The following is a 57444-nucleotide window of genomic DNA, read 5'->3' on the forward strand; positions in this document are numbered from 1 at the left end:
CGGTTACATTCCGAACCCGGAAGCTAAGCCTTTCAGCGCCGATGGTACTGCAGGGGGGACCCTGTGGGAGAGTAGGACGCCGCCGAACAATCTTTCATGGACCCCTGGTCCAGCGTTCACGCTGGACCAGGGGTCTTTTTTGTTTTCTCTGCTTTGCACGAAGCGCGTCCGATCGCCGGCTGCGTGAGAATGACTGTGGTACCCGAAGACAGGAGCCGTGCCGATGTCCCCCAACTCTCCCGACGACCGTCCGGAGCGCGAATCACGTGGTAGGGACGGTGGTGGTGACCGGAGCGGTTCCCGTGGCGGTCGTGACGACCGCGGTGGTAGCCGTCCCGCCGGTAACGCCGGTAAGGGCGGTGGCGTCGGTGACTACGTAGCCCGGAACGACAACCGCGGTGGCGGTCGTCCCGCCAGTGGGGGCCGACCCGCGAGCGGCGGTCGTCCTACCGGTGGCGGTAGGCCGACCGGTGGCGGTGGTGGTGGGTTCCGTGGGCGTGACGAGCGGCCCTCTTCGCGTCGTGACGACCGGCCCAGTGGTCCGCGTCGTGATCGGGACGACGACCGTGGTGGTCGACCCTCAAGTGGCGGACGGCCTTCAAGTGGCGGGCGTCCCACCGGTGGTGGGCGTCCGAGCAGCGGTGGTACCGGCGGTGGCGGGTTCCGTGGGCGTGACGAGCGGCCCTCCTCCCGTCGTGACGACCGGCCCAGCGGTCCGCGCCGCAGCGATGACCGTGGTGGGCGTCCGACCGGCGGTGGTCGTCCTGGGAGTGGTGGGCGTCCGAGCACCGGCGGCGGACCTCGCCGTGATGACAGGCGTGACGACCGTCGTGATGACAGGCGTGATGACAGGCGTGACGATCGTCCGTCCTTCCGTCGTGACGACCGGCCCAGTGGTCCGCGTCGTGATCGGGACGACGACCGTGGTGGTCGGCCTTCAAGTGGCGGGCGTCCCACCGGTGGTGGGCGTCCGAGCAGCGGTGGTACCGGCGGTGGCGGGTTCCGTGGGCGTGACGAGCGGCCCAGCGGTCCGCGCCGTGACGACCGGCCGAGTCGGCCGAGTGGTCCTCGTCGTGACGACCGGCCGTCCGGACCTCGTCGTGACGACGATCGCGGCGGCAGGCCCACCGGCGGTGGCGGTTACGGCCGGCGTGACGACCGTGAGCGCGGTGGGCTCCGCGGGCGCGACGACCGTGACGATCGTGGTGGGTTCGGACGTCGTGACGACCGCGACCGTGACCGGGAGCCCATCAGGCGGCTGCCGATCCCGGAGGACGTCACCGGTGACGAGATCGACAAGGCCGTGCGGCAGGAGCTGATGAGCCTGCCCAAGACGCTTGCCGACGACGTCGCCAAGAACCTCGTCATGGTCGCCAACCTCATCGACGAGGACCCCGACCAGGCTTACGCCTACTCGCGCGTGGCGCTTCGGCTCGCCTCCAGGGTCGCCGCCGTGCGGGAAGCGGCCGGCTTCGCCGCGTACGCGACGCAGAAGTACGGCGAGGCGCTCGCCGAGTTCAGGGCGGCGCGGCGGATGACGGGCAACGTCGACCTGTGGCCCGTGATGGCCGACTGCGAGCGTGGACTCGGGCGTCCCGAGCGGGCCATGACCATGGCCGGTGAGCCCGAGGTGCTGAAGCTCGACAAGGCGGGCCAGGTCGAGATGCGGCTCGTCGCCGCCGGTGCGCGCCGGGACATGGGGCAGATCGACGCAGCCATCGTGACCTTGCAGGGGCCGGAGCTGGGCTCCAACTCCGTACAGCCGTGGACCGTTCGTCTGCGTTACGCGTACGCCGACGCGCTGCTGTCGGCCGGGCGCGAGGACGAGGCACGCGAGTGGTTCGCCAAGGCCCTCGAGGCCGACAAGGACGGTGCCACGGACGCGTCGGACCGTCTCGCGGCTCTGGACGGCGTCCAGTTCGTGGACGTGGACGAGGACGACGACGAGGACCACGACGTCGCGGACGGAGAGCAGGAGCCGGAGCACGAGCCGGAGCACGGGCCCGAGTCGGAGTCGGGGAACGACAAGTCCTGATCCGGCGACCGCACAGCGAAAGAGGGCGGCACCCCCACCGGGGGCGCCGCCCTCTTCTCGTTTCTCAGCCGTCCGCGAGGCTCCGCAGCACCAGGCCCGTGGCCGGCTTGGGGCCGAACGACGTCGACTTGCGCGGCATCGTGACCGCTTGGCGCGCCAGCTCCCGTACGACCTCCTCGCGTACCGGATGCAGCAGGACCGCCGTACTGCCGTGGCGTTCCGCCTGTTCGACCACGGCTTCCGTGCCGTGGATGTACGAGATGTGCTCGGGTGCGTCCGGGATCTTCCATATGTGGTCGAGCAGCGTGGAGTGGAGCACGGTCGCGTCGAGAGTGCGCCACTCCGCCGGGCGGTCGGCCGGCACCGTACGGGCGAGCAGCGCCGGATCGGGGCGGTCGATCAGGTGGAAGCGGCCGTCGCCCGCCAGCAGGAACGCGTTGTTGGCTCCTTCACCGGCACCAGTACCTTCACCCGCACCTTCACCGGCTTCGGCGCCGGCATTCGCCGCATCGGACAGTGCCTCGATCGCCTCCGGCAGCGTGCCTTCGAGCGTGCGGACCCGGAAGGAGCCCGGCGCCGCCTCCAGCGCGGCCAGCGCCTCCGCGACCGGCAGCCCGTGCAGCAGCCGGTGGATCGCGCGGACCTGGAGCGGGTGGCGCGCGGTGTCGACCAGCAGGACCAGGCCGTAGGCCCACGGTCCGGCGGCGGACGGCGGGTGTTCCTCGCGCAGCCGCAGATAGGTCGCCCACCGGTGGTGGCCGTCGGCGATGAGGGCCTGGCGGCCGGCGAGGTCGTTCTCGATCTCGGCCAGTTCGGCGGGGTCGGTCACCGACCAGAGCCGGTGGCTGAAGCCGTCCTCAGTCGTGGTCGACAGCAGGGGCTCGCGCAGGGCGGTGCGTTCGACGACCGCGGTCGTGCCGCTCGTACCGGTCGCCGTGTCCGTCGAGCCGGCCTCTCCGCGGTAAGTGAGGAGCAGGGGCTCCAGATTGGTGGCGGTCGCCCGCATCAGGGCCGCGCGGTCCTCGACGATGTCCGGCATCACGTCCTCGTGCGGCAGGACGACACCCTCGGCGGGTGCGGACAGGGCCAGGGCCCCGATGACACCGCGCTGGAGCAGGTCGCCGTGGCGCTGCTCGTAGACGTACAACGCCGGTTCGGGGTCCGGCGCGAGGACGCCCTCCGCGAGCCAGCGCCGGAGCGTGCTCGCCGCCTGGCGGTGCCGGTCGGCGGCGGTCGCGGCCTGGGGCAGGATCAGCCGGACGATGTTGTGCGGGTCGGCCGACTCCAGGTGGTGCAGTCCGTCGGGCCGTACGACGACGTCGTACGGCGGCGAGGTCACCGCGGCGAGGCTGCCGACCCGCTCGGGGACGTAGCGCAGTCCACGGAACGGGATCAGGCGGAGGCCCTTCGGAGCCGGCCCTGTGGTGTTCATCTCCGCATCGTATGCGGGCCGGGCCATGAGCGATGATCGGGGGAGGAGAGCCCGGTCGACGGGCGGACGAGGGAGCGGAAGACTGATGAGTCAGCGGAGCAGGACCAGGCCCGACGGCAGTGCGACGGCGCTCGACAAGGCGTACGACACGGCTCTGCTGGATCTCGACGGTGTGGTGTACGCGGGCGGCGAGGCCATCGAGTACGCCGTCGACTCGCTTGTCTCGGCCCGGGACGGCGGGATGCGTCTCGCGTACGTCACCAACAACGCGCTGCGGACGCCGGACACCGTCGCCGCGCATCTGACGGAGCTCGGGGTGCCCGCCGAGCCCGCCGAGGTGATCACGTCGGCGCAGGCGGTGGCGCGGCTGATCGCCGAGCAGGTCCCGGCCGGTGCGCGGGTGCTGGTGATCGGCGGCGAGGGGCTGCGGGTCGCGTTGCGGGAGCGGGGACTTGAGCCGGTGGAGTCGGCCGACGACGACCCGGCGGCCGTGGCGCAGGGCTACGGGGGGCCGGACCTGGCGTGGGGGCGGTTCGCCGAGGCCGGGTACGCGATCGCGCGTGGTGTGCCGTGGTTCGCGTCCAACACCGATCTGACCATTCCGAGCGCGCGCGGTATCGCGCCGGGCAACGGGGCGGCAGTGGAGGTCGTCCGGATCGCCACCGGCGCCGATCCGCAGGTCGCGGGCAAGCCGCTGCCGCCGATGCACCGGGAGACGGTGCTGCGTACGGGGGCGAAGCGGCCGATCGTCGTGGGGGACCGGCTGGACACCGACATCGAGGGCGCGTTCAACGGTGATGTGGACTCGCTGCTGGTGCTGACGGGGGTGACGGACGGAGCCCAGCTGCTGGCCGCCGAGCCGAAGCACCGGCCGACCTATGTGGACGCGGATCTTCGGGGGTTGCTGACCGGGCAGCCCGAAGTCGACGTCAGGGACGGCGGGTTCGGATGCGGGGGCTGGACCGCTTCCGTACGGGACGACGCCTTGGTCCTCGAAGGGGACGGCGGGGCGCTGGACGGACTGCGGGCGCTGTGCGCCGCGGCCTGGACGCACGCGGGGGACGGGGCCTGCGCGCTGGACCCGGGCAAGGTGCTGGCGAAGCTGGGGCTTTGACGCGTCGGGGCTTTGGGGCGCCCGGCGCCGGACGCGCCGCGCGCTCCGTCCTCGATCGCCGAACAGGCTCACTGAGCACGTCCGGCGATCGGGAACACGCGAGGGCGCCGGTGCCCGACCCGCGTGAATCCGCCGGCAGGCGCGTTACGCGTCCTCGCCCGTGCGCAGCAGGTCGTCCTCGGAGGTGCCGCGCCGCCAGTAGCCGCTGAACTTCACCGCTCGGCGGTCGAAGCCGCGTTCGCCGACGACGTGTCTGCGGACCGCCTTGACGGTCGCCGACTCGCCCGCGATCCAGGCGTACGGCGTGCCGTCCGGCAGGTCGTCGGCCGCGCGTATCGCGTCCTCGGTGGCGGGCGCCGACTCGTCCCGTACGAGCCAGGTGACGTGCGCGTCGGCCTTGGTGGGGAGTTCGCACCGGTCGGCGGCCTGGTGGAGAGCGATCCAGACACGGGCGGGAATGCCGGGCGGCAGGGACTCCAGGATGCCGGCGACCGCCGGGAGCGCGGATTCGTCGCCGGTCAGCAGGATCCAGTCGGTGCCGTCCGGCGGCCGGAAGTCGTACCCCGCGTTCTCGTCGTGAATCGGGGCGAGGATTCCGATCCGGTCGCCGGGGGCGGCCTTCAGCGCCCACCGGGTGGCCGGGCCCTCGCCGGAGCCCGGCAGAAGTTCGTGCACGGCGAAGTCGATGTCCAACTCCTGCTGTTCGCGGCGCAGTTCGCGCACCGTGTAGGTGCGCATGACGCCGCGTACGTCCGGGTCCAGGGCGCGCCACGCGGCCCACCAGTGCCCGTCGTCCGGGCCCGGCAGGACGGGGGCGTCCTGGCCCGGCCTCGGCAGGAACAGCTTCACGCGCTGGTCCCGGCCGGCCGACCCGAAGCGTGCGACGGCCTCGCCGCCGAGGGTGACGCGGACGAACGAGGGGGTGGGGCGCGTCGTACGCAGCACGCGCAGGGTGAAGAACTGGAACGGGTCGTCAGACATCAGACCAGCTTCCTCGACTTGGTGATGGCCGCCGCGAGCTGTTCGAGCACGGGCGCGTAACCGGCATAGCTGTAGCGCTCCTCCATGGACCACGGCGTGATCTGGTCGGCCTCGACGGCGGGCAGCCGGCTCCAGGTGGGCCGCTTGGCGAGTTCGGCGGCGGGGAGGGCGGTCGAGCGGTTGTCGACCATGATGAGGTCGGCGTGGTACTTGTCGGCGTTCTCCCAGCTGAGGAATTCCCAGAAGCCGAACTCGTCGGACTTCTTGCCCTCGACGAATTCGACTCCGAGGTCCTTGAAGTAGTTGAGGTCGCAGTACGAGTCGGGAACGCCGACGTACATCTGCTCGGCGTCGCCGGTCATGGCGAGGACCTTGAGGCCGCCGTCCGCCTTCTTCGCCTCGGCCGCCGCGCGCAGTGTCTTCTCGGCCCTGTCGAAGCGGGCCTTGGCGTCGACGGTTTTCCTCGCCGTCAGATCCGCGCCGAGGGACCGGGCCAACTCGGTGTAGCGCGTGAGGGGTTGACGCAGGCTCACCCGGCCGCCGGTGATGCCGACGCTCGGCGCGAGTGCCTCGACCTTCTTCACGCTCTCGGCGGGCACGTACCAGAGGTCCGGCGGCGGGAACATGTTGCTGATCAGCAGATCGGGCTGGAGCGCCGCGTACTTCTCGATGTTGAACTCGCCCCACGCCTGGCCGAGACTGGTGAGCTTCGTCAGGTCGAGGTCGCCCGCCTGCGGGTTGGGCTTGCCGCCGATCGGCTCGCTCGGGCCGAAGACTCCCGTGCACTCGACGCCGTAGTCGTGCAGGGCGGCGGCCGTACTGATGAACGCGACTATCTTCCGGGGCGGTTCGTCGGTTCTCGCCGTCTTGCCGCGATCGTCCTCGAAGCTCCAGGGGCCGCCCTTGCCGGCACCCCCGGTGGAGTCCGCCGAACCGCCATTCGCCTTGTCGTCGTCGGCGCCGCAGGCGGTGAGCAGCGCGCCGAGCCCGAGGGCGCCGGTGGCCGACAGTAGTCGGCGCCGGGTGAGGGGGAGGCGGGCCGGAACCTGAAGGGGGCTGTTCATTACGGTGTTTCCCTCATGGCTTCCCTCTTGAGGATCAAGTATGAGGGTAGGCTAACCTAACCGAGTGTTGGTCGACAGTCCCCCCGAATCCGAACAGAGCGCGGAACCGATACCGCTCACCGTGACCCGGAAGCGCCGTACGCTGCGCGCCGCCGGGCTGCTGGTGTCCGTCGGCGTCCTGCTGCTTGTCTGCGCCGCCGGTATCGCCGTCGGCGCGAAGTCGATACCGCTCGGCGACGTATGGCACGGCCTGTTCCACAACTCCGGTACCGGCAACGACGTGATCGTCGTCGACGTCCGGCTGCCCCGGACGGTGCTCGGGCTGCTCGTCGGTGCGGCGCTCGGGCTGGCCGGCGCGGTGATGCAGGCGCTGACCCGCAACCCCCTCGCCGAACCGGGACTGCTGGGCGTCAACGCCGGCGCCGCCGCCGCGGTGGTCTCGGCCATCAGCTTCTTCGGCGTCACCTCCATCGGCGGCTACGTGTGGTTCGCCTTCGCCGGCGCGGCGATCGTCTCCGTACTCGTGTACGCGCTCGGCGGCAGCCGCAGCGCCACCCCCGTACGGCTCGCCCTCGCCGGCACCGCGGCCACCGCGGCGCTCTTCGGCTACGTCAACGCCGTGCAGCTGCTGGACTCGGCGGCCCTCGACCGGCTGCGCTTCTGGACCGTGGGATCCCTCGCGTCCGCCGACATGTCGACAGTCGGCAAGGTGTGGCCGTTCATCGCCGTCGGCATCCTTCTCGCGCTGCTGATCGCCAGACCGCTGAACGCCCTGGAGATGGGGGACGACACCGCCAGATCGCTGGGCGCCAATCTGACCCGGACCCGCGTCCTCGCCATGCTCTGCGTGACATTGCTGTGCGGCGGGGCGACCGCGGCCTGTGGGCCGATCGTCTTCGTCGGGCTGATGGTGCCGCATCTCGTACGGGCCATCACCGGGCCGGACATGCGGTGGATCCTGCCGTACGCCGCCGTGCTCTCGCCCGTCCTGCTGCTGGGCGCCGATGTGATCGGACGCGTCGTCGCGCGGCCGGCGGAGGTGCAGGTCGGCATCGTCACCGCGATCATCGGCGGGCCCGTCTTCATCCAGCTCGTACGTCGCAAGAGGATGGCCCAGCTGTGAGGGAAGACCCGACCACCACGAGCGCCACCTCAGCTGTCGGAAAGGACGGCGGCCGGGCGCGGCCGGCGCGCGCGATCCGTACGCCCGGCGGCCTCTCCGTCAGGATGGACGTCCGGTCCGCCCTCGTCGTCCTGCTGCTCCTTCTCGCCGTGTGCGCGATGTCCGTCGTCCTCATCGGCCGGGGCGACTTCCCGATGGCGCCCGGCGACGTCGTCGCGACCCTGCTCGGAAACGGCACGACGGCGCAGGAGTTCATCGTCCAGGAGCTACGGCTGCCGAGGGTCCTCGTGGGCCTGCTCGTCGGCGCGGCGCTCGGGGTCGGCGGTGCGGTCTTCCAGTCCATCTCCCGCAATCCGCTGGGCAGTCCGGACGTCATCGGCTTCGGCCAGGGCGCGACAGTGGGCGCGCTGAGTGCGATCGTCGTCTTCCAGGCAGGCTCGGCCGCCGTCGCGGGCGGCGCCGTCGTCGGCGGTCTGCTGACGGGTACGGGGATCTATCTGCTCGCCTGGAAGCGGGGCGTGCACGGCTACCGACTGGTCCTCATCGGCATCGGCGTCGCCGCCATGCTCACGGCCGTCAACCACTACCTGATCACCAAGGCCAGCCTCATCGACGCGACGCGCGCCGTGCTGTGGATGACGGGATCGCTCGACGGCCGGGACTGGGCGCAGGTCTGGCCGCTGCTCGCCGTCTGCGCCGTGCTGATCCCGCTGGTGCTCGTGTACGGACGGCCGTTGCGCATGCTGGCGATGGGCGACGACGCGGCGTACGCGCTCGGTGTACGGGTCGAACGCACCCGGCTCGTCCTGATGGGCGCCGCCGTGCTGCTCGTCTCCGTGGCGACCGCCGCGGCCGGTCCGATCACCTTCGTCGCCCTCAGCGCGCCCCAACTGGCGCGCCGGCTCACCCGTTCACCCGGCCCCAACCTCGGCCCGGCCGCGGCGATGGGAGCACTGCTCCTGCTGGTCGCCGACTGGACAGCGACATCGGCGTTCGGCGACCGTCAACTGCCCGCCGGTGTGGTGACCGGAGTGCTCGGCGGCTGCTATCTGCTCTGGCTGCTGGTCACCGAACGCAAGGCGGGCCGCATATGAGCGCCGACGTCCCCGTACAGGACACCGGCACGGCCGCCCCGTCCCCGGCCGCCGCCGCCCACGACTCGTCCCTCCCCACCCCCAGGAGCACGACCATGCAGCGCCTCACGGCGGAATCCGTGACCCTCGGCTACGACCAGCGGGTCATCGCCCGAGATCTCTCCGTCGAGATACCCGACCACTCGTTCACGGTGATCGTCGGCCCCAACGCCTGCGGGAAATCCACCCTGTTGCGGGCGCTGTCACGGATGCTCAAGCCGTCCCAGGGCCGTGTCCTGCTCGACGGCGCCGCGATCCACTCCATGCCCGCCAAGAAGGTCGCGCGGACGCTGGGGCTGCTGCCGCAGTCCTCCATCGCGCCCGACGGCATCACGGTCGCCGACCTCGTCGCGCGGGGCCGCTACCCGCACCAGGCGCTGCTGCGCCAGTGGTCCCGGCAGGACGAGCGGATTGTCGAGGAGTCGATGGCGTCGACCGGCATCGGCGAGCTGGCCGATCGCTATGTCGACGAATTGTCCGGCGGGCAGCGCCAGCGGGTCTGGATCGCCATGGCGCTCGCCCAGCAGACACCGCTGCTGCTCCTGGACGAGCCCACCACGTTCCTCGACATCCAGTACCAGATCGATGTCCTCGACCTCTGCGCCGATCTGCACGAGACCCAGGGCCGTACGCTCGTCGCCGTCCTGCACGACCTCAACCACGCCGCCCGCTACGCCACGCACCTCATCGCGATGCGCGAGGGCGAGATCTACGCCGAGGGGCCGCCGGCCGAGGTCGTCACGGCGGAGCTGGTCGAGCGCGTCTTCGGGCTGCGCTGCCAGGTCATCGACGACCCGGAGACCGGCACCCCGCTCGTCGTCCCGGCGGGGCGCAGGGCGCGGCACACGGTGCCCGTGGGGCTGCCCGAGTGAGCCGTACGCGCGCCCGCCGAGCCGCGGGCGCGCTGTCCGGGCGGTGCGCGGGGGGCCGGTTCAGAGCAGCGAGCGAAGCCGCAGCAGATCGCGGAACCCCGCTTCGAGCTTGACCCGTCCCGAGCCCCACGCCTTGGCGAAGTGGAGTTCGCCGTCGACCATGGACACCAGATCGTCGCCCGTCATGGCGAGTCTGATCTGCGCCTTCTCACGCGGCGGGCCCTCGTGGGTGTCCAGCACCTCGATCCGGCCGTCGTCGAAGCGGCCGGTGAAGGTCGTGTCGAGGTCCGTTATGTGGCAGCTCAGCGAACGGTCGAAACCGGCCGCCCCGCGGATCCCGTCGTCCGCCCGCGCCATGTTGTCCGAGAGCTTGTCGAGTGCGCTGCGGCACTCCTCCTTCGTCGCCATCGTGATCGACGGTACCCCAGGGCTTCGAGGTAGCGTCGGGGCATGAGCGACGAGACGGCGGGCCCGGCCGACCAGGAGCACGCCTCCCCTCCCCCCGAGCCCCCAGCACCGGCCCACGACCCCGCCGCCCCCGCGCCCCTCGGCATCGAACGCGTCCCCACCGGCGACCCCGGCGTGGACGAGAAACTGGCCAGACTGGGCGACGCGGACCACCTTCCGGCGGACGGCCACCTCGACGTGTACGAGGATGTGCACCGGGGCCTGCGCGACGCGCTCACCGCGCTCGACGTACGCCCCGGACCCGGCCCGACCGACCCCCGGCCCGGGCCTTCGCCGTCGTACGACCTCAGGAGCTGAACGACACGTGGCAGGAGTGGCACGCCGCCGCCTCGACGCCGAGCTGGTCCGCCGCAACCTCGCACGCTCACGCGAGCACGCGACCCAACTGATCGCCGCGGGACGGGTCACCGTCGGCGGCGCCACCGCGACCAAACCGGCCACCCAGGTCGAGACCAGCGCCGCGGTGGTCGTCGCGGAGGACGGCGGCGACCCCGGCTACGTCTCGCGCGGCGGCCACAAACTCGCCGGCGCCCTCGCCGCCTTCGTACCCCTGGGCCTGCGGGTGGAGGGACGCAGGGCGCTGGACGCGGGCGCGTCGACCGGCGGCTTCACCGACGTACTGCTGCGGTCCGGTGCCCGGCAGGTCGTCGCCGTGGACGTCGGTTACGGACAACTCGCCTGGTCTCTGCAGAGCGATGAACGCGTCACCGTCAAGGACCGTACGAACGTACGTGAGTTGACGCTGGAGATCATCGAGGGGAAGCCGGTGGATCTGATCGTGGGTGACCTGTCGTTCATTCCGCTCGGCCTGGTGCTGCCCGCGCTGGCGCGGTGCGCCGCGCCCGACGCGGATCTGGTGCTCATGGTCAAGCCGCAGTTCGAGGTGGGCAAGGAACGCCTCGGCAGCGGCGGAGTCGTGCGCAGTCCGCAGCTGCGGGCCGACGCCGTACGGGCGGTGGCGCGCAAGGCGGCGGAACTCGGTCTCGGGACACGCGGCGTGACCGCGAGCCCGCTGCCCGGACCCGCCGGGAACGTCGAATACTTCCTGTGGCTCACCGCCGGGGCGCCCGAAGTCGACCCGGCCGATGTCGACCGTGCTGTGGCGGAGGGACCCCGTTGACGACGAACGCAGAACAGACCCCGGAGGCCGGCGCGGAACACCGCACCGTCTTCCTGCTGGCCCACACCGGCAGACCCGCCGCCATCCGCAGCGCCGAACTGGTGGTGCAGGGGCTGCTGCGCAACGGTCTCGGTGTCCGGGTGCTGGCCGCCGAGGCGGCCGATCTGCCGCTCCCGGCGGCCGTCGAGACCATCCCCGAGGCCACGTCCGGCGCGCTGAACGGCTGTGAGCTGCTGATCGTGCTCGGCGGCGACGGCACGCTGCTGCGCGGCGCCGCCTTCGCCCGCGCCTCGGGTGTGCCGATGCTCGGCGTCAACCTGGGCCGGGTCGGCTTCCTCGCCGAGGCGGAGCGCGACGATCTGGACAAGGTCGTCGACCGGGTGGTGACCCGCGCGTACGAGGTCGAGGAACGGATGACCATCGACGTCCTCGTACACAGCAACGGCACCGTCGTGCACCGGGACTGGGCGCTCAACGAGGCGGCCGTGCAGAAGGTGTCGCCCGAGCGGATGCTGGAGGTCGTCCTGGAGATCGACGGGCGGCCGGTGACCGGATTCGGCTGCGACGGCATCGTGTGCGCCACACCGACCGGTTCGACGGCGTACGCCTTCTCGGCCGGCGGCCCCGTGGTGTGGCCGGAGGTGGAGGCGCTGCTGATGGTGCCGATCAGTGCGCACGCGCTGTTCGCGAAGCCGCTGGTGACGTCGCCGAAGTCGGTGCTCGCGGTGGAGGTGCAGCCGCACACGCCGCACGGGGTCCTCTGGTGCGACGGCCGCCGAACGGTCGAGCTGCCGGCGGGTGCGCGGGTGGAGGTCCGGCGCGGTGCGGTGCCCGTACGGCTCGCGCGCCTGCACCAGGCGTCCTTCACCGACCGGCTGGTGGCGAAGTTCGCCCTCCCGGTGGCGGGGTGGCGCGGAGCGCCGCACTAGGGCAGTGGCCGGGGGAGCGGTGACGGGGGCGCGCGGCTCGGGGCCGCACTCGTCCTCGATCGCCGGACGGGCCGAATACGCCCGCGGGGTACCCCCGAGGGAATCGGAGGGCGGGGGGCCGTCGCACATCGGGTCCCGGACCTCGTAAGGTCGTGTCCGTGCTGGAGGAGATGCGGATACGGTCGCTCGGGGTCATCGACGACGCGGTGGTCGAGCTGTCACCGGGCTTCACCGCGGTGACGGGCGAGACAGGCGCGGGCAAGACCATGGTCGTCACCAGCCTGGGGCTGCTGCTCGGCGGTCGCGCCGACGCCGCCCTGGTGCGGATCGGTGCCAAGGCCGCGGTGGTGGAGGGGCGGCTCACCATGCCCGCCGACGCCCCGGCGGCCCTGCGCGCCGCGGAGGCGGGCGCCGAGCTCGACGACGGCGCGCTGCTGGTCAGCAGGACCGTCTCGGCCGAGGGGCGCTCGCGCGCCCATATCGGCGGGCGTTCCGTGCCGGTGGGGGTGCTGGCCGAGCTGGCGGACGACCTCGTCGCCGTACACGGCCAGACCGACCAGCAGGGTCTGCTGCGGCCCGCGCGGCAGCGGCAGGCGCTCGACCGGTACGCGGGGGACGCGGTCGCCGCGCCGCTCGCCAAGTACACGGACGCCTACCGCCGGTTGAGGACCGTCGCCGCCGAACTGGCGGAGCTGACCACCCGCGCCCGCGAACGCGCGCAGGAGGCGGACCTGCTGCGCTTCGGCCTGAACGAGATCGCCGCCGTCGAACCCCTTCCCGGCGAGGACACCGAACTGGCCGCCGAGGCCGAACGCCTCGGCCACGCCGAGGCGCTGGCGTCCGCGGCCTCCGTCGCGCACGCGGCGCTCGTCGGCCGGCCCGAGGACCCCGCGGAGGGCGGCGACGCGACGACGCTCGTCGGCGGCGCGGGACGGGCCCTGGAGGCCGTACGGTCCCACGACCCCGCCCTGGCCGCGCTCGCCGACCGGATGGGCGAGATCGCGATCCTGCTGGCGGACGTGGCCGGTGAACTCGCGGGTTACGCCGACAATCTGGACTCCGACCCGCTGCGGCTCGCGGCGGTCGAGGAGCGGCGGGCCGCGCTCACCGGGCTGACACGCAAGTACGGCGAGGACATCACCGGTGTGCTGGCCTGGGCCCAGGAGAACGTGGAGCGGCTGACCGAACTCGAAGGCGACGACGACCGGATCGGCGAGCTGGCGGCCGAGCACGCCACCCTGTTGGGTGAACTGTCCGGTCTGGCACAGGCGTTGACCGACGCCCGTACGGAGGCCGCGGCGCGCTTCGCGGAAGCCGTCACCGCCGAACTCGCGTCCCTCGCGATGCCGCACGCGCGCGTCTCGTTCGCCGTGAGCCAGACCGAGGACCCGGACGGCGTCGAGGTGGACGGCCGTCCGGTGGCGTACGGCTCGTCCGGCGCGGACGAGGTCGAACTGCTGCTGGCCCCGCATCCCGGCGCCCAGCCGCGGCCGATCGCCAAGGGCGCGTCCGGCGGTGAACTCTCGCGCGTGATGCTCGCGGTCGAGGTGGTCTTCGCCGGGTCCGATCCGGTGCCGACATATCTCTTCGACGAGGTGGACGCGGGCGTCGGCGGCAAGGCGGCGGTCGAGGTCGGCCGGCGGCTCGCGAAGCTCGCCAAGTCCGCGCAGGTGGTGGTCGTGACGCATCTGCCGCAGGTCGCGGCCTTCGCCGACCGGCAGCTGCTGGTGGAGAAGAGACACGACGGCTCGGTGACCCGGTCCGGTGTCACGGTCCTCGAAGGGGAGGACCGGGTGCGGGAGTTGTCCCGGATGCTGGCGGGCCAGGAGGACTCGGAGACGGCCCGCGCCCACGCCGAGGAACTGCTGGCGACGGCCCGCGCCGACGCGTAGCCGGTGGTCCGGCCGCCGGACGGGCGGCGGTCGCGGGCTCCGTCCGGCCGTCGAGCACGAACGGGCCACCGGGCGGGCGTCGTTGGACCGGTCCGGTCATCGCACAAAGGAGCTTCCCGCGGCGGTACCGTACGTGGTGCACGCCGTGAGGTCACTCAAGTGGGTGATGTTGGGGCGGGGAGTCGCACGATCGACACACCCGCGACGCACCCTCGGTGCCGGAAGGTCCGTACCGGCTGGCATCCTTGGCGCAGCACACACCACCTGAACAGGAGCCTTGGCCACGTGACACAGCTGCGTACGGTCCAAGTGCTCGGCGGTGGCAGTGCGGGCAGCAGCGCGCACGTCCGGTCGCTGGCGGCGGGGCTCGTCGCCCGGGGCGTACGGGTCAGTGTGTGCGCCCCGGACTCGCTGGAGCGGATCTACGACTTCCGTGGCTGTGGCGCCGACCATGTGCCGGTGGCCCGGCGCGGCGACCCCGTGTCCCTCGGGGCGCTGCGTGCCGCCTGCGCCACCGCCGACGTGGTGCACGCGCACGGGCTGCACGCCGCCGTACGCTCGGCGGTCGCCCTCGGCGGGCAGCGGGTGCCGCTCGTCGTCACCTGGCACACCCGCGTGTACGCGGACGGGCCGCGCGGGCATCTGCTGCGGCTGCTGGAGCGAAGGGCCGTCAGGGCGGCGGCCGTTGTACTCGGAGCCTCGTCCGAGCTGGTCGACCGGGCCCGCAGGCGCGGCGCCCGCGACGCGCGACTCGCACCGGTCGCGGTCCCGGCCCCGCGCCGGGTCCCGGCGCTCGACGACGAGGCCGAGGACGACAACCACGGCAAGGCGCGCGCCGAACTGGGGGCGACGGGGCGGCCGTTGCTGATGGCCGTCGGCAGCCTCGTGCCGGACCGTGGGTACGACACGCTGCTGGACGCCGCGAGAACATGGCGCGCTCTCGACCCCGTACCGCTCCTGGTCATCGCGGGCGAGGGCCGCGAACGGGCCGCGCTCCAGGGGCGGATCGACAGCGAGGACCTGCCGGTCAGCCTCGTCGGCCGCCGCGACGACGTGAGCGAACTCCTCGCCGCCGCGGACGTCGCGCTCCTGCCGAGCCGCTGGGAGGCCCGGTCCCTGCTGGCCCAGGAGGCGCTGCGGCTCGGGGTTCCCCTGGTCGCGACGGCGGTCGGCGCCGTACCCGAACTGGTGGGCGACGCGGCGGAGTTGATCCCGTACGGCGACGCCACCGCCCTCGCGGACACGGTGACCCGCCTGTTGGAGGACCCCGACCGCCGGGCGGAACTCGCGTCGGCGGGGCGGGCGCGCGCGGCGACGTGGCCGACGGAGGACGACACGATCGCCCATGTCCTGAGCGTCTACGACGAACTGACGCAGCCGTTATCGCGGTGACGCGGGCCGGCTTCTGTCCTCAAGCGCCGGACGGGCCGGGTTCTGTCCTCAAGCGCCGGACGGGCTGGTTGTTGTCCTCAAGCGCCGGACGGGCTGAGGGTGACGTCCGTCCGCTCAGCGCACGTGGCGGCGCGCGCGCAGGGCCAGGCTCAGGGCCAGGACCGTCTGCGGGTCGTCCAGGTCCGTGCCCAGCAACTCGGAGATACGGGCCAGCCGGTTGTAGAGCGTCTGCCTGTTCAGATGCAGTTCGCGCGCCGTCTCCGCCTTGCGGCCCGCGTGGTCCAGGAACGTCGTCAGCGTCGGCAGCAGCGGGGCGCGCGACGTGCGGTCGTGGGTGAGCAGCGGGCCGATCGCGCGGTCCACGAACGCCGACAGGTCCGGGTGGTCCCGCAGCCGCCACAGCAGCAGGTCGATGTCCAGCCGCCGGGCGTCGTGCCACGGCCGCTCCGGCAGGCCCCGTGCCGCCGCCGCGGTCTCCGCCGCGTGCCGCAGGCCCGCGCTCGCCGCCGCCCAGCCGCCCGGGACCCCGACGACCACCACGGGCCGCGGGCCGCCGGGACGTTCGAGTCCGGACCGTTCCACGCCCGCCCGAAGCGCCGCCGCGACCCGGTCGGCCACCGCCGCGCGTTCGGACTCCGAGCGCAGCCCGAGCAGCAGCGGGATCCGGCCCTCCACGGGACGTACGCCGAGGAGTACCGGCACGCCCACGGACGACAGCTCCTCCAGCACGGCCCGTGCCAGCGGCGCCCAGTTGCCCGGCGGGGCCGGCTCGGGGCCCAGCCGCATCACCACCGGGAGCAGCGGCCCGTCGCCCGGTCCGAAGCCCAGCACCGCGGCCTGCGCGGGCGCGTCGTCCGCCGCGATCCGGCCCTCGGCGAGATCGGTGAGGAAGTCGCCCCGGCCGCGCGCGGCCAGCTCGTCCTCCTGGCGGGCCTGCATCAGCACGACCGCGAGGATGCCCGCCGCCCGCTCGGCCGCCATCCGGTGCACCGGAAGCAGCGGGGCCGCCACCGGAGGCAGTACGAGCCGGGCGCGTACCGAACCGGCCCCGTGCCCGCCACCGGGTACGTCCACCAGCACCGTGCCCGCCGGCGGCCCCGCCTCGCGGTCCGCCCGCTGCGCGCGCAGCCCCTCCCAGACCTGGAGCGGTTCCGCGCCCGCCGGTGGCCCCGACGCGCCGGCCGCCGCGAACAGGAGCTGTCCGTCGGCGGTCTCCAGGAAGACCGGATTGCCGGCGAAGTCGGCGAGGATGCGCAGCACCTGGGGGACGCCGCCGCCGCTGAGCAGGGCGTCCGTGCACCGCCGGTGGACCTCCTCGGCCTGGCGCAGCAGCGCGTAGTGCCCGTTGACGATCTCGGTGTGGATCTCCTCGGTCACGGAGACGAACGGCACCTCGCGGTGCAGTTGCACCAGCGGCAGCCCGGTCGCCCGCGCCGTCTCGACGACGGCGGCGGGCAGCCGCCCGAACCGCGGCCCGAGTTCCACCACCAGCGCCGCGATACCGCGGTCGGCGAGCCTGCGCACGAAGGCGCGCTGTTCGGCGGGGCGGGTGCCGAGACCGATGCCGGTGGTGAGCAGCAGTTCGCCGCCCTTGAGGAGGGAAGCGATGTTCGGCACCTCACCCGCGTGCACCCAGCGCACGGTGCGGTGCAGCCGGTCGGCCCCGGCGACGACCTCCGGGAGCCCGCCACGGAGCCCCGGCAGGTCCAGGGCCCGCCGCACGGTGATTCCGGCCTGTTCGTCCATGGGGCCGGACGCTACCCGGCCCCCGCGCCCGTGTCCCTCCGGGCCCTCAGCCGCCGTACGCCCCGGAGGCCGTCAGGCGCAGCGCCGTGTCGATCAGCGGCACATGGCTGAACGCCTGCGGGAAGTTGCCGACCTGCCGCTGGAGGCGCGGGTCCCACTCCTCGGCCAGCAGCCCCAGGTCGTTACGGAGCGCCAGCAGCTTCTCGAAGAGCTTCCGGGCCTCGTCGACCCGGCCGATCATCGCGAGGTCGTCCGCCAGCCAGAACGAGCAGGCCAGGAACGCGCCTTCGTCGCCCTCCAGTCCGTCCACTCCGGCGTCCTCGCCCGACGTCGGGTAGCGCAGGACGAACCCGTCCTCCGTGGACAGCTCGCGCTGGATCGCCTCGATGGTGCCGATGACGCGCTTGTCGTCCGGCGGCAGGAAGCCCATCTGCGGGATCAGCAGGAGCGACGCGTCCAGCTCCTTGGAGCCGTACGACTGTGTGAAGGTGTTGCGTTCCTTGTCGTAACCCTTCTCACACACGTCGTGGTGGATGTCGTCGCGCATCTCGCGCCAGCGCTCCAGCGGTCCGTCCGCGTCGCCCGACTCGATCAGCTTGATCGTCCGGTCGACCGCGACCCACGCCATCACCTTCGAGTGCACGAAGTGGCGGCGCGGACCGCGCACCTCCCAGATGCCCTCGTCCGGCTGGTCCCAGTGGCGTTCCAGATACTCGATCAGCTTGAGCTGGAGCAGCGAGGCGTAGTCGTTGCGCGCCAGACCCGTCATGTGCGCCAGGTGCAGGGCCTCGGTGACCTCGCCGTACACGTCGAGCTGGAGCTGGTGCGCCGCGCCGTTGCCGACCCGGACCGGGCCCGATCCCTCGTACCCCGGCAGCCAGTCCAGCTCCGCCTCGCCGAGCTCACGCTCGCCCGCGATCCCGTACATGATCTGAAGATTCTCGGGGTCGCCGGCGACGGCCCGCAGCAGCCATTCGCGCCAGGCGCGGGCCTCCTCGCGGTAGCCGGTGCGCAGCAGCGAGGAGAGGGTGATGGCGGCGTCGCGCAGCCACGTGTAGCGGTAGTCCCAGTTGCGTGAGCCGCCGATGTCCTCGGGCAGCGACGTCGTCGGCGCGGCGACGATGCCGCCGGTCGGCGCGTACGTCAGGGCCTTGAGGGTGATCAGCGAGCGGACGACCGCCTCGCGGTAGGGGCCGTGGTACGTACAGTGCTCGACCCACTCCCGCCAGAAGTCCGACGTCAGCGTGAGCGATCCCTCGGGGTCCGGCAGCGCGGGCGGCTGCCGGTGCGAGGGCTGCCAGCTGATGGTGAAGGCGACGCGGTCGCCGGGCGCCACGGTGAAGTCGGAGTACGTCGTCAGGTTCTTGCCGTACGTGTCCGCCTCGGTGTCGAGCCAGATCGAGTCCGGCCCGGCGACGGCGACGGTGCGGTTGTCGACCTGATGCACCCAGGGCACCACCCGGCCGTAGCTGAAACGCATCCGCAGGGCGGAGCGCATCGGCACCCGGCCGCTGACCCCTTCCACGATCCGGATCAGCTGCGGCGCGCCGTCACGCGGGGGCATGAAATCGGTCACTCTGACCGTGCCGCGCGGCGTGTCCCACTCCGATTCCAGGATCAGGGAGTCGCCGACGTAGCGGCGCCGGTCGGCCCGCGGGGGCTCGGCTCCCGCCGGCGAGGCCGGTCCGAGCCGCCAGAAACCGTGTTCGTCGGTTCCCAGCAGCGCCGCGAACACGGCGTGCGAATCGAAGCGGGGCAGGCACAGCCAGTCGACTGTGCCGTCCCGGCAGACCAGGGCGGCGGTCTGCATGTCTCCGATGAGTGCGTAATCCTCGATGCGCCCGGCCACGTGCATCTCCAGTCGAACGGCCACGTTCGCCCCCCAGGGGGCGCTTACTGCGGGTCAAGGGTCGTTGACGAGCTCTTTTTCCGGGAACACGGGCGGGGGTAGTGCCGTTTGCCGGCCGGACTCGGCAGCGAATGTCCGAGCAGGATACGACGCACGTCGGGGATCCGCGCAGGTGTCCCGGCAACATGAATGAGCCGAACGAGTGGCCCAAGGGTGACACAGTCCCGGCCGTCGCAGGTCCGATGACGTGCGGTGACGGCGCGACGACTGAGCGCCGACGACTCCGTGTTCGCGAAGTGATCAAACGGTGAACGTACGCTGATCGCGGGCCCCGTGAGGTGATCAATCTGTGATCTTGGACCGGGTCAGGACCGGCCGCCGACCCCTGTGAATGGGTGGCCGGAAATCGACCACGACATATCCGCGCCATCCCCTCAAGTCGTCCACGGCGCCGTCGGCCCGTCGCACACCCGTCCCAGGGGTCCGGCGCGTGGACCTCGGGAACCTCCCCCTGTCGTCGCTGATACCCTGGTGGCCCGTGGGCGGATGGCCCCCCAGCGCTTCTCAGGGGCCCCGAACCGCAGCGACGGCACCCCCCTCCAGATCCTCCGGTTCCGCCGGTGATCCACCGGACAGGGGCGCCGGTACGCACCTCAGACCGCGACCACGGGAGCCCCCTCTTGGCCATGCCGAACCGATCCTCGACCTCCTCGACGACCAAGCACATCTTCGTCACCGGGGGCGTCGCTTCCTCCCTCGGCAAGGGCCTGACCGCCTCCAGCCTGGGGGCACTCCTCAAAGCGCGGGGCCTGCGGGTCACCATGCAGAAGCTCGACCCGTATCTGAACGTCGACCCCGGCACGATGAACCCCTTCCAGCACGGTGAGGTGTTCGTCACCAACGACGGCGCCGAGACCGACCTGGACATCGGGCACTACGAGCGGTTCCTGGACGTCGACCTCGACGGCTCGGCCAACGTCACCACCGGCCAGGTCTACTCGACGGTCATCGCCAAGGAGCGGCGCGGCGAGTACCTCGGCGACACCGTCCAGGTCATCCCGCACATCACCAACGAGATCAAGCACCGCATCCGGCGCATGGCGACCGACGACGTCGACGTCGTCATCACCGAGGTCGGCGGCACGGTCGGCGACATCGAGTCGCAGCCCTTCTTGGAGACCGTCCGCCAGGTCCGCCACGAGGTGGGCCGCGACAACGTCTTCGTCGTGCACATCTCGCTGCTCCCGTACATCGGCCCCTCCGGCGAGCTGAAGACCAAGCCCACCCAGCACTCGGTCGCGGCGCTGCGGAGCATCGGTATCCAGCCGGACGCGATCGTGCTGCGCGCCGACCGCGAGGTGCCGCTCTCGATCAAGCGCAAGATCTCCCTGATGTGTGACGTGGACGAGGACGCCGTGGTCGCGGCGATCGACGCGAAGTCCATCTACGACATCCCGAAGGTGCTGCACACCGAGGGTCTGGACGCGTACGTCGTACGGAAGCTGGACCTGCCGTTCCGCGACGTCGACTGGACCGTCTGGGACGACCTGCTGGACCGGGTCCACAACCCCGACCACGAGGTCACCGTCGCGCTCGTCGGCAAGTACATCGACCTGCCCGACGCGTATCTGTCGGTGACGGAGGCGCTGCGGGCCGGCGGCTTCGCCAACAAGGCGCGGGTCAAGGTCAAGTGGGTCACCTCGGACGACTGCAAGACGCCCGCGGGCGCGGCGCGGCAGCTCGGGGACGTCGACGGCATCCTGATCCCCGGCGGATTCGGCGAGCGCGGCGTGACCGGCAAGGTCGGGGCGATCCAGTACGCCCGCGAACAGAAGATCCCCTTGCTGGGCATCTGTCTCGGTCTGCAGTGCATCATCATCGAGGCCGCGCGCAACCTCCTGGAGAACCCGGACGCCAACTCCACCGAGTTCGACGCGGCGACGGCGCATCCGGTGATCTCCACGATGGAGGAGCAGCTCGCCTACGTGGAAGGCGCCGGTGACCTCGGCGGCACGATGCGCCTGGGCCTGTACCCGGCGAAGCTCGCGGACGGCTCGATCGTGCGGGGCGTCTACGACGACCTGCCGTACGTGGAGGAGCGCCACCGCCACCGCTACGAGGTCAACAACGCGTACCGCGCCGAGCTGGAGAAGAAGGCGGGCATCGTCTTCTCGGGCACGTCGCCCGACAACAAGCTCGTCGAGTACGTGGAGTACCCGCGCACGGTGCACCCGTACCTGGTCGCCACCCAGGCGCACCCGGAGCTGCGGTCGCGTCCCACCCGGCCGCACCCGTTGTTCGCGGGCCTGGTCAAGGCCGCGGTGGAGCGTCAGCAGGGCGAGTAGGGCCCCGATCCGGGGGATAACGTTGACCGAGGTACGGCCCGCCCGGGGCACCGGGGATCCGTACCTCGGTTTTCCGCTGTGCGGCCGCGTGTGGAGGTAGGTTTCGATGGCGATCAAGGACACCCCCGAGGAGTGGCCGATCACGGCCACGGCGACGCCGTTCCGGGGCAACAAGACCAGCGTCCGTACGGACGACGTGGTCATGCCCGACGGCTCGGTGGCGCGCCGCGACTACCAGGTCCACCCGGGCTCGGTCGCGATCCTCGCCCTGGACGAGTCGGACCGTGTGCTGGTCCTGCGCCAGTACCGGCACCCCGTGCGCCAGAAGCTGTGGGAGATCCCGGCCGGTCTGCTCGACATCCCCGGCGAGAACCCCCTGCACGCGGCGCAGCGGGAGCTGTACGAGGAGGCGCACGTCAAGGCGGAGGACTGGCGGGTGCTGACGGACGTCTACCCGACGCCGGGCGGCTGCGACGAGTCCGTACGGATCTTCCTGGCCCGCGATCTGTCGGAGGCGGAGGGCGCGCGCTTCGAGGTCTCCGAGGAGGAGGCGGACATGGAGCAGACGCGGGTGCCGCTGCCGGAGCTGGTACGGGGCGTACTGGCGGGCGAGCTGCACAACAACGCGCTCGTGGTGGGGGCGCTGGCGCTGACCGCCGCACTGGCGGGGGACGGGGTGGCGGCGCTGCGTCCGGCGGACGCTCAGTGGCCGGCGCGGCCGTTCGAGGCATGAGGGCCTCCGTGATCGGGTCCAGGGTCAGGGCCGGTAGGACGAACTGCTGATCCGATTGGGGGATTTGTCGCCGCGCCCCGCACGGTAGGTCGCACAGCGTGAACTACGCTCGAATCACCCGTGCGGACCCGCCGGGCTCGACTCGCGCGCACCCCGCCGAACGGGCAGGGGAAGGAGTGTGGCCGTGACGGACCAAGCGGTGGACTTGGACGGCGGGGCCTCAACTCCCCCCGAAGCGGCGACACCTGACGGCAAGTCATCAAAACCGGCCCGGCGCCGGAGTGCTCGTGAGGACGACCGGGCCGAGGGCCCGCCACCAACCACCCGCGCCCGGCGGTCCGCTGACCGCAAGTCGACAAACCCCGCTCCGAAGCCCGACGCCCCGGCCTCCGGACGCAAGAAGCCCGCTCCACGCGGCGCCTCCGAAGCCCGGACGCCCTCTCGTACGCGACGGGCCTCCTCCCGTGCCCCCGACGGCCCGGGTGCCGACCAACGCAAGGCCGAGGCGCAGACCGCGCCGGAGGACACCGGCCCGCGCGGCGGCGCCGGGGGCAAGAAGTCGGGTTCGCCGCGCGCGTCCCGCCTGCGGCCGGACTCCGGCCGTGCCCCGGTCGGCAGTGGCCCGGCCGAACCTGAGGACACCGGCGGTTCGCGTTCCGCCGCCGCCGGCCGCGCCTCGGCGCCGAAAGCTGATTCCGCGGGCAGGGCGTCCGCTCCGCCGGCCACGGCCGACGAGGCTCTTGCCGGCCGTGAGGCGACTGCTCCGTCGGCATCCACCGGCCGCGTACCGGTGCTGGAAGCCGACCCGTCGGCTCATCCGGCCGCGCCCACCGCGCCGACCGCCTCCCGCCCGCAGTTCGGCTCCGGCCGCGGCGGCGGCGCCGAGGCGGGCACCGGCCGCGCCGCGAACCGCACCACGGCCCCCCGCCCCGCCCGCTGGTTCTTCGGGCGGCAGCGGGAGTTGAAGGCTCTGCACAGCGACATCGAGCGGGCCGGGCTCAACACCATCGCCGGGCGCCGGGCCGCCCACACCCGGGTGCTGCTCATCACCGGGCAGCGCGGGGCCGGGCGGACCGCGCTCGCGCGGGAGCTGGCGCGACAGGTGGGGCGGCGGTATCCGGACGGGGTGCTGCACATCCGGCTCACCGAGCCGGGCGGCGAGCCCGTCCCCGTCGAACGCACCGCTCGCGACCTCCTCGGCGAGTTCGACATCCCCGTGCCGCCCGGCGCCGGTGAGGACGAGCTGTCCGAGATGGTGCGCGCGGCGCTGGCCGAGCGCCGGGTCCTGCTGCTCCTCGACGACGCCCACGACGCCGAGCAGGTCGACCTCCTGCTCCCCGAGAACCCGGACTGCCTCGTCGTCGCCGTCGCGCGCGGCCCGCTCACCGGTATCCCGGACATCCGGCCGTGCACCATCGGCGGCCTGGACGCCAAGTCCGCGATCGAACTCCTCGGCACCTTCACCGGATCCGTACGGATCACCGTCGACCCGCAGGCCGCCGAGTCCCTGGCGGAGGAGTGCGGCGGCCAGCCCGTCGCGCTCACCCTCGTCGGCGGCTGGCTCGCCACCCACCCGAGGGTCTCGGTCGCCGACGTTACCAAGCGGCTGCGCACCGTCCCCGAGGACGTCGAACTGCCGCGGGACGCCCGCCCGTCGGCCCGTGCCTTCCGGTTCGTGTACGAGGGGCTGCCGCCGTCCACCGCCGCGATGCTGCGACTGCTCGCGCTCGCCCCCGCCGGATTCGCCGACGCCCACACCGCGTCCGCGCTGGCGGGCTGTTCCGTCTCCGCCGCCACGGCGGCACTGGACGACCTCGCCGCGCTGAGCATGCTGCGCCCGGCGGGGGACCAGTTCGAGATCCCCGGCTCCCTCGCCCCGCTGATGCACGCGCTGATGGAGGCGCACGACCGCCCCGCCGAAGTGCAGCTCGCCAGGGCCCGGATGCTGGAGCGGACCGTACGGCTGCTCCAGTCCTGCCGCGCCGTCACCGAGCCCGAGGGCTCGACGGCGCGTATGAAGCTCGCCTCGCTGCCGCGCGCGGTGCGCTTCCCGAGCACCCGCGCCGCCGCCGACTGGCTGTCGTCCCGCAGGCCCGCCCTGCTGGCGTCCGCCCGGCTCGCGGTGGCCGACGGCGGGCTGGACACCCTCGCCCGCAGGCTGGTCTCCGCGCTGGTCAGGGCGCTCGCCGCGCACCAGGGCACGGACGCGGCGGCGCCGGACCTGTACGGGCTGCACCAGCTCGTCCTCGGTGTCGCCGAGCGCCAGGGCCTGCACCGCGAGGAGGCCGCCGCGCTGCTCAACATCGGCGATCTGGACGCCCGGTCGGGCCGTACGCACGACGCGCTGGCCCGCTACCGGTCCGCTCTGGACGCCGGAAAGGCCGCGAACGACCACTACGCCACCGGCCGCGCGATGGAATCCGTAGGAGGCGCCTACCAGGAACTCCAGGACTGGCACCGCGCCGCCGACTGGTACGGCCGCGCCCTCGCGCAGCGGCTCAGCCGCGGCGAACGGGCCGAGGAGGCGCGGCTGTACGGACGGCTCGGCACCGTCCACACCTACGCGGGCCGCTACGGGGAGGCGCTGCGCCACTGGCGGGCCGCCGCCGCGGGCTTCCGCAGGCTCCAGGACCTCACCGGCCAGGCCCGCGCGCTCAGCGAGGCGGCCAGGGTCCAGGAGTACGCGGGCCGTCCCGAGGAGTCGCTGCACACCTGTCAGGAGGCCGTGGAGTGGGCCCGGCTGGCCGGCGACACCCCTCTCCAGGCCGAGTTGGAGCTCAGGCTCGCCGACACGCTGGAGCGCCTCGGCGACCCGACGGCGGCCCGACTGCATCGCAAAGCCTCCGATCGTCTGCTCGCCACCGACACCTGACCTACGAAATCCGTAGCACCTCGGCGGAAGATTGATGCTTTGCAAGGCTAGACAGCGGGAAGTCCTTCATTAGACTGGCTCTGTCGTAAGTCAGCGATGCCTTCCGATGCGCCCTCGGCGTATGGGTTTGTAGGGCATTGCCCGAACACCCCTGAGCCAAGGACCGTGATCATCGTGCTCGTCGGCATCCCCCGCGAGGTCAAGAACAACGAGTTCCGGGTGGCGATCACCCCCGCCGGAGTGCACGAGCTCGTGCGCCACGGTCATCAGGTCGTCATCGAGCGGGACGCCGGCGCCGGCTCCTCGATCACGGACGCCGAGTTCGTCGAGGCCGGCGCCCGGATCCTGCCGACCGCCGACGCGGTCTGGGCCACCGCCGACCTCGTGCTGAAGGTCAAGGAGCCCATCGCCGAGGAGTACCACCGCCTCCGCAAGGACCAGACCCTCTTCACGTATCTGCATCTCGCCGCCTCCCGCGAGTGCACCGACGCGCTGCTGAAGTCCCGCACCACCGCCATCGCGTACGAGACGGTCGAGACCGTGAACCGGCGGCTGCCGCTGCTCGCCCCGATGTCCGAGGTGGCCGGCCGGCTGGCCCCGCAGGTCGGCGCGTACCACCTGATGCGCTCGGTCGGCGGCCGAGGCGTGCTGCCCGGCGGCGTCCCCGGTACGGCTCCGGGCCGCGCCGTCGTCATCGGCGGCGGTGTCTCCGGCTGGAACGCGACCCAGATCGCGGTCGGCATGGGCTTCCACGTGACGCTGCTCGACCGGGACATCGACAAGCTGCGCGAGGCCGACAGGATCTTCGGCACGAAGGTGCAGACCATCGTCTCCAACGCGTACGAACTGGAGCGCGCGGTCGTCGAGGCGGACCTCGTCGTCGGCGCCGTTCTCATCCCCGGGGCGAAGGCGCCGAAGTTGGTCACCAACGCGCTCGTCGCCAAGATGAAGCCCGGAAGTGTACTTGTCGACATTGCAATCGATCAGGGTGGTTGCTTCGAGGATTCACACCCCACCACCCACGCCGAGCCGACCTTCCGGATCCATGACTCGGTGTTCTACTGCGTCGCCAACATGCCGGGCGCCGTGCCCAACACCTCGACCTACGCGCTGACCAACGCCACGCTTCCCTACATCGTGGCGCTCGCCAACCTCGGCTGGACCGAGGCGCTGCGCCGCGACCCGGCGCTCGCCAAGGGCCTCAACACCCATGACGGGCAGGTCACTTACGGTTCCGTGGCCGAGGCCCACGGTCTTCCGTACACCGAACTGGCCGCCGTTCTGGCCTGACCCGTCAACGGCGTCCGTCAACCTCGCGCCCCCGGCCGGATCTTGCTCGGCAAGGTCCGGCCGGCTGTGTGTCCCGCCACTTCCCGGCCTTCGCTCAACTCGCCTCGAACGTAACCCTTTAACCCTTTCGCACCCGTGTGAATCGCGTCGACGGGGGGCTGCGCGCCCTTGACACAAGGGTGTTCGGTTGCCGACACATCGGGCCGGGTCCGGCGGATTGTGTTGCTGCGGAGTGGTGACACGCCATAGAGTCGCCAACCGTCGGCATGGTGCCACGCTGACCTATCGATAAGTTTCCTGGTCACGTCCAAGGAGGTAAGACGACTTGTGAATGAGTCGACATTTACTCCCGGGGGTGGTCAACCAGGAATGCCTGCGCTGGGCCACCGGAGCCCGTCGTCCGGGCTAGAGGCCGTCGGCTCCGTCGCTGTCCGCACCTTCACCACCCATCAGCACATGACGACAGCCCACCAGACGATGGACGGCCAACACGTGAACGCCATGGCCGGCAACGAGAGTGGCCGAGAGTCCACCCACTTCGCCGACTTCGACGAGGTGCCCCAGGGGCACTTCTACGACCCCGACGCCGAGTACGAGCCCGACCCCGAGTACGCGGCCACCCTCGCGCCCGACGCCGCACGCCAGCGCCGCGAGCGAATCGGCCCGACCGGTCGTCCCCTGCCGTACTTCCCGATCCCGGGCCCGGTCACCGACCACGGCCCCGCGAAGATCATCGCGATGTGCAACCAGAAGGGCGGCGTCGGCAAGACCACGTCGACCATCAACCTGGGCGCCGCGCTGGCGGAGTACGGCCGGCGCGTACTGCTCGTCGACTTCGACCCGCAGGGCGCCCTGTCCGTCGGTCTCGGCGTCAACCCGATGGAGCTCGACCTCACGGTCTACAACCTGCTCATGGAGCGGGGCATGTCGGCCGACGAGGTGCTTCTGAAGACCGCCGTGCCCAACATGGACCTGCTTCCGAGCAACATCGACCTCTCGGCCGCAGAGGTGCAGCTGGTGAGCGAGGTCGCGCGGGAGTCCACGCTCCAGCGGGCGCTCAAGCCGCTGATGCAGGACTACGACTACATCGTGATCGACTGTCAGCCCTCGCTCGGTCTGCTGACCGTGAACGCGCTGACCGCCGCGCACAAGGTGATCGTCCCGCTGGAGTGCGAGTTCTTCGCGCTGCGCGGAGTGGCCCTGCTCACCGAGACCATCGAGAAGGTCCAGGAGCGGCTCAACCCGGAGCTGGAGCTCGACGGCATCCTCGCCACGATGTACGACTCCCGCACGGTGCACAGCCGCGAGGTCCTGGCGCGGGTCGTCGAGGCCTTCGACGATCACGTCTACCACACGGTGATCGGACGGACCGTGCGCTTCCCGGAGACCACGGTCGCCGGTGAGCCCATCACCACCTACGCCTCCAACTCCGTAGGCGCCGCCGCCTACCGCCAGCTCGCCAGGGAGGTGCTCGCCCGGTGTCACGCCGAGTGAGTCTGCCCGGGGCCGACGAGCTGTTCCGTACGACCGGGGGCATGTCGCTCCAGGCTTCCTCACCGGGGGACCGGCGGCGTACCGCGAACGGCGAGCCGCGGGTCCCGGCACCGGCAGGGGAGAGCGACCAGGGCGCCGACCGGTCGGGGGCCGCGCAGTCGGCGGCACCGGCCCAGGAGCACTCGGCGACCGACGCGGACTCGTCGGCCACCTCCCGCAGCCGCGCCCCCGAGCAGGAACAGCAGCGCCGGCCGCAGGGAGCGCAGGACGGCGGCGGCGCGGGCACGCCCACCGTCGGCCAGCAGGGCGGGCCGCAGGGCGGTCAGCGCCGCAGAGGGGGCCGCGGGGCCAACCGCCGTCCCAGCGGCCGTGAACGGCACGACGAGAAGATCACGGTCTACGTCTCCGCCGAGGAGCTGATGGACCTGGAGCACGCGCGTCTGGTGCTGCGGGGCGAGCACGGACTCGCCGTGGACCGGGGGCGGATCGTCCGCGAGGCGGTCGCCGTGGTCCTCGCCGACCTGGAGTCGCGCGGCGACGCGAGCATCCTCGTCCGGCGCCTGCGCGGGCGCTGAAGGTAGCCTCGGCGGGCCGAGCCCGCTCCTCCCGCCTCCAGGACCGCCATGCCGCCGACCGACGACTCCGCAGCCCGCTCGTCCCGCCGCGCGCTGGGGCGCGGGCCGGGGGCGGCCGGTGCCGCGGGGCGGCCCGCGGTGGCGGAGCCGGTGGCGCCGGAGCCCGTGGTGCCCGAGCAGGCGCCGGAGCCGGAACCTGAGCCCGTACCTGAGCCGACAAGGCCCGAGCCGGCGCCGGAGCCCGCGGTCGTACGCGAGGCCGTGCCGGTGCGCGCACCGGAGCCCGCCGCGGAGCCGGAACCCGTACCCGAGCCGGAGTCCGCACCCCTACCGGAGCCGGAGTCCGAACCCGAGCCGGAGTCCGAACCCGAGCCGGAACCCGAACCCGAGCCCGACGACGGGCGGTTCACCGTACGGCTCGCGAACTTCGAGGGCCCCTTCGACCTGCTCCTCCAGCTGATCTCGAAGCACAAGATGGACGTCACCGAGGTCGCCCTCTCCAAGGTCACCGACGAGTTCATGGTGCACATCCGCGCCATGGGTCCCGACTGGGACCTCGACCAGACCACCGAGTTCCTGGTCGTCGCCGCGACGCTCCTCGACCTCAAGGCCGCGCGCCTGCTGCCGTCCGCCGAGGTGGAGGACGAGGGCGACCTGGCGCTGCTGGAGGCCAGGGACCTGCTCTTCGCCCGGCTGCTCCAGTACCGCGCGTACAAGCGGGTCGCCGACATCCTCAGCACCCGGCTGGACTCCGAGTCGCGGCGCTACCCCCGTACCGTCGGCCTGGAGCCGCACCACGCCGCGCTGCTCCCCGAGGTCGTCATCAGCATCGGCGCCGAGGGGTTCGCCCGGCTCGCGGTCAAGGCGATGCAGCCCAAGCCCAAGCCGCAGGTGTACGTCGACCACATCCACGCGCCGCTCGTCTCCGTCCAGGAGCAGGCGGGGATCGTCGTGGCGCTGCTGCGGGCGGCCGGCGAGGTGAGTTTCCTGACACTCGCCGAGGACGCCCCGGACACGCTCACCGTCGTGGCGCGCTTCCTGGCGCTGCTGGAGCTCTACCGGGAGAAGGCCGTCGCCCTGGACCAGGACGAGGCCCTGGGCCCGCTCATGGTGCGCTGGACGGGCGGCGACGACGACCGGTCGCCCCGGGTGACGGACGAGTTCGACCGCCCGCCCGACACCGTGACGGAAACGAAGGAACCGAAGGACACAACGGACACGGCGGACACCAAGGACACGAGCGAGGAGAAGGCGTGAGCGAGGACCGTACGGTCGCCGACCTCGAGATCAAGCCCGCCCTGGAGGCGGTCCTCATGGTCGTCGACGAGCCCGCGACCGAGGATCACCTGGCCAAGGTCCTGGACCGGCCGCGCCGGGCCGTCGCCGACGCGCTGCGCGAGCTGGCCGACGAGTACACCGTCCAGCGGCGCGGATTCGAGCTGCGCCTGGTCGCGGGCGGCTGGCGTTTCTACTCGCGGCCCGAGTACGCGGAGGCCGTCGAGGGCTTCGTGCTCGACGGCCAGCAGGCCCGGCTCACCCAGGCCGCCCTGGAGACGCTGGCGGTCGTCGCCTACCGCCAGCCGGTCAGCCGGTCCCGGGTCTCGGCCGTACGCGGAGTGAACTGTGACGGGGTCATGCGGACCCTCCTCCAGCGGGGTCTGGTCGAGGAGGCGGGAGCGGAACCCGAAACAGGTGCGATCCTGTACAGGACGACGAACTATTTCCTGGAGCGGATGGGCCTGCGTGGTCTGGACGAGCTTCCGGAACTCGCGCCCTTCCTTCCGGAGGCGGACGCGATCGAGGCCGACACCCTGGAAGGCGTTCCGTCGTTCGATCCGGACGCACCGTACGCCCCGGAAACTAACGCAGACGACAAGACGGACATTTGATGCGAAGCAACGGCAGGAACAGCGGAAGCGGCAGCGGCAGCGGGAATCGGAGCGGCGGCGGCCGGGGAGCCGCCGGCGGCAAACCTCAGTCGAGGGCCGGTGGCGGTCGCGGCGGCAGCGGGGGGAGCGCCGGGGGCCGGGGGAGCGGCGGCAGTGGCGGCAGTGGCGGTGCGCGCGGCGACAAGCAGCCGAAGCGTGAGGGCACCCCGCGTCCCGAGGAGCGCCGTTACGACGTCGGGCGCTCCGGTGGCCCCGGCGGCGGCCAGGGTGGCGGTCAGGGCGGCGGCCAGAGCGGCAGCGGCCGTGGCGCCGCGGCGCGCGGCGGCGCCAAGGGCGGTCCCAAGGCCCCGAGCATCGCGGCCAAGCGCCGGGCGCAGGGCAAGCCCGCCCGCCCGCGCGAGCTGGACGCCAAGATCGAGCAGCGCAACCGCGACCGGTACGCCGACAAGCCGGAGATCAGGACCCCGAGGACCAACCCGGGCGCCGAGCAGGAGGGCGAGCGGCTCCAGAAGATCCTGGCGCGTGCGGGCATGGGTTCGCGCCGGGCCTGCGAGGAGCTGATTGAGCAGTCCCGCGTCGAGGTCAACGGCGAGATCGTCGTCGAGCAGGGCATGCGCGTCGACCCGCACCGGGACGAGATCAAGGTCGACGGGCTGACCGTCGCCACGCAGTCGCATCTCTTCTTCGCGCTGAACAAGCCGGCCGGTGTCGTCTCGACGATGGGCGACCCGGACGGCAGGCAGAACCTGGGCGACTACGTCACCAACCGCGAGACGCGGCTGTTCCACGTGGGCCGGCTGGACACCGAGACCGAGGGCATCATCCTGCTCACCAACCACGGTGAGCTGGCCCACCGCCTCACGCACCCCAGGTACGGCGTGAAGAAGACGTATCTCGCCGCCATCCAGGGCCCGTTGCCGCGTGAGCTGGGCAAGCGCCTCAAGGACGGCATCCAGCTGGAGGACGGCTACGCGCGCGCCGACCACTTCCGCGTCGTGGAGAACACCGGGAAGAACTACCTGGTCGAGGTGACGCTCCACGAGGGCCGCAAGCACATCGTGCGCCGGATGCTCTCCGAGGCCGGCTTCCCCGTCGAGCGGCTGGTCCGGACGTCGTTCGGCCCGATCCCGCTGGGCGACCAGAAGTCCGGCTGGCTGCGCCGCCTGACCAACACGGAGGTCGGCATGCTGATGAAGGAAGTCGGCCTGTAGGCGCACCGGAGCCGTGGAGCCGGTCCCGTACCGCCGGACAGCTCCACCGGCCCCGCACCGAGTGACGAAAGCCCGTGGCCCGATGCCGCGGGCTTTTCCGCTTGTGGCGCGCCCTCGTTCACCTTTATAGTCAACATGACCATTAAGGAGGCGGGCGTGAGTCTCGCGGATTTCCTCGACCCCTTGCAGCAGCCGCTCGTGACCGTTCTCGACACCCCGGTGAGCTGGACCGAGGTGCTCGGCTTCGGCAGCGGAGCGCTCTGCGTCTGGCTCGTCGCCCGCCAGCACCTCGCCAACTGGCCGATCGGCATCGCTAACAACCTGTTCTTCATCCTGCTGTTCACCCAGGCCGGCCTGTACGCCGACGCCGGGCTGCAGATCGTCTTCATCGCCCTCGCCGCGTACGGCTGGTGGACCTGGACCCACGGGGGTGGACCAGGCTCCGCGTACCTCCCGGTGCGGCGCACCTCGCGCACCGAGTGGGGCTGGCTGCTCGCGGCGGGGGCGGTGGGAACTCTCGCTCTGACGCTACTCCTGGACCGTCAGACCTCCTCGACGGTGCCGTTCTGGGACGCCGTCACCACCGCGCTGTCGCTGATGGCGACCTACGGGCAGTGCCGCAAGCGCCTGGAGTCGTGGTGGCTGTGGATCGCCGCCGACGTCGTCTACATCCCGCTCTACGCGCACAAGGATCTCTATCTGACGTCGATCCTCTACGTCGGCTTCATGACCCTGTGCGTCATCGGACTGCGCAACTGGTCGCGCGACCTGGAGCGGCGTCCGTCCGGCCCGGTGGAGGTCGCGGCATGAGCGCGCGACAAGAACACGGCGTGGGCGCGAGATGCGAACACGGCCTGGTCCTCGGCAAGTTCTACCCTCCCCACACGGGCCACCACCACCTCGTACGGACCGCGCGGGAGCGCTGCGAGCGGCTCACGGTCCTCGTCTGCGCCGCCTCGGTCGAGTCGGTCCCGCTCGCCGACCGCGTCGCCTGGATGCGCGAGGTCCACCCGGACGTCCGGGTCGTCGGCGCCGTCGACGACACCCGCATGGATCTGCGTGATCCGGCGATCTGGGACGCGCACATGGCGGTCTTCCGCGACGCCGTCCCCGAACCCGTGGACGCCGTCTTCACCTCCGAGTCGTACGGGGACGAACTCGCCCGCCGCTTCGGCGCCGAGTCCGTCGTCGTGGACCCGGACCGCACACTGCACCCCGTCTCGGGCACCGCCGTCCGCAAGGACCCGGTCGGCTGCTGGGACTTCCTCGCCCCGCCCGTCCGGGCCGCGCTCACCCGCCGCGTCGTGGTGCTCGGCGCCGAATCCACCGGCACCACGACCCTGGCGCGGGCCCTCACCGAGCACTTCCGGGCGCGCGGCGGCGTATGGGCCCGAACCCTCTGCGTCGCCGAGTACGGACGGGAGTTCAGCGAACGCAAGCTCGCCGCGCTGCGCGACCGGTGGCCCGGCGCGCAGTGGGAGGACGTCGAATTCACCACCGGGGACTTCCCGTTGATCGCCGAGCGGCAGAACGAGTGGGAGGAGGCGGCGGCCCGTGCCGGCTCACCCGTCCTGTTCTGCGACACCGACTCCTTCGCCACCACCGTCTGGCACGAGCGGTACGTGGGCGGACGCAACCCGCTCGTCGAGGAGGTCGCCGACCGCGTGCCGCACCATCTGTGGCTGCTCACCGGCCACGAAGGCGTCGCCTTCGAGGACGACGGACTGCGCGACGGCGAGGAGCTGCGGCCCTGGATGACCGGCCGCTTCAGGGACGAACTGACCCGCACGGGGCGGTCGTTCGTCGCCCTCGACGGGCCGCGCGAGAAACGGCTCGCCGACGCGGTCGCCGCCGTGGACGCCCTGCTGGACCAGGGCTGGTACTTCGCCGCACCCCTGCCGGAGAACAGATGACACCCCGACAGCCGTCCCCACCGCCGGCCCGACGGCCCCGTGTGCCCGAGAACTACGACCCCGCCGACTTCGTACCGTTCGCCGTCACCGTCGATCTCGCCGTCTTCACGGTCCGCGACAGCAGCCTGCACGTCCTGCTCGTCGAACGCGGCGAGGAGCCGTATCTGGGCCACTGGGCGCTGCCCGGCGGCTTCGTACGGCCCCGCGAGTCCGCAGGGCAGGCGGCGAGACGTGAACTCGCCGAGGAGACCGGCCTGTCGCCGGACACCGTCGCCGGACTGCGGCCCGAGCAACTGCGCACCTACAGCGAACCGGACCGCGACCCCCGGATGCGGGTCGTGTCCGTCGCGTACACCGCGCTCGTGCCCGACCTCCCCGAACCGCGCGGCGGGGGCGACGCCGCCCAGGCCCGCTGGACCCGGTACGACGACGGCGAACCCGGCCGGCTCGCCTTCGACCACGGCCGGATCCTGGCCGACGGCCGGCGCCGGATCGGGGCCAAGCTCGAATACACCTGCCTCGCCACGGAGTTCTGCCCGCCCGAATTCACCCTGGGCGAGCTTCAGCAGGTGTACGAGACCGTCTGGGGCGTGGTGCTCGACCGCCCCAACTTCCGCCGCAAGGTGCTGACCTCACCCGGCTTCGTCGAACCGGTGGAAGGTCCCCCGCGCCGCACCGGCGGCCGGGGCAAACCGGCCGCCCTCTACCGCGCCGGTACCGCCACCGCACTTCACCCGCCGCTGCTTCGACCGGAAGGACGGACCACCCCATGACCTCATCGGAGAACGCCGCCAAGAGAGCCGCCACCGGCGCCATGACCGGGCTCGCGCTCGGCGACGCCCTCGGCTTCCCCACCGAGTTCAACGACGTGCCCTCGATCCTCGCCAAGTTCGGCCCCTGGCGCGAGATACCGCTGCTGAAGCCCGCGATCGTCAGCGACGACACACAGATGACGCTCGCGCTCGGCCGCGGTCTGCGCACGGCCATGGAACGCGGCCCGCTCGGACCGCTGCGCCTGACCCGGCCGGTGCGCGAGGAGTTCGTGAACTGGTTCCACGACCCGCAGAACAACCGGGCACCCGGCAACACCTGCATGACGGCCTGTCAGCTCCTCGACAGTGACCGGCCCTGGCAGCTGGCGAGCCGCATCGGCTCCAAGGGCTGCGGCGCCAACATGCGGGTCGCCCCGATCGGACTCGCCCCCGGCCTGAGCGCCGAACAGCGCTCCGGAGCGGCCCAGTTGCAGTCCGGACTCACCCACGGCCACCCGACGGCACTGGCCGCGTCCGACCTCACGGCGCACGCGGTGCACCTGCTGGCGCGGGGGACCGAACCGCTGGGTCTGGTGGGTCTGCTGCGCTCGTACGCGTACGAGAACCGGTCCCGCTACCACCACGCGTGGCTCGGCGACCTGTGGACCCACAGCCAGGACCCGACACCCGAGCACTTCATCGAGCGCGGCTGGGACGACTGCCTCGTTGTGCTCGAACGGCTCGGACAGGCCCTGCGCGCACCGTCCCCCGAGACCGACCCGTGCCTGGCCACCGGCGACGGCTGGATCGCCGAGGAGGCGTTCGCCACCGGGCTCCTGTGCTTCCTGCTCTTCCCCGAGGAGCCGGTCACCGCGCTGCGCCGGGCCGCCTGCACCAAGGGCGACTCGGACTCGATCGCCTGTCTGACGGGTGCGTTCGCCGGCGCCCATCTCGGGGCGGGCGCCTGGCCGAAGGAGTGGGCGGACCGGATCGAGTACCGCGAGGAGCTGCTGGAACTCGGAGCACTCTGGGACGCTTGATCCATGCGTATGGATGACGAACACGTGGCGGACGGCGCGCCCTTCGGCAACCCGATCGACGAACCCCCGGCAATACGCGCGCGGCGCCTCCTGCGGGCCGGGCTGCCGACGACCGAACTCGCCCCGGCCCTCGCCGAGGAGGCGGATCCGCTGCTGTTCGCCACCGTCTCGGGCGCCCACCTCTACGGCTTCCCCTCCACCGACTCGGACGTCGACCTGCGCGGCGCCCATCTGCTCCCGGTGGCCGAACTCATCGGACTCCACGACCCGGACGAGACCCGGTCGCGGATGTGGGACAGCGACGGCGTGGAGATGGACCTGGTCAGCCACGACCTGCGGAAGTTCGTCCGCATGATGATGCGGCGCAACGGCTACGTGCTGGAACAGCTGCACTCGCCGCTGATCGTGCACTCGACGGAGGCGCACCGTGAACTGCTGTCGCTCGCACCCGGCGTGCTGACCGGCCACCACGCCCACCACTACCGGGGATTCGCCGCCACCCAGTGGCGGCTCTTCGAGAAGACCGGCGAACTCAAGCCGCTGCTCTACACGTTCCGCGCGCTGCTCACCGGCGTCCATCTGATGCGCAGCGGCGAGGTGCAGGCCCATCTGCCCACACTGATCGCCGAGGTGAGCGCGCCCGGCTATCTGCCCGAGCTGATCGAGGCCAAGGCCGAGGCCGAACACGGCGCGGCGACCGGCCTCGCCCCGACGCGGCTCCAGAGCGACGTGGACGCGCTCCACGAGGTCCTGGCGGACGCCAGGGAGCGGACCCGGCTACCCGACTCCCCGGCCGGCTACGAGGCCCTCCACGACCTCGTCGTCCGCACCCGCCTGCAACGCTGACGCCCGCCGCGCGCGGATCACGAAGTCCTCGATCCGCGCCCGGTCGGGCTCGGCGGGCAGCGCGGAGCCGGCGAGCGCGGCGTCGGCCTCCTCACCGAGGCGGTTCATCCGCCGCTCCACCTCGGACCACGGGACCTCACCGCGCTTGACCGCCAGAAGCGGCTCCCGCTCCTGGCCCGCGTCGATGACCAGCCGTCCCGTACGCAGCAGGTCGCGGCAGCAGCCGAGCAGCCGCAGCAGATGCATGGCGTGCTTCCAGCGGGGCTCGCCGTGCTGCCGGATGTCCGCCTCCAGCTTCCTGCGCTGGCCGATCGCGTAGCGGACGAAGGTCTCGTGCGCCTGCCGGGAGAGGAACGCCTCGCGCAGGGCGAGGAGTTCGCGGCCGGTGTCGTTCACATGCTCGACCAGCGGCGAGTGCAGACATTCGAGCACATTGGGGTTGCTGCGCAGCGCGAGCAGACAGAACCGCTCCAGCTCCCAGGAGAACTGCTCCTCGGCCGGCCCGTCGACATGCGTCGGGGGCTTCTCGAAGCGCCAGTACAGCGGCGTCGGCGCCAGGAACACACCCCGGCGGTCGGTGTCGCTGCCCTCGGTCGCCAGCCCGAAGGCGCGGGAGCCCATGACGCACGCGTAGACGGTGTGGTCGCGTACCAGGTCCTCGGGTCTCATGCGTACGGAGATTACGGGGAGCCCCGCCCCGGACCCGCCCCCGCCCCGGACCCGGCCGCGGGGCAGGCCGTCTCGCGCAACGGTCCCCCGGTCAGTACCGTCGATCATCTGTCTAACCTGGACGCGTCACACGATCACTGAGCGGGACGAGGAGTACGACGTGCCGGTACGAGCTGTCCGAGGGGCCGTCCAGCTGGAGCGGGACGAGCCGGGACACATGGACGAGCAGGTCGCCCTGCTGCTCTCCGCCATCCTGGAGCGCAACAGCCTCGGGGCGGACGACCTGATCAGCATCTGGTTCACCGCCACCCCCGACCTGCACAGCGACTTCCCGGCCGCCGCCGCGCGCGGCATCGGTATCACCGACGTCCCGCTGATATGCGCCCAGGAGCTGGATATAAAGGGCGCCATGCCCCGCGTGGTCCGTATCCTCGCCCACATCGAGTCAGAACTCCCCCGGTCCGAGATCGCGCACGTCTACCTCGGCGCCGCGGCTGCCCTCCGCAAGGACATCGCCCAGTGAGAACCGCCCTCGTCATCGGGACCGGCCTGATCGGCACCTCGGCCGCCCTGACCCTCGCCGGACGCGGTGTCGCCGTCCACCTCGTGGACCACGACCCGGCCAGGGCGCGGACGGCCGCGGCGCTCGGCGCCGGCACCGAGGAGCCCCAGGAGGGCCCCGTCGACCTCGCCATCATCGCCGTGCCGCCCGCGCACACCGCCAAGGCCGTCGCCGCCGCGATGCGCGCCGGCAGCGCGCGCGGCTACCTGGACGTCGCCAGCGTCAAGGGCGGTCCCCGGCGCGAGCTGGAGGCACTGGGCCTGGACCTGGGCACGTACATCGGTACGCATCCGATGGCCGGCAAGGAGAGCTCGGGCCCGCTCGCGGCGACCGCCGACCTCTTCGAGGGCCGCCCCTGGGTGCTGACCCCCACGCCCGCCACCGAGACCGAGGTGCTGAATCTCGCCCTCGAACTCGTCGCGCTCTGCCGCGCGGTGCCGGTGGTCATGGACGCCGACGCCCACGACCGGGCCGTCGCCCTCGTCTCCCACACACCCCAGCTGATCTCCTCGATGGTCGCCGCCCGGCTGGAGGACGCCGACGAGACCGCCGTACGGCTCTGCGGCCAGGGCATCCGCGACGTCACCCGCATCGCGGCCTCCGACCCCCGGATGTGGGTCGAGATCCTCAGCGCGAACCCGGGACCGGTCGCCGACGTCCTCGCGGGCGTGGCCGCCGACCTCGGCGAGACCGTCGAGGCGCTGCGGGCGCTCCAGTCCGCCGACGAGACCGAGCGGCGCGGCGGCACCGAGGGCATCGAGGACGTCCTGCGGCGCGGCAACGCGGGCCGGGTGCGGGTGCCGGGCAAGCACGGCGCGGCCCCGGCGTCGTACGAGACGGTGGCCGTCCTGATCAGCGACCGGCCGGGCGAGCTGGCCCGTATCTTCGCGGACGCGGGCAGCGCCGGGGTCAACGTCGAGGACGTGCGGATCGAACACGCGACCGGGCAGGAGGCGGGTCTGGTGCAGCTGATGGTGGAGCCGTCGTCGGCTCCCGTCCTGAGCGCGGCACTGCGTGATCGCGGTTGGTCGATCCGCTGGTGACCGCGCGATGACCGTGCGGTGACGGCGGTGTCCGGGACACGCCTGCGGCGGGTACCGGGGCCGGCTTTCGCGGGGGTGTAAGGCGCGGTCCCAGCACTCGGTAACCTTGTGCGGGGGCGTACTGACGTCTGGGCGTCCGGAAACGACCCCCCGAACGTCCCGAGAATCATCCGCGAACCACTTCGCGTACGACTCCGCGCCCCGTGAACCAGGAAGGTGTCCGCCCCCGTGGAAACCGCTGCAACCGCCGCCAGGACTGCCCCGGCCGCCGTGATCGTCGCCATCGACGGGCCCGCGGGCACCGGCAAGTCGAGCACGTCCCGGTCCGTGGCCACCCAGCTCGGTCTGAGCTACCTGGACACCGGCGCGCAGTACCGGGCGATCACCTGGTGGATGATCAGCAACGGCATCGACATCCAGGACTCCTCGGCCGTCGCCACCGCCGCCGACAAGCCGGTCATCGTCTCCGGCACCGACGCGTCGAACCCGACGATCACCGTCGACGGCGTGGACGCCTCCGGTCCCATCCGCACCCAGGAGGTCACGGCCAAGGTCAGCGCGGTCAGCGCCGTCCCCGAGGTACGGGCCGTCATCACCGAACTCCAGCGCTCCATCGCCGCCGGCGCCGCGAACGGCATCGTCGTCGAGGGCCGCGACATCGGCACGACCGTGCTGCCCGACGCCGACCTGAAGGTCTTCCTCACCGCCTCGCCGGAGGCGCGTGCCGCGCGCCGCAGCGGCGAACTGAAGGGCAAGGAGGCGACGGATCTCGCCGCCACCAGGGAAGCGCTGATCAAGCGGGACGCGATCGACTCCGGCCGTAAGACGTCCCCGCTGGCCAAGGCGGCCGACGCGGTCGAGGTGGACACCACCGACCTCACGCTCCAGCAGGTCATCGAGTGCGTCGTCACCCTTGTCGAGGAGAAGCGGGCGGCCCGGTGAAGGGACCTTCCCGAAAGGGCGGACCGTCGCCGAAGGGCGCGGCGGTCGGCCGCGGTATCGGCATCGGACTCATGTACGGCCTGTGGAAGCCGCGGGTGCTCGGCGCCTGGCGGGTCCCCGCGACCGGCCCGGTGATCCTGGCCGTCAACCACTCGCACAACATCGACGGGCCGATGCTCATGGGCACCGCGCCCCGGCCCGTGCACTTCCTGATCAAGAAAGAAGCCTTCATCGGTCCGCTCGACCCGTTCCTGCTGTCCATCGGACAGCTGAAGGTGGACCGTGAGACCACCGACCGCGCCGCCGTCACCGACGCGCTCGGGGTGCTCCAGGGCGGCGGGGTCCTCGGGATCTTCCCCGAGGGCAGCAGGGGAGAGGGCGACTTCGCCTCACTGCGGTCCGGGCTCGCGTACTTCGCCGTACGGACCGGGGCGCCGATCGTCCCGGTGGCGGTGCTGGGGAGCACGGACCGCCGCGGACGGCTGATATCCGCGCTGCCACCGCTGCGCAGCCGTGTCGACGTCGTCTTCGGCGACGCGTTCGACGCGGGGGACGGCAGCGGCCGGCGCACGCGGCGGGCGATGGACGACGCCACGCTGCGGATCCAGAAGCGGCTGACCGCCCATCTGGACAACGCCAGGCGCCTCACCGGGCGCCGGGCAGGACTTGAGTAGTGCACCGCGCAGTCGCGGTGCACCGATCACGATGAACGAGGTACGGACTTCATGAACGACCACATTGACTCCGGCGACGAGCACGGAGAGCTTGGCGACGCCGAGTACTCGGAGTTCATGGAGCTCGCCACCCACGAGGGCTTCGACCCCGAGGAGATCGAGGGCGCGATCGACGAGGCCGGTCACGGCCCGCTGCCCGTCCTCGCGGTCGTCGGCCGTCCCAATGTCGGCAAGTCGACCCTGGTGAACCGCATCATCGGCCGCCGTGAGGCCGTCGTGCAGGACAAGCCCGGCGTCACCCGCGACCGCGTCACCTACGAGGCCGAATGGGCCGGGCGCCGCTTCAAGGTCGTCGACACCGGCGGCTGGGAGCAGGACGTCCTCGGTCTCGACGCGGCCGTCGCCGCCCAGGCCGAGTACGCGATCGAGACCGCCGACGCGGTCGTCTTCGTCGTGGACTCCACGGTCGGCGCCACCGACACCGACGAGGCCGTCGTCAAGCTGCTGCGCCGCGCGGGCAAGCCCGTCGTGCTGTGCGCCAACAAGGTAGACGGCCAGAGCGGCGAGGCCGACGCGACGGCGCTGTGGTCGCTGGGTCTGGGGGAGCCGCACCCGGTGTCCTCGCTGCACGGCCGCGGTACGGGCGACATGCTCGACGCCGTCCTGGAAGCGCTGCCCGAGGCGCCGGAGCAGACCTTCGGCACGGCCGTCGGCGGCCCGCGCCGGATCGCGCTGATCGGCCGCCCGAACGTCGGCAAGTCCTCGCTGCTGAACAAGGTCGCGGGCGAGGAGCGCGTCGTCGTCAACGAGATCGCGGGCACCACCCGTGACCCGGTCGACGAGCTGATCGAACTCGGCGGCACGGTCTGGAAGTTCGTGGACACGGCCGGCATCCGGCGCCGCGTCCACCTCCAGGAGGGCGCCGACTACTACGCCTCGCTCCGTACGGCCGCGGCCGTGGAGAAGGCAGAGGTCGCCGTCGTCCTGATCGACACCAGCGAGTCCATCAGCGTCCAGGACCAGCGCATCATCACGATGGCCGTCGACGCGGGCCGCGCCCTCGTCGTCGCGTTCAACAAGTGGGACACCCTCGACGAGGAGCGCCGCTACTACCTGGAACGCGAGATCGAGACCGAGCTGGCGCAGATCGCGTGGGCGCCCCGTGTCAACGTGTCTGCGCGCACCGGACGGCACATGGAGCGGCTGGTCCCGGCGATCGAGACGGCCCTCGCGGGCTGGGAGACGCGCGTGCCGACCGGCAGGCTCAACGCCTTCCTCGGCGAGCTCGTCGCCGGGCACCCGCACCCGATCCGCGGCGGCAAGCAGCCGCGCATCCTGTTCGGTACGCAGGCGGGCACCCGGCCGCCCCGGTTCGTCCTCTTCGCGTCCGGCTTCATCGAGGCGGGCTACCGGCGGTTCGTGGAGCGCAGGCTCCGCGAGGAGTTCGGCTTCGAGGGCACGCCGATCCACATCTCGGTGCGGGTGCGGGAGAAGCGCGGCCGCAAGAAGTGACGCGCGGCAGGTGACGTACATGCCGGTGGGCCCGGCGCGGATCTCGTCCGCGCCGGGCCCCACCGGCATGTTCCGTACGGCTGACCGGAGTTCACAGACCCCGGCGGGGCGCCGGCGGCAGGGCCGCCTGCGCGCGGCCCCCCGAATAGTGCGGGCCGCTCTGCCACGTAGTGCTGAACGGGGCCTGCCGGCCCGAGGACGAACCGTGCATCCCCGTACCGAAGGCGGTGAAGCCGAGGTTCTCCTCACCGCTGCGGTCGCCCGGCAGCGTCCTGAACGACCGCAGGTATTCGGAGTACAGCGCGTCGTAGATCGGCGTGGCCGAATATCCGGACGAGTACCCGGCCGAGGTGTCCTGGGCGGGGCGCATGGCGGGGACCTGAGGCTGGTACTGCTGGCGTGGACGGTCGTATGAGTGCACGTAGGAGCCAACGACCCCGTCGTCCGTCGGATGCGGCCTGACCCGCGAAAATGCTGGTCGCGACGGGTGCGAGCCCGAGCCGGCGGAGTCACGGGCCGGGTCCCCGGCGCGGTCCTGCTCCTCGTCGCGGCGTTCCCCGCCGCGGTGCTGCCCGCCGGGCCGGCCGCCGTCGGGACCTTCGCCGACGCGGTGTTCACCACTGCGGTGTTCACCGCCGCGATGGGTCGCGTACCGCTCCCCGGCCTGTCCCTCGTCCGTCACGTGCCGGCCAGCGGCATCGCCGCCGCCACCAGACGCCCGTTGGCCGCGGCCTTGTCCAGCGCGTCGCGCAGCAGGTCCTCGCGGGGCTGCTGGCCGATGGAGCCGACCGGGGCGGCGAAGACCAGGACGGTCCGCGACTTGTTGGCGGCGGCCCGCCAGTCGGCGGTGACCTGGAGCGGCTGGTGCGCCTGCCACCAGGCGACGGGGGTGCCGCCGCCGGTGCCGGGCTGGAGGACCGCGTGCAGCTGGCCCATGGCGAGCAGCACCGACCAGCCGGAGAGCGTGGCCGGGACCCGGCCCAGATCGGCGACCGGCCGGAAGCCCTGCTCCGCGAGGAGCGGCAGGAACTCGTCGTGCGAGCCGGCCGAACCGGGCCGGGCGATGGGACCGGTCGGCTCCACGACGAGGGCGGGGTGCAGCTGGTTGTCGATCAGGACCAGACCGCTGGTGACACCGAGGACGGCCTGCTCGCCGCCGGTGCCCCGCGCCTGGGGGTCCCCGCCGGTGATGCTGCGGACGGCGCCCTGGAGCTGGTCCTCGGCCACCTTGACGACCTGGGAGGGGATGCAGGTGGCGTGTGCGAAGGCCAGGACGGCGGTCTCCTCGCCGATGAACAGCACCGTGCTGGTGCGCTCGGTCTCGGAGTCGCCCGGGGTACGGCAGGAGGTGCAGTCGTAGCTGCCCGGGGAGTTGTCGCCGACGAGCAGGCGATCGGCTTCTTCGTCGCCGATCTCGGCGCGTACGTCTTCGCTGACGTCGAGCATGCGCGGCACGGTTGGCTCCTCGAACTCGGTGCGTGGGCCGGGCTGTTCCCGGCTCGTAAAGAGACAACGGGCGAGCCGTCGCCGGGGTCACGCGCGAAGCAGGACGAATCGCACCGCTCCCGCCGCTCGCACATACGGGTGAAGCTTGCCGTCGCTCCGCGGCGGCCCTGCCGGGCGTCCCCGCCGGTGCGCGCGCGGGCGTGACGGCGCTGCGGACCCCGCCGCGGGGCCCCCGGCGCGCGTCGCGGGTTCGGCGGGACGGGCGGGTTCCGCGCCTACAGTCGCCCCCCAGGTCGATCAGGGCAAACCAGGGAGAACCAGGGAGACACCGCGACCCATGCACATCTCTTTTCTGCTCCACAACGCGTTCGGGGTCGGCGGAACGATCCGGACCACGTTCAATCTCGCGCGGGCGCTCGCCGAGCGGCACGACGTCGAGATCGTCTCGGTCTTCCGCCACCGCGACGAACCCACACTGGGCGCGCCCGAGGGCGTCCTGCTGCGCCATCTCGTCGATCTGCGCCGGAACAGCGGCGGTTACGACGGCGGACACCCCGACATCGGCCGCCCGGCCGCGGTCTTCCCGCGCGGCGACGGGCGGCACAAGCAGTACAGCCGTCTCACCGACACCCGTATCGCCGAGCACCTGCGCTCGCTGACGGCCGACGTCGTCGTCGGCACCCGTCCCGGCCTCAACTGCCACATCGCCCGGCAGACCCGGCGCGGCCCGGTCCGGGTGGGCCAGGAACACCTGACCCTGGACAGTCACAGCCACCGGCTGCGCCGCGAGATCGCCCACCGTTACATGCTGCTCGACGCCGTCACCACCGTCACCGAGGCCGACGCGCGCGCCTACCGCTCCCGGCTGCGGCTGCCCGGCGTCCGGATCGACGCGGTCCCCAACAGCGTGCCCGCGCCCGGCGTCGCCCCCGCCGACTCCACCGGCAGATGCGTCGTGGCGGCGGGCAGGCTCACCCCGGTCAAGCGGTACGACCTGCTGATCACGGCCTTCGCCAAGGTGGTGGCCGCCCGGCCCGACTGGCGGCTGCGGATCTACGGCGCGGGCGACGCGACCGGCGACGAACGGGCCGCGCTGCGCGCCCTGATCGACGAGCGCGAGCTGTACAACCACGTGCATCTGATGGGCACGGCCAACCCGTTGGAGCCCGAGTGGGTCAAGGGCTCGATCGCCGCCGTCACTTCGAGCCTCGAATCCTTCGGGATGACCATCGTCGAGGCGATGCGCTGCGGCGTTCCCGTCGTCTCCACCAACTGCCCGCACGGGCCCGGCGAGATCATCGAGGACGGGGTCGACGGCCGGCTGGTGCCGGTCGGGGACGTGGACGCCATCGCCGACGGACTCCTCGCGCTGATCGAGGACGACGAACTGCGGCGGCGTACGGGGCTCGCGGCCATCGAGTCGGCCGCCCGGTTCGACCCGGCGCGGATCGCCGAACGCCACGAGGAGCTGTTCGCCGCGCTGGTCGCCCGCGGCCGTCGGCAGGCGGGGCCGCGCGAGGCGGTGCTGGGCACCGTACGCCGCGGCCGCGGCCTCCTCGCCGGAGGGACGCGGACGGTGCGCGAACTGGCGGCGGCCGCGGTCCGCAGAGGGAGAGCCGGATGAGCGCCCCCACCGCGCACTGCGCCGCCGACGCGGCGGGCACCGTCGTCTTCGAACTCGTCGGAGCCCCCGGACCGCCCGCAGCCGCCTCCGAGCTCGTGCTGCGCCGGCGCGGCGACAGGACGCCGGCGGACGAGGTACGGCTGCCACTGACCGGCAGGCGAGCCGTACTGGACCACGCCACCGCGCTCGCCGAGGGCCGCTGGGACATCGTCCATGTCGCGGAGGGCGGCGAGCGCGAGGGACGGCCCGTCCGCCCCGGCAACCGGGACGTACGCGCGCTGGTCGACCGTGTCCCGGGCGCCGGGCCCGTCACCGTCCGTGTCCCGTACCCGACCGCCGACGGCCGCCTCGCGCTGCGCTGCTGGGTCCGCGCACCGCACGCGGAGGCCGGGACCATCCACCTCGCGGACGGCGCCATGACCGTGCGGGGCGTGCTGTACGGCGCCGAGCCGGGCCACGGCGCGACGGCCGAGGTACGGCGGAGCGTGGGCCCGCGCGAGAGCGCCACGGCGCCCCGTACGCACCGGGTTCCCGTGACCTGTGGTGCGGGCGGCGACTTCACCTTCACCCTGCCGTACGCGGTGCTGGCCGAGCCGCCCGTGACGGCGCGGCAGCTGTGGGACCTGTGGGTGCTGCCCGCGCACGGCGCGTCCGCCGTCCGGCTCGCACGGATCCTCGACGACGTCTGGGACCGGAAGAACGTCTACGTCTACCCGGCGCACCGGGCGGACGGCTGGCTGGCCGCCCCCTGCTACTCGGGTGACAACAACCTCCGCGTACGGCTGGACCCGGCGGACTGACGACGTCGACCGTCCCTTCGCGGACAGTCCCTGTCCTCGACGGCTGTCAGAATCGACGCATGCTGGAGACCTCGGCCCGCCTGCTCCGCCTGCTCTCCCTGTTGCAGGCCCACCGCGAATGGTCCGGCCCCGATCTGGCCGAACGCCTCGGGGTGACGCCGCGCACCGTACGGCGCGACGTCGACCGGCTGCGTGAGCTGGGCTATCCGGTGAACGCCAGTCCCGGCACCGGCGGCGGCTACCAACTCGGCGCCGGTGCCGAGCTGCCGCCGCTCCTGCTGGACGACGAGGAGGCCGTCGCCGTGGCCGTCGGGCTGCGTACGGCGGCGGGCAACGGTGTCGACGGCATCGGCGAGACGTCCGTCCGCGCGCTCGCCAAGCTGGAGCAGGTCCTGCCGGGCCGGCTGCGCCGCCGGGTCGGCGCGCTCAACGCCTTCACCGTCCCCATGCTCCGCGGCCCCGGCCCGACGGTGGACGCGAGCGTCCTCACCGAGCTGGCGAACCTCTGCCGCGACGGCGAGCGGCTGCGCTTCGACTACCTCGACCACGGGGGCTCCGCCAGCCGCCGCACGGTGGAGCCGCACCGGCTCGTGTGCACCGAGCGCCGCTGGTACCTGGTCGCCTGGGACCTGGACCGCGCCGACTGGCGTACGTTCCGGGCCGACCGCATCACCCCCAGGCCCCCGCACGGCCCGCGCTTCCCGCCCCGCGAACCGCCCGCGGACGATCTGGCCGCCTATGTCTCCGAGGGCGTCTCCACCCGCGTCTACGCCTCGTCCGCCGTGATCAGGCTCCACGCCTCGGCGGCGGAGGCGGCGCAGGTGGTGTCACCGTCCGCCGGCGTACTGGAGCCGGTGGACGAGCACAGCTGTCTGCTGCGCACCGGGGCGGGCGGTCTCGACGTGATGGTGGTCCACGTGATGCTCCTCGGTATCGACTTCGAGGTGGTCGAGCCGGTGGAGCTGACCGAGCACATGAGGACGGCGCGGGACCGCCTTTCCCGGGCGCTGGGCGACGTCCCGTAACAGCGGAAGCGCCACGTCCGCAGCCATCCGGAAGGTGTCCTACCGCCGATGGTTGTGCGAGGGAGAGGTGAATTCCGTACGGCCTGTCAAATACCGGCGGCCGGTCGAACGGGGGAATTCGGGGCGTGGAAAATACGGTGATCTTCGAGTCGGTCGAATTACTTATCGCTTACTTACGGCCGATGTGTGAACAGTGGTCCGAAGGCAAGTGGGAGTGGCCGAACAAGTGTCGTGATCCTGTGACACAAGTGTGACCGCCGTCGCACGTAAGTGCGTGGGGAAGGTGACCGGAGAGCCGCCGGAGGTCCCCCTTCCGTCACCGTCCGCCGTCACCCGCGTGACCGGGCCGGGACGGCCCGCAGCGCCTAGGCTGAGTTCCATGGCATCGATACCGACACCTCCGGCACAGCCCGACGACGCACCCGACTCCTATGTGGGCCTCACCGCACCCGAGGCCGAGCGGATCGCCCGTGAGCGCGGCTGGACCACCGTCAGGGCGCTGCCGCCGGGCGCCATCATCACGCTGGAATACCTCCAGGGGCGGCTGAACTTCGAGGTCGAGAACGACACCGTCATTCGCTGCTGGCTGGGTTGACCCGGCCGGACGGGCGATATTCGCGCGTTCAGGCGTACTTGTCATGACAGGGGAGGGGCCCCGGCGCTGATGCGCCGGGGCCCCTCCGCGGTCGTGCTTCCGCCGGTCAGCCGCCCGCCATCGGCCTCGAACGCGGCGGACGGCGGCTGCCCGCCGGGGTGATCGGGGTCCGTTCGGAGCGCGTCGTGGCGTGCGGCCGGGGCTGGGTGAGCTGCCCGGTGCTGTTCCGGCCGGCGGTGCTGCGTCCCGAGTGGGCCGTGCCCACCGTCGAACGGCCCGCGTCCTCGTCCTCCTGTGCCGGGAGCTGAGGGACTATCACGGGCCAGGGCCCGCCGGCCGGTAGCGGCGCGGAGGCCGTCCCGCGGCTCGCGCGCCACCGCTCACGCAGGGCGAAGACCGCCGCCTCGGTACGGCCGATGGTCGGCTCGAACCACGGCAGGGCGAGCAGGATCAGCAGACCGGCGACCCAGCCGAGCAGGACGTCGCTCAGCCAGTGCGTGCCCAGATAGACGGTCGTCGCGCCGACGCCGAGGGCGACCACGGACGAGCCGATCGACAGATAGCGCCTGGCCCGCGGCGTGGTGGCCAGATAGGCCAGGATTCCCCAGGTCACCACGGCGTTGGCGGTGTGGCCGGAGGGGAATATGTCGCCGCCCGCGAAGAGTTCGGCCGATCCGATCTGCGTCGCGTAGTGCGGGCCGAGCCGGCCGAGGCCGAGCTTCACCGCCCCCACGGTCACGTTGAGCAGCAGCAACGAGGCTCCGAGGACCAGCAGCGGACGCAGCGTGTGCTGGCGCCAGGACCGCCAGCCCAGCCAGGCGGCGATCATCACGGCCGTGGGGCCGCGCTGGCCGAGCACCACGAAGTAGTCGAGGAACGCGTGCAGTTGCTGCCACTGCTGGTACGGCCGGAACAGCATGATCTTCCAGTCGAGTGTCACCAGCCAGGACGAGGCGAGAACGGCGACCACGATGGCGAGATAGAACGCCAAAGTCCCGCCGAAGAGAGTCGCGCGGGTACGGCTCATCCGCGGGATCTCTATCTTCGGCGGCTCCGGCTCCCGGTCCAGTCGGGCGAAGATGTCGGTACGCACCCAATCGACGTTACAGCGAGTGAACGGCCGACTCGGTCGTTCCAGTCTCTTTGTGATGACGATGTGATGTGGAGTGTGTCTCGGATCGCTGTTTATCCGAGGCCGTTCCGCAATTTCAAGTGACCTTGTGCCCTATTGCTCGTGGCGGGGCCCCGGTAAGTGTCTTTGTGCACAACAGAATTAGTTCACCGTGGCGTCGCGCGGAATTTTCCGACCGCTTGACCGAGGCTTGACCACACCGGGGTGAACCCCCCGGGCGTACGGCGTCCGCCGGCGTACGCGACACTTCGACGTTCGGCGAGGTGAGATGGGCCACGCTCCGGGCAGGCGAACTCGCGTACGCTGTCCGCGCACTCGCCCGTCGATGCCGGGCCGCCCCCGGGACATGACGTCGGAGTCCCGCCCGGTCCGCCGAGCGCGAGGGACTTCATTGGGAGGTAGGTAGATGTCCGGGACCACCACGGCCGGAGCGCGGCTGCGTGCCGCCGTCGGCGGCGGTGCCCATGGTGACGTCAACCGCTGGGCCGTCCTGGTCGTACTCTGCGTCAGCCTGCTGCTCGTCGCGCTCGACGCGACCGTGCTGCACGTCGCCGTCCCCGCCGTCACCGAGGACCTGCGGCCGAGCGGCGTCGAACTGCTGTGGATCGTCGACGCCTATCCGCTGGTCTGCGCCGCGCTGCTGATCCTCTTCGGCACGCTCGGCGACCGGATCGGCCGGCGGCGGGTCCTGCTCATCGGGTACGGGATCTTCGGACTGGCCTCGATCGCCGCGGCCTTCGCCGACTCGCCCGGAATACTGATCGCCGCGCGCGCCCTGCTGGGCATCGGCGGCGCGATGATCATGCCCGCGACGCTCTCCATCCTCCGTACCGTCTTCCCCGACCGGCGCGAGCGCGCCATGGCGATCGGCATCTGGACGGCGGTCGCCGCCGTCGGCGCGGCCACGGGGCCGGTGCTCGGCGGGTTCCTCGTCGAGCACTTCTGGTGGGGCTCGGTCTTTCTGATCAACGTGCCGCTGATGGCACTGATCCTCCCTGTCGCCCGCTTCCTGCTGCCCGAGTCGAAGGGCGAGTGCGACGGCCCGTGGGACGTGGTCGGCGCGCTGCTGGCGGCCGCCGGCGTGCTCGGCGTCGTCCTCGGGGTGAAGCGTCTGGGCGCCGGCGCCTCGATGCTCGACGTCAAGACCTTCGGGCCACTGCTGCTCGGCGCGGTCCTGGTGACCCTCTTCGTACGGCGGCAGAGGCGCCGGAAACATCCCCTCATAGACGTGACGATGTTCGCCAGGCCGGCCTTCTCCACCTCCGTGGGCTGCATCGTCCTCGCCATGCTCGCGCTGGTCGGCCTGGAGCTGATCGCCGTCCAGTACCTCCAGCTCGTGCTGGGGCTCGGCCCGCTGGAGACCGGACTGCGGCTGCTGCCCCTCACCTTCGCGGCCATAGCGGCGGGCGCCACCGGCTCGTACACACTGCGCAGGGTCGGCCCGCGCCGGATGGTCGCCTGCGGGTTCGTCCTGACCGCCGGAGCCGTGCTGCTGCTGGTGATGATGGGCCAGCACGACCGGCCGGGGCTGCTCACCACGGCTTTCGTGCTGCTCGGTTTCGGTCTCCAGTCCACGCTCTTCGGGGCGTACGAGTCGATGCTCAGCGAGGCACCGCCCGAGCAGGCCGGGGGCGCCGCCGCCATCGGGGAGACGTCCTACCAGCTCGGCGCGGGGATGGGCATCGCGCTGCTCGGCAGTGTCATGAACGCGGCCTACGCGCCCGCCCTGTCGTCGGGCTCGGTCGACGGGGTCCCGGAGGCCGCGGGGGCGGCCGCCGCCAACTCGCTGGGGGAGGCGTACCAGGTGGCCGCCCAGCTCGGTGGTCCGGCGGGGGAGGCCCTGCGGATCGCGGCGCGTCACTCCTTCGTGCACGGTCTGCATGTGACGCTCCTGGTCAGCGCGGGGCTGCTGCTGCTCGGCGCGGTGGCGGCGCTGCGGCTGCCCCGGGTCATGGACTGCGAGGCGCCGCCCTGCGGGGAGGCCGCGGAGATGGAATCGGTGTCGGCGGGAGCGGACATACCGGCGCAGCGTGACGGTACGGCGGTCGAGGCCGCCGCACCCGCCGGCCGGAGCGCCGCGCGCCACGGCGGGTCTGGACGGGCGACGGCCCTGCGCCGTAATGTCGGCGCCGAGCCTAACTAGCGCTGCTAGTTTTACCGGGTCCGCGAACCGACAACCGCGAACCGACCATCGCGACCCGACACCGCGAACCGACATCCGCGAGCCGCCGGAGGCAGTCCCATGTCCGCACCCTCAGCCTCGAAGCCGTCCTCCTCGAAACGTCCGCCCTTCGATCCGCGCGACCCTCTCGGCATCGACGATCTGCTGGAGCCCGAGGACCTGGCCGTCCGCGACACGATGCGCTCCTGGGCCACCGACCGGGTCATGCCGCACATCGCCGAGTGGTACGAGCGCGGTGAGCTGCCCGGCATCCGCGAGCTGAGCCGTGAGCTGGGCTCCATCGGCGCGCTCGGCATGTCGCTCCGGGGCTACGGCTGCGCGGGCGCCACCGCCGTCCAGTACGGACTCGCCTGTCTGGAGCTGGAGGCCGCCGACTCCGGGATCCGCTCGCTCGTCTCCGTACAGGGCTCCCTCGCCATGTACGCGATCCACCGGTTCGGCTCCGAGGAGCAGAAGCAGCGCTGGCTGCCGGGTATGGCGGCCGGCGAGATCATCGGCTGCTTCGGTCTCACCGAGCCCGACCACGGCTCCGACCCGGCAGGGATGCGCACGTACGCCAAGCGTGACGGCACCGACTGGGTGCTCACCGGCCGCAAGATGTGGATCACCAATGGCTCGGTCGCGGGCGTCGCCGTCGTCTGGGCCCGTACGGACGACGGAATCCGGGGCTTTCTCGTACCGGCCGACAGCCCCGGCTTCTCCGCGCCGGAGATCAAGCACAAGTGGTCGCTGCGCGCCTCGGTCACCAGCGAACTGGTCATGGACGAGGTGCGGCTCCCGGCCGACGCCGTACTCCCCGAGGTCACCGGTCTGCGCGGGCCCCTCAGCTGTCTGAGCCACGCCCGCTACGGGATCGTCTGGGGCTCGATGGGTGCGGCGCGCGCCAGTTTCGAGTCGGCGGTGGACTACGCGAAGAGCCGTGAACAGTTCGGCAGGCCGATCGGCGGCTTCCAGCTCACCCAGGCCAAGCTCGCCGACATGGCGCTCGAACTCCACAAGGGAATCCTGCTCGCGCACCATCTGGGCCGGCGCCTGGACGCGGGGAAGCTTCTTCCCGAGCAGGTCAGCTTCGGAAAGCTCAACAACGTGCGGGAGGCGATCGAGATCTGCCGTACCTCGCGCACGATCCTCGGGGCCAACGGGATCTCGCTCGAATATCCGGTGATGCGGCATGCGACGAATCTGGAGTCGGTGCTCACCTACGAGGGCACCGTCGAGATGCACCAACTGGTGCTGGGCAAGGCACTCACCGGTCTCGATGCCTTCCGGTGACCGGGGGTGACCCGGTGAGCGCCTCGCTCAGCTCTGGTTGAAGAAGCCGTCCCGCTGGTGTGCCTGGGACTCCCCGCTGACGATCTCGGTGTCGGCGGGAGTCAGCAGGAACACCCGGGTGGCGACACGGTCGATCGAGCCGCGGAGACCGAAGATCAGTCCGGCGGCGAAGTCGACGACGCGCTTGGCGTCGGCGGGCTCCATCGCGGTGAGGTTCAGGATGACCGGGACGCCCTCACGGAAGAGTTCGCCGATGCCACGCGCGTCCCGGAAGCTCTCCGGGGAGACGGTGGCGATCCTGCGCTCCTGTTCCGGAGCCGACTCGGCGGCGATCCGCACACGCGGATCGGTCTTCCAGGTGTCGTTGTTCTCGGCACCCTCGGAGTACTCGTCGTCGTAGTAACGCTCGTCGTTGTCCTCAACGAGGCCCAGCCAGGCACTCGCCTTGCGCACCGATCCCATGGACGCCTCCTTTCACCGCGGTCGCTTGTGGTTCCGCATCCCTATGGTTGTCCATGATGCGGATTGCGCGCCAAGTGGATTGTCGCCGCGCAGGGGATTCGTGACGGTACTGGTGCAGAAGATATGGTGATTCGTCAGGTTTCTTCCTGTGTACGGGCCCTGACGTACCGAAAATATGAAAGTCCGGCCAGACGGGTGACGGTGGGGACGTACGGGTGAAACCGATGGCTCGATACGATGCCTGACGCACCGTCGAACGACTCCTGGGGGAACCGTCGTGTTCGGAATAGTCAGGCCTTGCAGCCACCGTCTCTCGGAAGGGCTCAAGACCGAGTGGATGGCTCATCTGTGCGGCCTCTGCCTGGCACTTCGCTCGGACCACGGACAGTTCTCCCGCATCGTCACCAACTACGACGGTCTGATCGTCTCCGTCCTGACGGAGGCTCAGGCCGAGCGTGCCACCGGATGGCGTCGCACAGCTGGCCCCTGCCCACTTCGCGGCATGCGAACCGCTCCGGTGGCGAAAGGCGAGGGAGCGCGCCTCGCGGCGGCCGTCTCACTGGTGCTCGCCTCGGCCAAGGTGCGGGACCACGTCGCCGACGGGGACGGGGTGTTGAAGCGCCGCCCGATGGCGGTCGCCGCGCGCCGGATAGCCGGCGGCTGGGACCGCGCGGGCGCGCGTACCGGCGCGGAGCTGGGCTTCGACACGGCGGTGCTCGTCGACGCGGTCGACCGGCAGACCGGCATCGAGGCCCTCGCCGGACCGGGCACCCCGCTGCTCACCGTCACCGAGCCGACCGAGACGGCGACGGCCGCCGCGTTCGCGCACACCGCCGTACTCGCGGGCCGGCCGGGCAACATGGCGCCGCTCGCCGAGGCGGGCCGGCTCTTCGGACGGCTCGCGCATCTGCTGGACGCCGTGGAGGACCAGGCCGCTGACGCCGCGTCGGGTTCCTGGAACCCGCTCACGGCGACCGGTACCTCACTCGCCGAGGCGCGCAGGCTCGCGGACGACGCGCTGCACGGCATCCGGCTGGCGCTGCGCGACGCGGAGTTCGTCGACGACAAGCTGGCCCATGTGCTGCTGGCGCACGAGTTGCGCACATCCGTCGACCGCGCCTTCGGGACGTCGTCCTGCTCGCACCAGGGGCAGGCGAGCGTCCAGGGCGGCGGCAATCCGTACAGCGGGGAGAGCGGGAACCCGTACGGCTCGAACAATCCCCACGGGGGCGGGAATCCGTACGGCGGCGGCAACCCCTACGGCGGTGGCGCGCCCGGCGCGCCCGGTGGACCCGGTGGACCCGGTGGACCCGGCGGCCCCGGATCCGAGCCGCTTCCCCAGCCGCCCCGGCGGCCGGAGCGGCGCGGCTTCTGGGCCGGCTGCGCGGTGGCGATCGGCCTCTGCTGCACCTGCAAGCTCTGCTGCGCCAAGGAGTACGAGGGCCCGTGGTCGCGCAAGAAGCGCGAGGGCTGCTGCCGGGACAGTGACTGGTGCGACTGCTGTGACTGCTGCGATTGCAGTTGCTGAGTCCCGGCCGCGGCGCGTGTGGAAAGCTGCGTCGGCATGAGTACAGACACCGACCCGGATCCCGTGCGGAACTGGGAGAACTGGCACGAACGCCGCATCGCCTCGGTCTCGGCGCCGCACGGACCGCTCTCACTCACCGGGACCCACTGGCTCTCCGACTACCCGGAAGGTCGAATTCCGGCCGTGCCCGGCGTATGGCGGGAGCGTGTTGACGATGTGTCAGTGACCGCCGGGGCCGACGACGGGATCACGGTCGACGGCCGGCCGCTGACCGGTGAGGCCGTTCTGACCGCCGACCGGGGGCCCATCGGCGAGTCCCGGATCGCCCATGGCGGACGCAGGCTGGTGGTCATGCGCCGCGAAGGGCTCTGGGCGGTACGTGACTTCGACCCGGACTCCCCGGCACGCAGGGCGTTCGTGACCGTCGAGGCCGCGCCGTACGACCCCCGCTGGGTGCTGGCGGGCCACTTCCGTCCGTACCCGGAGAGCCGCACCGTGCGTGTCGGGAACGCCGACGGGCGGGAGCGCGGACTCGGGCTCGCGGGTGAACTGGCCTTCTCCGTCGGCGGTACGGAGCACACGCTCCGGGTCGCCGTCGAGCCCGACGGGTCGCTCTGGGCGGTCCTCGCCGACGCGACCAGCGGCCTGACCAGCTATCGCTTCCGTTTTCTGCGGCCGTCCCGGCCGGCCGACGACGGCACGGTGACGGTCGATCTCAACCGGTTGCTGCTGCCGCCGTGCGCCTTCGCCGAGCACTTCATCTGTCCCTTCCCGCCGCCCGGGAACACGCTGTCGTTCGAGGTCCCGGCGGGGGAGCGGAACATCGTCGTCCGCTGAGTCCCCCCGAGCCGTGGGACGGCCCCGGTCCGCGCCGCGCGGACCGGGGCCGTCCCGCCATGTGGGCAGTGCGCGGATCGAGACATGGCGGCTATTTCAAGACGGTCAGTGGTGTTTCGGCCGGTGGGAGTGGCCGAAAGGCGCCCTTGCGCGGCTGGTTGGCTCATCCAATACTCCCCTCAGCGCTTGTCAGGGGCACGGCACATCCGGAATGCGGACGTATCCCTGACTGCGCCTCACGGGCCCGACCACCCCAATCGGGCCCCAGATTCCTTCGGAGGAACCACACGTGAGGATCAAGCGCACCACCCCCCGCAGTGGTATAGCGAGACGTACGCGTCTGCTCGCCATCACCACCGGTCTCGTCGCCGCCGCAGCGCTCGCCGTCCCCACGGCGAGCGCCGACACGGCCGGGACGTTCAGTGCGACCCAGCTCACGGCGGCGAGCGACGCCATCCTGGGTGCCGACGTGGCAGGCACCGCCTGGTACGTCGACAAGACGACGAACGCCCTCGTCGTCGAGGCGGACTCCACCGTCAGCAAGGCGGAGATCGCTGAGATCAAGGCCGAGGCGGGGGCCAACGCCGGCGCCCTGCAGATCAAGCGGACCTCCGGCAAGCTCTCGAAGCTTCTCTCCGGCGGCGACGCGATCTACTCGCCCACCGGTCGCTGCTCGGCCGGGTTCAACGTGCGCAGCGGCACCACCGACTACTTCCTGACCGCCGGGCACTGCACCGATGGCAACCCGAACTGGTACACCAACTCGGCGCGCACGACCCTCATCGGCCCGACGGCGGGCTCCAGCTTCCCGGGCAACGACTACGGCATCGTCCGTTACTCCAACGCCTCGGTCCCGCGTCCCGGCACCGTCGGCAGCATCGACATCACCAGCGCGGCCAACGCCACGGTGGGCATGTCGGTGACCCGTCGCGGCTCCACGACGGGCACCCACAGCGGCAGCGTCCAGGGCCTCAACGCCACGGTCAACTACGGCGGCGGCGACATCGTCTCGGGCCTGATCCGTACCAACGTCTGCGCCGAGCCCGGCGACAGCGGCGGCCCGCTCTACTCGGGCAGCCGCGCGATCGGCCTCACCTCGGGCGGCAGTGGCAACTGCTCCTCCGGCGGTACGACGTACTTCCAGCCGGTCGTCGAAGCGCTGAACGCGTACGGCGTCAGCATCACCTGAGCACGTCCGAGCACCGCCCGGCCGGTCTGACGGACCGCGCCGAACAGCGCTGACAAGAGTCCCCGCCCGTGAGCTCCGGGCGGGGACTCGGCGCGTTTCCGGGGCCGTCCGGGATCTTCCCCGGTGCGTCCCCGGGCCGTTCCGGGACCGTGCGACCGGGGTGAACTCCCGGACCCGAGGGGCGGTTTCAAGACAGGACTAGTCCTCACCCACTGCCGACCCCGTGATTGCACCGAGTGTTCACGAATGGAACGGCCCGACTCTGACCTCCCCACGTGACCGGGTTGAAAAGGAAATGAACCCGCCGTGTGCACGTCCTGAAGTCGACCTTGTGTGCTACTGGCGAGTTTAGGAATAGTGGGCGCCTCGTCCTCCGTGTCACCGCACCCCACATGCGATGACGCGGCCCCCACAGGAGGTATCAGTTGAAGCACCGTCGCATTTCCAGGAAGCGCGTGGCGATCGCGAGCAGCGCCGTCACCGCCATGGTCGTGGCCGGGATTTCCTTCCAGACTGCGAACGCCAGTGAGGACACCACCGCGACCACGGCGAAGACGCTGTCGGCTCCGGCGGCCGGAAAGCTCGCATCCAGCCTCATCGGCGACCTCGCCGGTGACTCGGCCGGTTCGTACTACGACAGCAAGACCAAGGCCCTGGTCGTCAACGTCGTGGACGAGAAGGCCGCCGAGACCGTGCGCGAGGCCGGCGCCAAGGCGAAGGTCGTGGCGCACTCCCTCGCCGAGCTGAAGGACGCCCGCGGCTCCCTCACGGGCAAGGCGAGCACCCCCGGCACGGCCGTGGCCGTCGACCCGGTCACCAACAAGGTCGTCGTCACGGCGGACAGCACCGTCAAGGGCGCCGCGCTCAACAAGCTCACCAAGGCCGTGGAGAAGCTCGGCGCCAAGGCCGAACTGAAGAAGACCGCCGGGGAGTTCAAGAAGTTCATAGCCGGCGGCGAGGCCATCCACTCCGGCGGTGGCCGCTGCTCCCTCGGCTTCAACGTGGTCGTCGGCGGTGAGCCGCACTTCATCACCGCGGGCCACTGCGGTACGACGGGCAGCTCCTGGTCCGACTCCGCCGGCGGCGCCGAGATCGGCTCCATGGTGGACTCGCAGTTCCCGGGCAACGACTTCGCGCTCGTCAAGTACAGCGGCTCCACGGAGCACCCGAGCGAGGTCGACCTGTACGACGGCAGCACGCAGGCCATCGCGCAGGCGGGCGACGCGACCGTCGGCCAGGCGGTCTCGCGCAGCGGCTCCACCACCCAGGTGCACGACGGTGAGGTCACCGCGCTCGACGCCACCGTGGACTACGGAGGCGGCGACGTCGTCGAGGGCCTCATCCAGACCACGGTCTGCGCCGAGCCCGGCGACAGCGGCGGCTCGCTCTTCGCCGGTGACACCGCTCTGGGTCTGACCTCGGGCGGCAGCGGTGACTGCTCCTCGGGCGGCGAGACGTTCTTCCAGCCGGTGCCGGAGGCGCTCTCGGCGTTCGGTGCCGAGATCGGCTGACCGTAGGGACGAACCGAAAGCGCACAACAGGAACAAGAGGCCCGGCCCGCCGTCATCGGCGGGCCGGGCTTTTCCGTGCGTATGGCCTTTTCCCAGGTGGGAGGGGTCCGGATGGCTGACGAGCCATGATGTCGCACAAACGTTCGATACTCATCTATGGTGGGAGCGGGGGAGGTGAGAACGGATCGATCAGGAGGTGCGGATGCCCGGGTTCACGCATCTGCATACCGTCTCGGGGTTCTCCCTGCGGTACGGGGCCTCCCATCCCGAACGGCTGGCCGAGAGCGCCGCCGCACGGGACATGGACGCCCTCGCCCTGACCGACCGCG

At 71.8% G+C, this 57444-nt stretch carries 51 protein-coding genes, 1 rRNA gene and 1 pseudogene (1 of these 53 only partly in view); 42 read left to right on the plus strand and 11 right to left on the minus strand.

Annotated features, from left to right (window positions below; all coding sequences use genetic code 11):
• The 3 genes from rrf to ACFWHU_RS18590 all read left to right on the plus strand — a co-directional run.
• A 5S ribosomal RNA gene (gene rrf / locus ACFWHU_RS18580) occupies positions 1-88 on the plus strand; the annotation flags it as partial.
• A gap of 310 nt (positions 89-398) precedes the next feature.
• Positions 399-1319, plus strand: a complete 921-nt coding sequence (locus ACFWHU_RS18585; RefSeq protein WP_387225705.1) for a hypothetical protein — start codon at positions 399-401, stop codon at positions 1317-1319.
• Positions 1319-2035, plus strand: coding sequence for a hypothetical protein (locus ACFWHU_RS18590; protein WP_387225707.1), 717 nt, complete (start codon positions 1319-1321; stop codon positions 2033-2035). The genes ACFWHU_RS18585 and ACFWHU_RS18590 overlap by 1 nt, the downstream gene beginning before the upstream one ends.
• A 64-nt stretch (positions 2036-2099) precedes the next feature.
• Here ACFWHU_RS18590 and ACFWHU_RS18595 read toward each other — a convergent pair whose 3' ends face one another.
• Entirely contained in the window at positions 2100-3467 is a 1368-nt protein-coding gene (locus ACFWHU_RS18595; protein ID WP_387225709.1) for a DUF1015 family protein, read from the minus strand.
• A gap of 85 nt (positions 3468-3552) precedes the next feature.
• Here ACFWHU_RS18595 and ACFWHU_RS18600 point away from each other — a divergent pair, with 85 nt between their 5' ends.
• Positions 3553-4581 carry an HAD hydrolase-like protein gene (locus ACFWHU_RS18600; RefSeq protein WP_387225711.1) on the plus strand — a complete coding sequence of 343 codons (1029 nt, stop codon included), beginning with the start codon at positions 3553-3555 and terminating at the stop codon, positions 4579-4581.
• Between the two features lie 144 nt (positions 4582-4725).
• Here the strand turns inward: ACFWHU_RS18600 and ACFWHU_RS18605 are convergent, their stop codons facing one another.
• Both ACFWHU_RS18605 and ACFWHU_RS18610 read right to left on the minus strand, forming a co-directional pair.
• Positions 4726-5562, minus strand: a complete 837-nt coding sequence (locus ACFWHU_RS18605; RefSeq protein WP_385803940.1) for a siderophore-interacting protein — start codon at positions 5560-5562, stop codon at positions 4726-4728.
• A complete protein-coding gene (locus ACFWHU_RS18610; protein ID WP_387225713.1) occupies positions 5562-6626 on the minus strand; it encodes an ABC transporter substrate-binding protein in 1065 nt (354 codons plus the stop codon). The genes ACFWHU_RS18605 and ACFWHU_RS18610 overlap by 1 nt, the downstream gene beginning before the upstream one ends.
• A gap of 64 nt (positions 6627-6690) precedes the next feature.
• On the opposite strand from ACFWHU_RS18610, the gene ACFWHU_RS18615 reads away from it, so the two are divergent.
• The 3 genes from ACFWHU_RS18615 to ACFWHU_RS18625 all read left to right on the plus strand — a co-directional run bounded on the left by ACFWHU_RS18615 (position 6691) and on the right by ACFWHU_RS18625 (position 9754).
• Positions 6691-7749 (plus strand): FecCD family ABC transporter permease, encoded by a 1059-nt coding sequence (locus ACFWHU_RS18615; protein WP_387225715.1) that lies wholly within the window; start codon positions 6691-6693, stop codon positions 7747-7749.
• A 104-nt stretch (positions 7750-7853) separates the two neighbouring features.
• Complete coding sequence (locus ACFWHU_RS18620; protein WP_387226104.1) at positions 7854-8843, plus strand: FecCD family ABC transporter permease; 990 nt, start codon at positions 7854-7856, stop codon at positions 8841-8843.
• Positions 8844-8938: 95 nt separating this feature from the next.
• Positions 8939-9754, plus strand: a complete 816-nt coding sequence (locus tag ACFWHU_RS18625; RefSeq protein WP_385804007.1) for an ABC transporter ATP-binding protein — start codon at positions 8939-8941, stop codon at positions 9752-9754.
• Positions 9755-9814: 60 nt separating this feature from the next.
• Here ACFWHU_RS18625 and ACFWHU_RS18630 read toward each other — a convergent pair whose 3' ends face one another.
• Entirely contained in the window at positions 9815-10162 is a 348-nt protein-coding gene (locus ACFWHU_RS18630; protein WP_078078033.1) for an SCP2 sterol-binding domain-containing protein, read from the minus strand.
• Positions 10163-10204: 42 nt separating this feature from the next.
• Between ACFWHU_RS18630 and ACFWHU_RS18635 the strand changes: the two genes are divergently transcribed.
• The 5 genes from ACFWHU_RS18635 to ACFWHU_RS18655 all read left to right on the plus strand — a co-directional run bounded on the left by ACFWHU_RS18635 (position 10205) and on the right by ACFWHU_RS18655 (position 15555).
• The gene (locus ACFWHU_RS18635; protein WP_385803951.1) at positions 10205-10519 is read left to right on the plus strand and encodes a hypothetical protein; all 315 of its coding nucleotides are present in this window, start codon (positions 10205-10207) and stop codon (positions 10517-10519) included.
• Between the two features lie 7 nt (positions 10520-10526).
• Positions 10527-11342, plus strand: a complete 816-nt coding sequence (locus ACFWHU_RS18640) for a TlyA family RNA methyltransferase (protein WP_387225717.1) — start codon at positions 10527-10529, stop codon at positions 11340-11342.
• Positions 11339-12271, plus strand: a complete 933-nt coding sequence (locus ACFWHU_RS18645) for an NAD kinase (RefSeq protein ID WP_387225719.1) — start codon at positions 11339-11341, stop codon at positions 12269-12271. The genes ACFWHU_RS18640 and ACFWHU_RS18645 overlap by 4 nt, the downstream gene beginning before the upstream one ends.
• A gap of 170 nt (positions 12272-12441) precedes the next feature.
• Entirely contained in the window at positions 12442-14163 is a 1722-nt protein-coding gene (gene recN / locus ACFWHU_RS18650) for a DNA repair protein RecN (protein WP_387226107.1), read from the plus strand.
• A gap of 285 nt (positions 14164-14448) precedes the next feature.
• Entirely contained in the window at positions 14449-15555 is a 1107-nt protein-coding gene (locus ACFWHU_RS18655; protein ID WP_387225721.1) for a glycosyltransferase family 4 protein, read from the plus strand.
• Between the two features lie 114 nt (positions 15556-15669).
• Here the strand turns inward: ACFWHU_RS18655 and ACFWHU_RS18660 are convergent, their stop codons facing one another.
• Both ACFWHU_RS18660 and ACFWHU_RS18665 read right to left on the minus strand, forming a co-directional pair.
• On the minus strand, positions 15670-17301 hold the full coding sequence (locus tag ACFWHU_RS18660; protein WP_387225723.1) for a PucR family transcriptional regulator: 1632 nt from the start codon (positions 17299-17301) through the stop codon (positions 15670-15672).
• A 46-nt stretch (positions 17302-17347) separates the two neighbouring features.
• A complete protein-coding gene (locus tag ACFWHU_RS18665; RefSeq protein WP_385804013.1) occupies positions 17348-19150 on the minus strand; it encodes a glycoside hydrolase family 15 protein in 1803 nt (600 codons plus the stop codon).
• Positions 19151-19836: 686 nt separating this feature from the next.
• Here ACFWHU_RS18665 and ACFWHU_RS18670 point away from each other — a divergent pair.
• The 14 genes and pseudogenes from ACFWHU_RS18670 to ACFWHU_RS18735 all read left to right on the plus strand — a co-directional run bounded on the left by ACFWHU_RS18670 (position 19837) and on the right by ACFWHU_RS18735 (position 36110).
• Positions 19837-21495: a CTP synthase gene (locus ACFWHU_RS18670; RefSeq protein ID WP_385803965.1), complete on the plus strand. Its 1659-nt coding sequence runs from the start codon at positions 19837-19839 to the stop codon at positions 21493-21495.
• Positions 21496-21601: 106 nt separating this feature from the next.
• On the plus strand, positions 21602-22228 hold the full coding sequence (locus ACFWHU_RS18675) for an NUDIX domain-containing protein (RefSeq protein WP_387225726.1): 627 nt from the start codon (positions 21602-21604) through the stop codon (positions 22226-22228).
• 961 nt (positions 22229-23189) lie between these two features.
• Positions 23190-25135, plus strand: a pseudogene (locus ACFWHU_RS18680) (tetratricopeptide repeat protein).
• Positions 25136-25274: 139 nt separating this feature from the next.
• Complete coding sequence (gene ald / locus ACFWHU_RS18685; RefSeq protein ID WP_385804015.1) at positions 25275-26390, plus strand: alanine dehydrogenase; 1116 nt, start codon at positions 25275-25277, stop codon at positions 26388-26390.
• A gap of 369 nt (positions 26391-26759) precedes the next feature.
• Positions 26760-27884 carry a ParA family protein gene (locus tag ACFWHU_RS18690; RefSeq protein ID WP_385803969.1) on the plus strand — a complete coding sequence of 375 codons (1125 nt, stop codon included), beginning with the start codon at positions 26760-26762 and terminating at the stop codon, positions 27882-27884.
• The gene (locus ACFWHU_RS18695; protein WP_385804017.1) at positions 27881-28459 is read left to right on the plus strand and encodes a hypothetical protein; all 579 of its coding nucleotides are present in this window, start codon (positions 27881-27883) and stop codon (positions 28457-28459) included. Before ACFWHU_RS18690 ends, ACFWHU_RS18695 begins: the two co-directional genes overlap by 4 nt.
• Positions 28460-28507: 48 nt before the next feature.
• Complete coding sequence (locus ACFWHU_RS18700; RefSeq protein ID WP_387225729.1) at positions 28508-29716, plus strand: segregation and condensation protein A; 1209 nt, start codon at positions 28508-28510, stop codon at positions 29714-29716.
• Positions 29713-30348, plus strand: coding sequence for an SMC-Scp complex subunit ScpB (gene scpB / locus ACFWHU_RS18705; RefSeq protein WP_387225731.1), 636 nt, complete (start codon positions 29713-29715; stop codon positions 30346-30348). Before ACFWHU_RS18700 ends, scpB begins: the two co-directional genes overlap by 4 nt.
• Complete coding sequence (locus ACFWHU_RS18710) at positions 30348-31559, plus strand: pseudouridine synthase (RefSeq protein ID WP_387225733.1); 1212 nt, start codon at positions 30348-30350, stop codon at positions 31557-31559. Before scpB ends, ACFWHU_RS18710 begins: the two co-directional genes overlap by 1 nt.
• 156 nt (positions 31560-31715) lie before the next feature.
• On the plus strand, positions 31716-32369 hold the full coding sequence (gene pnuC / locus ACFWHU_RS18715) for a nicotinamide riboside transporter PnuC (RefSeq protein WP_385803978.1): 654 nt from the start codon (positions 31716-31718) through the stop codon (positions 32367-32369).
• Complete coding sequence (locus ACFWHU_RS18720) at positions 32366-33472, plus strand: AAA family ATPase (protein WP_387225735.1); 1107 nt, start codon at positions 32366-32368, stop codon at positions 33470-33472. Before pnuC ends, ACFWHU_RS18720 begins: the two co-directional genes overlap by 4 nt.
• On the plus strand, positions 33469-34245 hold the full coding sequence (locus ACFWHU_RS18725) for an NUDIX domain-containing protein (RefSeq protein ID WP_387225737.1): 777 nt from the start codon (positions 33469-33471) through the stop codon (positions 34243-34245). Before ACFWHU_RS18720 ends, ACFWHU_RS18725 begins: the two co-directional genes overlap by 4 nt.
• Positions 34242-35264: an ADP-ribosylglycohydrolase family protein gene (locus ACFWHU_RS18730; protein ID WP_387225739.1), complete on the plus strand. Its 1023-nt coding sequence runs from the start codon at positions 34242-34244 to the stop codon at positions 35262-35264. Before ACFWHU_RS18725 ends, ACFWHU_RS18730 begins: the two co-directional genes overlap by 4 nt.
• 3 nt (positions 35265-35267) lie before the next feature.
• Entirely contained in the window at positions 35268-36110 is an 843-nt protein-coding gene (locus tag ACFWHU_RS18735) for a DNA polymerase beta superfamily protein (protein ID WP_387225741.1), read from the plus strand.
• Here ACFWHU_RS18735 and ACFWHU_RS18740 read toward each other — a convergent pair.
• A complete protein-coding gene (locus ACFWHU_RS18740; RefSeq protein WP_387225743.1) occupies positions 36042-36779 on the minus strand; it encodes a DNA polymerase beta superfamily protein in 738 nt (245 codons plus the stop codon). The genes ACFWHU_RS18735 and ACFWHU_RS18740 overlap by 69 nt on opposite strands.
• A 160-nt stretch (positions 36780-36939) precedes the next feature.
• On the opposite strand from ACFWHU_RS18740, the gene aroH reads away from it, so the two are divergent.
• The 5 genes from aroH to der all read left to right on the plus strand — a co-directional run bounded on the left by aroH (position 36940) and on the right by der (position 41512).
• Entirely contained in the window at positions 36940-37302 is a 363-nt protein-coding gene (gene aroH / locus ACFWHU_RS18745; RefSeq protein WP_387225745.1) for a chorismate mutase, read from the plus strand.
• Complete coding sequence (locus ACFWHU_RS18750; protein ID WP_387225747.1) at positions 37299-38384, plus strand: prephenate dehydrogenase; 1086 nt, start codon at positions 37299-37301, stop codon at positions 38382-38384. The genes aroH and ACFWHU_RS18750 overlap by 4 nt, the downstream gene beginning before the upstream one ends.
• Before the next feature lie 216 nt (positions 38385-38600).
• Complete coding sequence (gene cmk / locus ACFWHU_RS18755) at positions 38601-39326, plus strand: (d)CMP kinase (RefSeq protein WP_387225750.1); 726 nt, start codon at positions 38601-38603, stop codon at positions 39324-39326.
• Positions 39284-40000 carry a lysophospholipid acyltransferase family protein gene (locus ACFWHU_RS18760; RefSeq protein ID WP_385803999.1) on the plus strand — a complete coding sequence of 239 codons (717 nt, stop codon included), beginning with the start codon at positions 39284-39286 and terminating at the stop codon, positions 39998-40000. Before cmk ends, ACFWHU_RS18760 begins: the two co-directional genes overlap by 43 nt.
• A 51-nt stretch (positions 40001-40051) precedes the next feature.
• Positions 40052-41512 (plus strand): ribosome biogenesis GTPase Der, encoded by a 1461-nt coding sequence (der, locus tag ACFWHU_RS18765; protein ID WP_387225752.1) that lies wholly within the window; start codon positions 40052-40054, stop codon positions 41510-41512.
• 91 nt (positions 41513-41603) lie between these two features.
• Here the strand turns inward: der and ACFWHU_RS18770 are convergent, their stop codons facing one another.
• Together ACFWHU_RS18770 and ACFWHU_RS18775 are read right to left on the minus strand one after the other, a co-directional pair.
• On the minus strand, positions 41604-42194 hold the full coding sequence (locus tag ACFWHU_RS18770) for a hypothetical protein (protein WP_385804739.1): 591 nt from the start codon (positions 42192-42194) through the stop codon (positions 41604-41606).
• Positions 42191-42967, minus strand: a complete 777-nt coding sequence (locus ACFWHU_RS18775) for a hypothetical protein (RefSeq protein WP_385804741.1) — start codon at positions 42965-42967, stop codon at positions 42191-42193. Before ACFWHU_RS18775 ends, ACFWHU_RS18770 begins: the two co-directional genes overlap by 4 nt.
• Before the next feature lie 328 nt (positions 42968-43295).
• Here ACFWHU_RS18775 and ACFWHU_RS18780 point away from each other — a divergent pair, with 328 nt between their 5' ends.
• From ACFWHU_RS18780 to ACFWHU_RS18795, 4 genes are all read left to right on the plus strand, one after another.
• Entirely contained in the window at positions 43296-44582 is a 1287-nt protein-coding gene (locus ACFWHU_RS18780; RefSeq protein ID WP_387225756.1) for a glycosyltransferase family 4 protein, read from the plus strand.
• Positions 44579-45382 (plus strand): transferase, encoded by an 804-nt coding sequence (locus tag ACFWHU_RS18785; protein WP_385804745.1) that lies wholly within the window; start codon positions 44579-44581, stop codon positions 45380-45382. Before ACFWHU_RS18780 ends, ACFWHU_RS18785 begins: the two co-directional genes overlap by 4 nt.
• A gap of 59 nt (positions 45383-45441) precedes the next feature.
• Positions 45442-46407, plus strand: a complete 966-nt coding sequence (locus ACFWHU_RS18790) for a helix-turn-helix transcriptional regulator (protein ID WP_385804747.1) — start codon at positions 45442-45444, stop codon at positions 46405-46407.
• A gap of 379 nt (positions 46408-46786) precedes the next feature.
• Positions 46787-47002 (plus strand): I78 family peptidase inhibitor, encoded by a 216-nt coding sequence (locus tag ACFWHU_RS18795; RefSeq protein WP_383841787.1) that lies wholly within the window; start codon positions 46787-46789, stop codon positions 47000-47002.
• A gap of 106 nt (positions 47003-47108) precedes the next feature.
• Here ACFWHU_RS18795 and ACFWHU_RS18800 read toward each other — a convergent pair whose 3' ends face one another.
• Positions 47109-48095: a phosphatase PAP2 family protein gene (locus ACFWHU_RS18800; protein WP_385804699.1), complete on the minus strand. Its 987-nt coding sequence runs from the start codon at positions 48093-48095 to the stop codon at positions 47109-47111.
• 445 nt (positions 48096-48540) lie between these two features.
• Between ACFWHU_RS18800 and ACFWHU_RS18805 the strand changes: the two genes are divergently transcribed.
• Entirely contained in the window at positions 48541-50277 is a 1737-nt protein-coding gene (locus tag ACFWHU_RS18805) for an MFS transporter (RefSeq protein WP_387225760.1), read from the plus strand.
• Positions 50278-50376: 99 nt separating this feature from the next.
• The gene (locus ACFWHU_RS18810) at positions 50377-51588 is read left to right on the plus strand and encodes an acyl-CoA dehydrogenase family protein (RefSeq protein WP_387225762.1); all 1212 of its coding nucleotides are present in this window, start codon (positions 50377-50379) and stop codon (positions 51586-51588) included.
• A gap of 27 nt (positions 51589-51615) precedes the next feature.
• On the opposite strand, the gene ACFWHU_RS18815 is transcribed toward ACFWHU_RS18810, so the two are convergent.
• The gene (locus ACFWHU_RS18815; protein ID WP_385804693.1) at positions 51616-52050 is read right to left on the minus strand and encodes a cell division protein SepF; all 435 of its coding nucleotides are present in this window, start codon (positions 52048-52050) and stop codon (positions 51616-51618) included.
• A gap of 277 nt (positions 52051-52327) precedes the next feature.
• Between ACFWHU_RS18815 and ACFWHU_RS18820 the strand changes: the two genes are divergently transcribed.
• The 5 genes from ACFWHU_RS18820 to ACFWHU_RS18840 all read left to right on the plus strand — a co-directional run.
• On the plus strand, positions 52328-53578 hold the full coding sequence (locus ACFWHU_RS18820; RefSeq protein ID WP_387225764.1) for a DUF5685 family protein: 1251 nt from the start codon (positions 52328-52330) through the stop codon (positions 53576-53578).
• Between the two features lie 36 nt (positions 53579-53614).
• On the plus strand, positions 53615-54415 hold the full coding sequence (locus ACFWHU_RS18825) for a DUF1684 domain-containing protein (RefSeq protein WP_385804689.1): 801 nt from the start codon (positions 53615-53617) through the stop codon (positions 54413-54415).
• A 289-nt stretch (positions 54416-54704) separates the two neighbouring features.
• Complete coding sequence (locus ACFWHU_RS18830) at positions 54705-55604, plus strand: S1 family peptidase (RefSeq protein ID WP_385804687.1); 900 nt, start codon at positions 54705-54707, stop codon at positions 55602-55604.
• A 425-nt stretch (positions 55605-56029) separates the two neighbouring features.
• On the plus strand, positions 56030-57115 hold the full coding sequence (locus ACFWHU_RS18835) for a S1 family peptidase (RefSeq protein WP_385804685.1): 1086 nt from the start codon (positions 56030-56032) through the stop codon (positions 57113-57115).
• Between the two features lie 202 nt (positions 57116-57317).
• Positions 57318-57444, plus strand: the 5' end (the start) of a protein-coding gene (locus tag ACFWHU_RS18840; RefSeq protein ID WP_387225768.1) for a DNA polymerase III subunit alpha. 3350 nt of this gene lie beyond the right edge of the window; only the first 127 of its 3477 coding nucleotides appear in the window; the start codon lies at positions 57318-57320; the stop codon falls past the right edge of the window.

Source organism: Streptomyces sp. NPDC060366, assembly GCF_042725135.1.
Lineage (GTDB): Bacteria > Actinomycetota > Actinomycetes > Streptomycetales > Streptomycetaceae > Streptomyces.

Coding starts and splice junctions, on each gene's coding strand:
- ACFWHU_RS18590 (WP_387225707.1), top strand. CDS start 1,319: ATGAGCCTGCCCAAGACGCTTGCCGACGACGTCGCCAAGAACCTCGTC.
- ACFWHU_RS18595 (WP_387225709.1), bottom strand. CDS start 3,467: ATGAACACCACAGGGCCGGCTCCGAAGGGCCTCCGCCTGATCCCGTTC.
- ACFWHU_RS18600 (WP_387225711.1), top strand. CDS start 3,553: ATGAGTCAGCGGAGCAGGACCAGGCCCGACGGCAGTGCGACGGCGCTC.
- ACFWHU_RS18605 (WP_385803940.1), bottom strand. CDS start 5,562: ATGTCTGACGACCCGTTCCAGTTCTTCACCCTGCGCGTGCTGCGTACG.
- ACFWHU_RS18610 (WP_387225713.1), bottom strand. CDS start 6,626: ATGAACAGCCCCCTTCAGGTTCCGGCCCGCCTCCCCCTCACCCGGCGC.
- ACFWHU_RS18620 (WP_387226104.1), top strand. CDS start 7,854: ATGGACGTCCGGTCCGCCCTCGTCGTCCTGCTGCTCCTTCTCGCCGTG.
- ACFWHU_RS18625 (WP_385804007.1), top strand. CDS start 8,939: ATGCAGCGCCTCACGGCGGAATCCGTGACCCTCGGCTACGACCAGCGG.
- ACFWHU_RS18630 (WP_078078033.1), bottom strand. CDS start 10,162: ATGGCGACGAAGGAGGAGTGCCGCAGCGCACTCGACAAGCTCTCGGAC.
- ACFWHU_RS18635 (WP_385803951.1), top strand. CDS start 10,205: ATGAGCGACGAGACGGCGGGCCCGGCCGACCAGGAGCACGCCTCCCCT.
- recN (WP_387226107.1), top strand. CDS start 12,442: ATGCGGATACGGTCGCTCGGGGTCATCGACGACGCGGTGGTCGAGCTG.
- ACFWHU_RS18660 (WP_387225723.1), bottom strand. CDS start 17,301: ATGGACGAACAGGCCGGAATCACCGTGCGGCGGGCCCTGGACCTGCCG.
- ACFWHU_RS18670 (WP_385803965.1), top strand. CDS start 19,837: ATGCCGAACCGATCCTCGACCTCCTCGACGACCAAGCACATCTTCGTC.
- ACFWHU_RS18675 (WP_387225726.1), top strand. CDS start 21,602: ATGGCGATCAAGGACACCCCCGAGGAGTGGCCGATCACGGCCACGGCG.
- ACFWHU_RS18690 (WP_385803969.1), top strand. CDS start 26,760: ATGCCTGCGCTGGGCCACCGGAGCCCGTCGTCCGGGCTAGAGGCCGTC.
- ACFWHU_RS18700 (WP_387225729.1), top strand. CDS start 28,508: ATGCCGCCGACCGACGACTCCGCAGCCCGCTCGTCCCGCCGCGCGCTG.
- ACFWHU_RS18710 (WP_387225733.1), top strand. CDS start 30,348: ATGCGAAGCAACGGCAGGAACAGCGGAAGCGGCAGCGGCAGCGGGAAT.
- ACFWHU_RS18720 (WP_387225735.1), top strand. CDS start 32,366: ATGAGCGCGCGACAAGAACACGGCGTGGGCGCGAGATGCGAACACGGC.
- ACFWHU_RS18725 (WP_387225737.1), top strand. CDS start 33,469: ATGACACCCCGACAGCCGTCCCCACCGCCGGCCCGACGGCCCCGTGTG.
- ACFWHU_RS18730 (WP_387225739.1), top strand. CDS start 34,242: ATGACCTCATCGGAGAACGCCGCCAAGAGAGCCGCCACCGGCGCCATG.
- ACFWHU_RS18735 (WP_387225741.1), top strand. CDS start 35,268: ATGCGTATGGATGACGAACACGTGGCGGACGGCGCGCCCTTCGGCAAC.
- ACFWHU_RS18740 (WP_387225743.1), bottom strand. CDS start 36,779: ATGAGACCCGAGGACCTGGTACGCGACCACACCGTCTACGCGTGCGTC.
- der (WP_387225752.1), top strand. CDS start 40,052: ATGAACGACCACATTGACTCCGGCGACGAGCACGGAGAGCTTGGCGAC.
- ACFWHU_RS18780 (WP_387225756.1), top strand. CDS start 43,296: ATGCACATCTCTTTTCTGCTCCACAACGCGTTCGGGGTCGGCGGAACG.
- ACFWHU_RS18785 (WP_385804745.1), top strand. CDS start 44,579: ATGAGCGCCCCCACCGCGCACTGCGCCGCCGACGCGGCGGGCACCGTC.
- ACFWHU_RS18790 (WP_385804747.1), top strand. CDS start 45,442: ATGCTGGAGACCTCGGCCCGCCTGCTCCGCCTGCTCTCCCTGTTGCAG.
- ACFWHU_RS18795 (WP_383841787.1), top strand. CDS start 46,787: ATGGCATCGATACCGACACCTCCGGCACAGCCCGACGACGCACCCGAC.
- ACFWHU_RS18805 (WP_387225760.1), top strand. CDS start 48,541: ATGTCCGGGACCACCACGGCCGGAGCGCGGCTGCGTGCCGCCGTCGGC.
- ACFWHU_RS18810 (WP_387225762.1), top strand. CDS start 50,377: ATGTCCGCACCCTCAGCCTCGAAGCCGTCCTCCTCGAAACGTCCGCCC.
- ACFWHU_RS18815 (WP_385804693.1), bottom strand. CDS start 52,050: ATGGGATCGGTGCGCAAGGCGAGTGCCTGGCTGGGCCTCGTTGAGGAC.
- ACFWHU_RS18825 (WP_385804689.1), top strand. CDS start 53,615: ATGAGTACAGACACCGACCCGGATCCCGTGCGGAACTGGGAGAACTGG.